At 50.2% G+C, this 47,954-nt stretch carries 51 protein-coding genes, 1 tRNA gene, 1 pseudogene and 1 riboswitch (1 of these 54 only partly in view); of the genes and pseudogenes, 10 read left to right on the top strand and 43 right to left on the bottom strand.

Going from position 1 to position 47,954, the window contains the following annotated elements:
* Positions 1–86 precede the first annotated feature (86 nt).
* The 12 genes from NFS35_RS12375 to NFS35_RS12325 all read right to left on the bottom strand — a co-directional run bounded on the left by NFS35_RS12375 (position 87) and on the right by NFS35_RS12325 (position 12,166).
* On the bottom strand, positions 87–704 hold the full coding sequence (locus tag NFS35_RS12375) for a TetR/AcrR family transcriptional regulator (RefSeq protein WP_251207432.1): 618 nt from the start codon (positions 702–704) through the stop codon (positions 87–89).
* A gap of 232 nt (positions 705–936) precedes the next feature.
* Positions 937–2,691, bottom strand: coding sequence for an ABC transporter ATP-binding protein (locus NFS35_RS12370; protein WP_251207431.1), 1,755 nt, complete (start codon positions 2,689–2,691; stop codon positions 937–939).
* A complete protein-coding gene (locus tag NFS35_RS12365; protein WP_251207430.1) occupies positions 2,684–4,474 on the bottom strand; it encodes an ABC transporter ATP-binding protein in 1,791 nt (596 codons plus the stop codon). Before NFS35_RS12365 ends, NFS35_RS12370 begins: the two co-directional genes overlap by 8 nt.
* 253 nt (positions 4,475–4,727) lie before the next feature.
* Positions 4,728–5,345 carry a TetR/AcrR family transcriptional regulator gene (locus tag NFS35_RS12360; protein ID WP_251207429.1) on the bottom strand — a complete coding sequence of 206 codons (618 nt, stop codon included), beginning with the start codon at positions 5,343–5,345 and terminating at the stop codon, positions 4,728–4,730.
* A 179-nt stretch (positions 5,346–5,524) separates the two neighbouring features.
* Positions 5,525–7,102 (bottom strand): recombinase family protein, encoded by a 1,578-nt coding sequence (locus NFS35_RS12355; protein WP_251207428.1) that lies wholly within the window; start codon positions 7,100–7,102, stop codon positions 5,525–5,527.
* Positions 7,087–7,365, bottom strand: coding sequence for a hypothetical protein (locus tag NFS35_RS12350; protein WP_251207427.1), 279 nt, complete (start codon positions 7,363–7,365; stop codon positions 7,087–7,089). Before NFS35_RS12350 ends, NFS35_RS12355 begins: the two co-directional genes overlap by 16 nt.
* 329 nt (positions 7,366–7,694) lie before the next feature.
* Positions 7,695–7,952: a heavy-metal-associated domain-containing protein gene (locus tag NFS35_RS12345; RefSeq protein ID WP_251207426.1), complete on the bottom strand. Its 258-nt coding sequence runs from the start codon at positions 7,950–7,952 to the stop codon at positions 7,695–7,697.
* A 477-nt stretch (positions 7,953–8,429) separates the two neighbouring features.
* Complete coding sequence (locus tag NFS35_RS12340) at positions 8,430–10,010, bottom strand: hypothetical protein (protein WP_251207425.1); 1,581 nt, start codon at positions 10,008–10,010, stop codon at positions 8,430–8,432.
* Positions 9,994–10,725: an ABC transporter ATP-binding protein gene (locus NFS35_RS12335; RefSeq protein WP_251207424.1), complete on the bottom strand. Its 732-nt coding sequence runs from the start codon at positions 10,723–10,725 to the stop codon at positions 9,994–9,996. Before NFS35_RS12335 ends, NFS35_RS12340 begins: the two co-directional genes overlap by 17 nt.
* A gap of 193 nt (positions 10,726–10,918) precedes the next feature.
* Positions 10,919–11,455 carry a helix-turn-helix domain-containing protein gene (locus tag NFS35_RS12330; protein WP_251207423.1) on the bottom strand — a complete coding sequence of 179 codons (537 nt, stop codon included), beginning with the start codon at positions 11,453–11,455 and terminating at the stop codon, positions 10,919–10,921.
* A gap of 303 nt (positions 11,456–11,758) precedes the next feature.
* Complete coding sequence (locus NFS35_RS30035) at positions 11,759–11,932, bottom strand: hypothetical protein (protein WP_275564683.1); 174 nt, start codon at positions 11,930–11,932, stop codon at positions 11,759–11,761.
* 27 nt (positions 11,933–11,959) lie between these two features.
* Positions 11,960–12,166 (bottom strand): SMI1/KNR4 family protein, encoded by a 207-nt coding sequence (locus NFS35_RS12325; protein WP_275564682.1) that lies wholly within the window; start codon positions 12,164–12,166, stop codon positions 11,960–11,962.
* A 23-nt stretch (positions 12,167–12,189) separates the two neighbouring features.
* On the opposite strand from NFS35_RS12325, the gene NFS35_RS12320 reads away from it, so the two are divergent.
* A complete protein-coding gene (locus NFS35_RS12320; RefSeq protein WP_251207422.1) occupies positions 12,190–12,465 on the top strand; it encodes a TnpV protein in 276 nt (91 codons plus the stop codon).
* Positions 12,462–13,061, top strand: coding sequence for a sugar O-acetyltransferase (locus tag NFS35_RS12315; protein WP_251207441.1), 600 nt, complete (start codon positions 12,462–12,464; stop codon positions 13,059–13,061). The genes NFS35_RS12320 and NFS35_RS12315 overlap by 4 nt, the downstream gene beginning before the upstream one ends.
* 87 nt (positions 13,062–13,148) lie before the next feature.
* Here NFS35_RS12315 and NFS35_RS12310 read toward each other — a convergent pair whose 3' ends face one another.
* The 9 genes from NFS35_RS12310 to NFS35_RS12270 all read right to left on the bottom strand — a co-directional run bounded on the left by NFS35_RS12310 (position 13,149) and on the right by NFS35_RS12270 (position 18,396).
* The gene (locus NFS35_RS12310) at positions 13,149–13,367 is read right to left on the bottom strand and encodes a hypothetical protein (RefSeq protein ID WP_251207421.1); all 219 of its coding nucleotides are present in this window, start codon (positions 13,365–13,367) and stop codon (positions 13,149–13,151) included.
* Positions 13,368–13,428: 61 nt separating this feature from the next.
* A complete protein-coding gene (locus NFS35_RS12305) occupies positions 13,429–13,605 on the bottom strand; it encodes an SHOCT domain-containing protein (protein ID WP_251207420.1) in 177 nt (58 codons plus the stop codon).
* Positions 13,598–14,005: a helix-turn-helix domain-containing protein gene (locus NFS35_RS12300; protein WP_251207419.1), complete on the bottom strand. Its 408-nt coding sequence runs from the start codon at positions 14,003–14,005 to the stop codon at positions 13,598–13,600. The genes NFS35_RS12305 and NFS35_RS12300 overlap by 8 nt, the downstream gene beginning before the upstream one ends.
* A 2-nt stretch (positions 14,006–14,007) precedes the next feature.
* On the bottom strand, positions 14,008–14,220 hold the full coding sequence (locus NFS35_RS29690; protein ID WP_251207418.1) for a DUF2188 domain-containing protein: 213 nt from the start codon (positions 14,218–14,220) through the stop codon (positions 14,008–14,010).
* A 445-nt stretch (positions 14,221–14,665) separates the two neighbouring features.
* Entirely contained in the window at positions 14,666–14,917 is a 252-nt protein-coding gene (locus NFS35_RS12290) for a hypothetical protein (RefSeq protein WP_251207417.1), read from the bottom strand.
* Between the two features lies 1 nt (position 14,918).
* Positions 14,919–16,658 (bottom strand): recombinase family protein, encoded by a 1,740-nt coding sequence (locus tag NFS35_RS12285; protein WP_251207416.1) that lies wholly within the window; start codon positions 16,656–16,658, stop codon positions 14,919–14,921.
* 156 nt (positions 16,659–16,814) lie between these two features.
* A complete protein-coding gene (locus NFS35_RS12280; protein ID WP_251207415.1) occupies positions 16,815–17,093 on the bottom strand; it encodes a DUF6870 family protein in 279 nt (92 codons plus the stop codon).
* A gap of 247 nt (positions 17,094–17,340) precedes the next feature.
* Complete coding sequence (locus NFS35_RS12275) at positions 17,341–17,685, bottom strand: MATE family efflux transporter (protein WP_251207414.1); 345 nt, start codon at positions 17,683–17,685, stop codon at positions 17,341–17,343.
* A 387-nt stretch (positions 17,686–18,072) separates the two neighbouring features.
* A complete protein-coding gene (locus NFS35_RS12270; RefSeq protein ID WP_275564681.1) occupies positions 18,073–18,396 on the bottom strand; it encodes an N-acetylmuramoyl-L-alanine amidase family protein in 324 nt (107 codons plus the stop codon).
* A gap of 269 nt (positions 18,397–18,665) precedes the next feature.
* On the opposite strand from NFS35_RS12270, the gene NFS35_RS12265 reads away from it, so the two are divergent.
* From NFS35_RS12265 to NFS35_RS12255, 3 genes are all read left to right on the top strand, one after another.
* A complete protein-coding gene (locus tag NFS35_RS12265) occupies positions 18,666–19,361 on the top strand; it encodes a radical SAM protein (RefSeq protein ID WP_251207413.1) in 696 nt (231 codons plus the stop codon).
* A 1-nt stretch (position 19,362) separates the two neighbouring features.
* Positions 19,363–20,064: a queuosine precursor transporter gene (locus NFS35_RS12260; RefSeq protein WP_251207412.1), complete on the top strand. Its 702-nt coding sequence runs from the start codon at positions 19,363–19,365 to the stop codon at positions 20,062–20,064.
* Between the two features lie 74 nt (positions 20,065–20,138).
* Positions 20,139–20,211, top strand: a tRNA-Ala gene (locus NFS35_RS12255).
* 147 nt (positions 20,212–20,358) lie between these two features.
* On the opposite strand, the gene NFS35_RS12250 is transcribed toward NFS35_RS12255, so the two are convergent.
* The 5 genes from NFS35_RS12250 to NFS35_RS12230 all read right to left on the bottom strand — a co-directional run bounded on the left by NFS35_RS12250 (position 20,359) and on the right by NFS35_RS12230 (position 27,755).
* Positions 20,359–21,762, bottom strand: a complete 1,404-nt coding sequence (locus NFS35_RS12250; RefSeq protein ID WP_251207411.1) for a transglutaminase-like domain-containing protein — start codon at positions 21,760–21,762, stop codon at positions 20,359–20,361.
* 61 nt (positions 21,763–21,823) lie between these two features.
* On the bottom strand, positions 21,824–23,467 hold the full coding sequence (locus NFS35_RS12245) for a class I SAM-dependent RNA methyltransferase (protein ID WP_251207410.1): 1,644 nt from the start codon (positions 23,465–23,467) through the stop codon (positions 21,824–21,826).
* Between the two features lie 4 nt (positions 23,468–23,471).
* Positions 23,472–23,750 carry a hypothetical protein gene (locus tag NFS35_RS12240; protein WP_251207409.1) on the bottom strand — a complete coding sequence of 93 codons (279 nt, stop codon included), beginning with the start codon at positions 23,748–23,750 and terminating at the stop codon, positions 23,472–23,474.
* A gap of 100 nt (positions 23,751–23,850) precedes the next feature.
* Positions 23,851–26,232, bottom strand: coding sequence for an ATP-dependent helicase (locus NFS35_RS12235; RefSeq protein WP_251207408.1), 2,382 nt, complete (start codon positions 26,230–26,232; stop codon positions 23,851–23,853).
* A 164-nt stretch (positions 26,233–26,396) separates the two neighbouring features.
* A complete protein-coding gene (locus tag NFS35_RS12230; RefSeq protein ID WP_251207407.1) occupies positions 26,397–27,755 on the bottom strand; it encodes an SPFH domain-containing protein in 1,359 nt (452 codons plus the stop codon).
* A 180-nt stretch (positions 27,756–27,935) separates the two neighbouring features.
* On the opposite strand from NFS35_RS12230, the gene NFS35_RS12225 reads away from it, so the two are divergent.
* Positions 27,936–28,424 (top strand): helix-turn-helix domain-containing protein, encoded by a 489-nt coding sequence (locus NFS35_RS12225; protein WP_251207406.1) that lies wholly within the window; start codon positions 27,936–27,938, stop codon positions 28,422–28,424.
* A 67-nt stretch (positions 28,425–28,491) separates the two neighbouring features.
* Here the strand turns inward: NFS35_RS12225 and NFS35_RS12220 are convergent, their stop codons facing one another.
* Both NFS35_RS12220 and NFS35_RS12215 read right to left on the bottom strand, forming a co-directional pair.
* Entirely contained in the window at positions 28,492–29,514 is a 1,023-nt protein-coding gene (locus NFS35_RS12220) for an ABC transporter substrate-binding protein (RefSeq protein WP_251207405.1), read from the bottom strand.
* Between the two features lie 52 nt (positions 29,515–29,566).
* Positions 29,567–30,220, bottom strand: a complete 654-nt coding sequence (locus NFS35_RS12215; protein ID WP_251207404.1) for a DUF1836 domain-containing protein — start codon at positions 30,218–30,220, stop codon at positions 29,567–29,569.
* Between the two features lie 206 nt (positions 30,221–30,426).
* Here NFS35_RS12215 and NFS35_RS12210 point away from each other — a divergent pair, with 206 nt between their 5' ends.
* Positions 30,427–30,750: a YerC/YecD family TrpR-related protein gene (locus tag NFS35_RS12210; RefSeq protein ID WP_251207403.1), complete on the top strand. Its 324-nt coding sequence runs from the start codon at positions 30,427–30,429 to the stop codon at positions 30,748–30,750.
* 95 nt (positions 30,751–30,845) lie between these two features.
* Here NFS35_RS12210 and NFS35_RS12205 read toward each other — a convergent pair whose 3' ends face one another.
* The 3 genes from NFS35_RS12205 to hisA all read right to left on the bottom strand — a co-directional run bounded on the left by NFS35_RS12205 (position 30,846) and on the right by hisA (position 33,005).
* Positions 30,846–31,304, bottom strand: a complete 459-nt coding sequence (locus NFS35_RS12205; protein WP_251207402.1) for a bactofilin family protein — start codon at positions 31,302–31,304, stop codon at positions 30,846–30,848.
* A gap of 21 nt (positions 31,305–31,325) precedes the next feature.
* Positions 31,326–32,066 (bottom strand): murein hydrolase activator EnvC family protein, encoded by a 741-nt coding sequence (locus NFS35_RS12200; RefSeq protein ID WP_251207401.1) that lies wholly within the window; start codon positions 32,064–32,066, stop codon positions 31,326–31,328.
* Positions 32,067–32,225: 159 nt separating this feature from the next.
* Positions 32,226–33,005 (bottom strand): phosphoribosylformimino-5-aminoimidazole carboxamide ribotide isomerase, encoded by a 780-nt coding sequence (gene hisA / locus NFS35_RS12195; protein ID WP_251207400.1) that lies wholly within the window; start codon positions 33,003–33,005, stop codon positions 32,226–32,228.
* Between the two features lie 212 nt (positions 33,006–33,217).
* On the opposite strand from hisA, the gene NFS35_RS12190 reads away from it, so the two are divergent.
* A complete protein-coding gene (locus NFS35_RS12190) occupies positions 33,218–33,754 on the top strand; it encodes a hypothetical protein (protein WP_251207399.1) in 537 nt (178 codons plus the stop codon).
* Positions 33,755–33,834: 80 nt separating this feature from the next.
* Here NFS35_RS12190 and NFS35_RS12185 read toward each other — a convergent pair whose 3' ends face one another.
* From NFS35_RS12185 to NFS35_RS12165, 5 genes are all read right to left on the bottom strand, one after another.
* The gene (locus tag NFS35_RS12185; protein WP_251207398.1) at positions 33,835–35,784 is read right to left on the bottom strand and encodes a fructose-1,6-bisphosphatase; all 1,950 of its coding nucleotides are present in this window, start codon (positions 35,782–35,784) and stop codon (positions 33,835–33,837) included.
* Between the two features lie 55 nt (positions 35,785–35,839).
* Complete coding sequence (gene dapB, locus NFS35_RS12180; protein WP_251207397.1) at positions 35,840–36,604, bottom strand: 4-hydroxy-tetrahydrodipicolinate reductase; 765 nt, start codon at positions 36,602–36,604, stop codon at positions 35,840–35,842.
* A gap of 155 nt (positions 36,605–36,759) precedes the next feature.
* Positions 36,760–37,644, bottom strand: a complete 885-nt coding sequence (gene dapA / locus NFS35_RS12175) for a 4-hydroxy-tetrahydrodipicolinate synthase (RefSeq protein ID WP_251207396.1) — start codon at positions 37,642–37,644, stop codon at positions 36,760–36,762.
* 86 nt (positions 37,645–37,730) lie between these two features.
* Positions 37,731–37,907, bottom strand: a riboswitch (Lysine riboswitch).
* A 94-nt stretch (positions 37,908–38,001) separates the two neighbouring features.
* Positions 38,002–38,505 (bottom strand): cob(I)yrinic acid a,c-diamide adenosyltransferase, encoded by a 504-nt coding sequence (locus NFS35_RS12170; protein ID WP_251207395.1) that lies wholly within the window; start codon positions 38,503–38,505, stop codon positions 38,002–38,004.
* Positions 38,506–38,601: 96 nt separating this feature from the next.
* Positions 38,602–39,243, bottom strand: a complete 642-nt coding sequence (locus NFS35_RS12165) for a single-stranded DNA-binding protein (RefSeq protein WP_251207394.1) — start codon at positions 39,241–39,243, stop codon at positions 38,602–38,604.
* 382 nt (positions 39,244–39,625) lie between these two features.
* Between NFS35_RS12165 and typA the strand changes: the two genes are divergently transcribed.
* Complete coding sequence (gene typA / locus NFS35_RS12160; protein ID WP_251207393.1) at positions 39,626–41,458, top strand: translational GTPase TypA; 1,833 nt, start codon at positions 39,626–39,628, stop codon at positions 41,456–41,458.
* A 335-nt stretch (positions 41,459–41,793) separates the two neighbouring features.
* Here the strand turns inward: typA and NFS35_RS12155 are convergent, their stop codons facing one another.
* From NFS35_RS12155 to NFS35_RS12130, 6 genes and pseudogenes are all read right to left on the bottom strand, one after another.
* Entirely contained in the window at positions 41,794–43,800 is a 2,007-nt protein-coding gene (locus NFS35_RS12155; RefSeq protein ID WP_251207392.1) for a glycoside hydrolase family 31 protein, read from the bottom strand.
* A 63-nt stretch (positions 43,801–43,863) separates the two neighbouring features.
* Positions 43,864–44,427, bottom strand: coding sequence for a peptidoglycan recognition protein family protein (locus NFS35_RS12150; protein WP_251207391.1), 564 nt, complete (start codon positions 44,425–44,427; stop codon positions 43,864–43,866).
* A 299-nt stretch (positions 44,428–44,726) separates the two neighbouring features.
* Positions 44,727–44,792, bottom strand: a pseudogene (locus tag NFS35_RS29685) (SpoIVB peptidase S55 domain-containing protein); the annotation flags it as partial.
* Positions 44,793–44,900: 108 nt separating this feature from the next.
* Positions 44,901–45,203 (bottom strand): hypothetical protein, encoded by a 303-nt coding sequence (locus NFS35_RS12140; protein ID WP_251207390.1) that lies wholly within the window; start codon positions 45,201–45,203, stop codon positions 44,901–44,903.
* Positions 45,204–45,375: 172 nt separating this feature from the next.
* The gene (locus tag NFS35_RS12135; RefSeq protein ID WP_251207389.1) at positions 45,376–46,011 is read right to left on the bottom strand and encodes an ATP-binding cassette domain-containing protein; all 636 of its coding nucleotides are present in this window, start codon (positions 46,009–46,011) and stop codon (positions 45,376–45,378) included.
* Positions 46,005–46,712: a hypothetical protein gene (locus NFS35_RS12130; RefSeq protein WP_251207388.1), complete on the bottom strand. Its 708-nt coding sequence runs from the start codon at positions 46,710–46,712 to the stop codon at positions 46,005–46,007. Before NFS35_RS12130 ends, NFS35_RS12135 begins: the two co-directional genes overlap by 7 nt.
* A 194-nt stretch (positions 46,713–46,906) precedes the next feature.
* On the opposite strand from NFS35_RS12130, the gene NFS35_RS12125 reads away from it, so the two are divergent.
* Positions 46,907–47,203 (top strand): hypothetical protein, encoded by a 297-nt coding sequence (locus NFS35_RS12125; RefSeq protein WP_251207387.1) that lies wholly within the window; start codon positions 46,907–46,909, stop codon positions 47,201–47,203.
* A gap of 251 nt (positions 47,204–47,454) precedes the next feature.
* Here NFS35_RS12125 and NFS35_RS12120 read toward each other — a convergent pair whose 3' ends face one another.
* Positions 47,455–47,954, bottom strand: partial view of a hypothetical protein gene (locus NFS35_RS12120; RefSeq protein ID WP_251207386.1) — the 3' portion only. Its footprint extends 295 nt past the window's final position; 500 of the gene's 795 nt are visible here — the last part of the coding sequence; the start codon falls outside the window, past its right edge; its stop codon occupies positions 47,455–47,457.

Genomic DNA, 47,954 nt, shown 5'->3' with positions numbered 1-47,954 from the left:
CTATTAAAGTTACCCTTTTTCCCGAAAAACATATCAAAATCTTTTTCAAAAAACCCTTGACATATCACCAGAATGCTTCTTTCTCTTTATATCTGATAATATTCTTTCCAGCCGTTTCCATAAAATGCACGAAGCTCATTGATATAATTTCTTGCTTCTTCCATCGGCATATCATGAATTACTACCTCGAAGATGCCAGAGTAAAAAGCACTGGAAACAACATGAAGAAACCCATCCGTAATCCGCCCTTCCCGCATTGCTTTACTGCCAGTACGCAATAAAAAAGATTTCATACAGGCAGTATCCAATTCCACTAAACTTTCCAAAAATTCCTGATAATAGTTTCCTGGTGCCCCTGTGACCAAGAGCTTAATTTCATCGAAATGTTCGTAAATATATGGGACAGTTTCCTCAAATCCTTTGTCAGAATACTCTGTCATTTTTTCAGACTGCTCACTTGCTGACAGTGTCGTAAATTCTGACAGGGAACGTCCTATCAAATCCTTCAGTCCTTTTGCCGCCGGTTCTACAAGAAACCTGAATAGACCCTCTTTGTCCAAATATCTTGTATAAATTGTACTTGTGCTGACATCTGCATTCTGGGCTATCGTTCTTAACGAAGCATCTGCATATCCTTTTTTCAAAAACTCTTCTTTTGCACAAGCAATTATTTTCTCATCATATCCCTCAATTCTACTCGCCATTGTCTACCACCTTTCTCTTTCACAACAGCGTTTCCAAAACAACGTATTTAAAACATTGTTTTAATTATACTCGAAAAATTCCGTTTGTCAAGATAAGCAAAAGAATTTCTACAAAAATCTGATTTTTGTTTGCAGAATAATACCCTCTGGCGCTTATAGACAAGCTCCAGAGGGTATTTCCAATACCTTTATTGCCATCCCATTTCTAAATATAAATGAAATATCATCCTCATTACTCCATCGCCCAATTCCGGCTCTGCGTCTGGAGCTTCACCATGCGGGCATAGATACCATCCTTTTTCAGAAGCATATCGGAACTGCCCTGCTCTGCCACGGTGCCTTCCGAAAGGACAACAATCTTATCCGCCCCCGCAACGGTACGCATACGGTGGGCAATGATCATGACCGTCTTATTCTCGATCAGCCTTGACAGGGACTCCTGAATCAACGTCTCGTTTTCCACGTCAAGGCTTGCCGTTGCCTCATCCAGCAGGATGATCGGGGCGTTTTTCAAAAATGCCCTGGCAATCGAGATACGCTGGCGTTCCCCGCCGGACAGCTCGCAGCCGTTCTCCCCAATTAAGGTATTCCACTTATCCGGCAGCTTCTCCGCAAATTCATCCACATTGGCAAGCCTCGCAGCCTCCAACACCTCTGCGTCAGTCGCATCCTTTCGCCCCAGGCGGATATTCTCCATGACCGTGTTGTTAAACAGCGTCACGTCCTGGAACACGATGGAATACAGGGACATAAGCGTCTCGGGTTCGATTTTCGAGATGTCCATGCCGCCTACCGTGATCTTCCCTTTCTGGATATCCCAGAACCTTGAGGCAAGGCGGGAAACCGTTGTCTTTCCGCCGCCGGAAGGCCCCACCAGCGCAGTGACCTGCCCCTGCTTCGCGGTAAAGGATACATCCTTCAATACCGTTTCCCCGCTGTTAAGTGAAGAAGAGCATTCATAGGAAAAACCCACGTGGTCAAAAATAATGTCATATCCTCTGTTTGTCAGCTCCGACCTGCCTTCCTGTTCCGGGTGGCTTAAGATTTCGTCCATCCTTCTGCACTGGATATTCCTTATCATAATGACTGCGCTTAAATTATCCAATGCAGCGATCAATGGGTCATATACGCGGGAAACTAAAATCATAAAAGCAAAAAACGTGAGCAGGGTAATCTCTCCGTCTGCTAACAGCGCGCCTCCCGCCAACACAGTCGTGGCGATACCTACTTTAAGCACCATGCGCCCGCAGGTATGGAATACCGCATTGGTAAGCTCGCCGATCACTGTATACTTCTCCACATCCTTTATTTTTTTATCCAGCCCTTTCAGGTATCCATCTTCAGCATTGTTCGCTTTCAGGTCGCGCAGCGTTTCCAGGCATTCCTGGATGCCGTCCGAACACGCAATGGACACCTCCGTCACCTTTTCCTGCCGGATCCGCATAATCCCCGCCGTGGCAAGGATGATGCCGAAAGAAACAGGCAGCACCCACAGGGAGGCAAGAGCCATGCGCCAGTCGAAGACAAAGAGCCCTGCCGCAATCAAAAGGGTGGAAATAAGCGAACCTATAAATTCCGGCACCCAATGGGATAATCCGCCCTCCAATGTCGCACAGTCCGCCATAAGAACCGTTGTCAGGTCGGACAGATCTTTTTTTCCGAAAAAGGACAGGGGAATCTTCCGCAGCTTCTCCGCAAGGGAAAGCCTGCGCACGCCGCTCTCCACATAGGTGGCAAAAAAGGTGGCGTTGTACTGGATATAATATGTCAGCATTATGAGTCCAAGGGCCATGGCAAGCCCTGCGATGTAAAATGTGCTTTTCCCTTCCGGGATGCCCTCGCCCAGCAGGTCACCAATGAGGTTATATAACAGCACCACCGGAACCATCAGGGAAAGGTTATGCAGGATGCAGGCAGAAAACGCCTTTACCATATCCTTTGCGCCCTTGTCGGACAGGGCAAACGTGTGCCTTAATTTCTCATGCATTCGAAACACCTACCTTCCATTTTGCAGCTTTGTTGTACTGCTTCCACATTTCGGCATACAGGCCGTCCTTATCCTTAAGCTGGTCGTGTGTGCCTGTATCTTCTATCTTCCCGTCTTTGATTACCACGATTCTGTCTGCGCCGGTAACGGTGGAAAGCCTGTGGGCGATCATCAGCACAGTCTTTCCCTTTGCCAGCACAGAAAACGCCGCCTGCACCTTTGCCTCGTTGTCCGGGTCAGCGAAAGCGGTCGCCTCGTCCAGTATCAGGATCGGCGCGTTTTTCAGCATCACCCTCGCAATGGAGATACGCTGCTGCTCCCCGCCCGACAGATACACGCCTTTTGCACCCACGACTGTATCCACGCCCTGCGGCAGTTTCTCAAGGATATCATCGCACTGCGTGTCATGGAGGGCTTTCAGGATTTCGCCCCGGGAAGCGTCCGGTTTCGCCATCCTTACATTTTCCAAAATGGATGTCTTCAGAAGTTTGGAATCCTGAAAGACAAAGGATACCGTATCCATCAGCTCTTCCTTGGCAATCTCCTTTACATTGATGCCGCCAATCTTCACGCTGCCGTCCCTTACGTCCCAGAACCTTGCCACGATACTGGCAAGGGTGGTCTTTCCCCCGCCCGACGGTCCCACGAAAGCAACGTGTTCGCCCGGTCTGATTGTGAGAGAAATGTTTTCCAGCGCGTTCCTCGGCGTGGGATTCACGCTGACGTCCTTATACCGGAAGGAAACCCCGGAAAGCTCCACGGAATTGTCTTTCGGATGTTTCGGATGATCTGTTTCCGGCAGCGGCTCCATTTCCAGGATACTGTCGATGCGGGACATGGCGTCCGCCACGATCAGCTTATTCTCGCTGGCATACATGATTTTTGTCAGCGTCAGCGTAATGACCGGCGTGATGATGATGTAATACATCAAATTCAGTAAGAACCCATTTGTCACCCCGCCCGATGTCATCACCAGCGCCGCCGCGACCAGTACCGCAAAAATCCCGTTTACCAGCGTGGTATAGCACATCATCGGGAGGCGCAGGTCTTTTGTATAGGCGATCACCCATTTCTCATAATTGTCGATGGATTCTCTGAAGCGCCTGAAAGAGAACACCGACTGGCCGAAGGTTTTGACCACCGAAATTCCCCTTACATACTCCACCGCCTCACCCGCCATCTGCCCCAGGGCGTTGTTGTATTCTTCCATCTTCTTTTGCATGCGCTTTCCCGTCATGACGCTCATAATGACAAACGCCGCCGCAACCGGCAGGAGGCTTAAAAGCCCCAGCCGCCAGTCGAAGACAAGCAGAAGGACGATAAGCCCCACTGGTGTCGCAAGGGCATTCGCCTTGTCAGGGAGCTGGTGGGCAAGGTAGGTTTCCGTTGCCGCGCTGGATTCATAAACGATCTTCCTGACTTTGCCGCTGCCAGAGCCGCTCATGAACCCCATGGGCAGGGTCACGATATGGTGCATTGCCTTTGTCCGCATATTTGCCTGCACCCGGAACGCCGCCAGGTGGGAACATATCAGAGCCGCAATATAGATCAGGATCGCCGCCGCTGCGAAAACTACCGCCATCCAGCCGTTATGGGACAGATTCCGCACATCCCCGTAATCCGGAGCCACATCCAAAACTTCTTTGATGACTTTCCAGATGTACACAAACGGGAGCAATGCCATCAGTGCGCTCAGCGCGCTCAAAATCCATGACGCTATGGTCAGGTACTTATAGCCCCCGGCATACCGAAGGAGCCGCTTTAAATTGGATTCTTTTTTCAAAAGTAAGACCTCCTTGTATGTTTTTCTATGATGTCCGCGACATCTATGATAAAGGGAACGCTGCAGTCATTCCCTGTTATCCTTATGAAATATTAGTTAGTTTTCACTAACCTTCAGGGAAAATATAATAGAATCCAAAAGAGGATTCTATTATCCAGATTCTATAATAGAATCCAAAAGAGGATTCTATTATCCAGATTCTATAATAGAAAGCCCGCGATGCAGACTTTCTATTACCGGCTGTCGGCCCGGATCACTGTCCCATGATCTTCATCCACCCTGCGGTGTAGAAATCATTTAACTGCTGCAAGAAGACTTTCGCGTCTTCAAAGGGCATTCTATGAAGAACCATTTCAAAAAAGGCGCCTATCATCCCGGTTGCCATGATATGTTCCAGCCTTTCATCAATTTTGGGGGAAGGAGTCCCAAGCTGCTTTAAGACTTCATAATAGTGATGGGTAGCCTCCACCTCAATCTCCACCATGTCATCGATCATGGAAGCATATTTCGTACCCGCCGAACATTTCAGGATCAGGTAAAATTCATCCATATGCCCGCAGGAGTATGCCAGCAGGTCATTCATACACTCCGATGACATCTTCCCCATCTGCTCCGGCTGCTTTTCCATGGGCAGGCTTTCAAAATATTCATGGGTCTGCTTATACCGCCCCATCATATATTCATAGGACGGGTCCACCAGGGCTGCGAACAGTTCTTCCTTGCTGTTGTAATAACCGTAAAATGCCCCGGTGGTCACGCCTGCCGTTTTGACGATATTCCGCAGGGAGGCAGCCTGGAACCCCTTTTCCATAAATTCCGCTTTGGCCGCCCCATGGATCAGCTCCAATGTGTTCCTCTCCGGCTCACTCATTCTGCCGCACGCCCCTTTTCTTATAACACTGTTATATATCACTGTTACACAGTATAGTTCAAGTCGGAGTTTTTGTCAAGAGGATAAAATAATTTGCAATACCGGATATTCCGTAAAAAAAGAAAAGCCCCTGTCCGCACTTCAAGTGCGTCAGAAGTCTTTTCTTTCGCCTAAATCCTCTATGCCTTAATCTCCATCCCGTTCTTGAAGGTAAACCGGATGTCCTCCCTGCCATAGACCGTCGCATGATCCACCAGCGCATACCATGAGCCCTCGTCAAAGCTGTCCAAGGCATCCGGCATCCCTTCCAGCGTATCCACCAGGTTCTGCATCATCTCCCGCTGCGCCTGCTTTGCCACGATCCCGTCCTCCACCTCGCCGAGTCGCGCCTTTACCCTGTCGAACCGCTCCGCAAGGGCATGATAGCGTTTTTCGTATTCTGCCTGGTTCTGCGCGATGCAGGCGTTCTCGGCAATGTACTGCTGTATCAGCTCCGCCACCACGTTCATCTCCTCCTGCAGGCGCTTCTTCTCCCTGTCCAGTTCATCCGTCCCAAATGCCGCCTCCTTCATCTCCTCAAAGGCTGCCGTGATCTCCGCCCTTTCCCCGCAGAAACTGTTCAGCGCCCTCACGAACAGCGTCTTAATGACTTCCTCGTCAAGATGGGGCGTGGTGCATTTCTCCCCGCCGTCAAATTTGTGGTTACACTGCCAGACCACCTTGCGGTATTTATCATTGGAATGCCAGACCTTAGAGCCGTACCAGCTCTCGCAGTCCCCGCATTTTATCTTTCCGGAGAAAACGCCAACGCAGCTGTTCCGGTTCTTCCCCGGCCGCCTCGCCTTCATCAATGCCTGGACGCTGTCAAAGACGTAAGGCTCTATGATGGCCGGATGGTTCCCCTCCACATAATACTGCGGCACCTCGCCCTCATTGACCTTTTTCTTCTTGGAGAGGAAATCCACCGTGTAAACCTTCTGGAGAAGGGCATCGCCTTTGTATTTCTCGTTGGTGAGGATGGATTCCACCACCGCCTTGCCCCACACCTTCTTGCCGCCCGGAGTCGGTATGCCTTCTTCCGTCAGTATCTTTGCAATCTTATAAGGCGAATGCCCGTGCAGGAACAGTCCGTAGATTTTCCGCACTATTTCTGCCTGCCCTTCGTTGATGACAAGGTTCCCGTCCTCGCCCCGGTCGTAGCCGAGGAACCTGCCGAACGGAACGCTCACCTTGCCGTCCGCAAACCGCTTCCTCATGCCCCAGGTGCAGTTCTCCGAAATGCTCCGGCTCTCCTCCTGCGCCAGCGAGGACATGATGGTGATGAGCAGCTCGCCCTTGGAATCGAACGTCCAGATGTTCTCCTTCTCGAAATAGCACTCGCAGCCGTTCTCTTTCAGCCTGCGGATGGTGGAAAGGCTGTCGACCGTGTTTCTTGCGAACCTTGACACGCTCTTGGTGATGATTAAGTCGATGCGGCCGGCGAGGGCGTCCTCCACCATCTGGTTAAAGCCGCTGCGGTGCCGTGTGGAGGTTGCGCTGATTCCCTCGTCCGAATACAGTCTGACAAATTCCCAATCCTCCCGGCTCTGTATGTAGTTGGTGTAATAATCGCACTGTGCGGCGTAGCTGGTCTGCTGGTCTTCCATACCGGTGGAAACGCGGGCGTAGCCTGCCACCCTCCGCTTCTTCCGGCTGCTGACGGGGGCCGCCGTGAAGCGGTTTAGCGTAGCCGGTATCGTTGTCACGTTCTTTGCCATTTCCTCACCTTCCCTCCATAAAAATGACACGCAAGGCTCCCGTCCTCCGGTACCATAAGCTCCTGTACCTGTTTTTCAAATTCAGCCCCGTCAAATTCCTCCGTGGAAGTGTTCTCATGCCTGCTGCCGCGGAGCTTCAGGGCTTCATGCGTCCTGACCGTGCCGTCCTTCAGACGGAAATCTATGCTCCCCGTTTTCTGCACCACCATCCGCTCCAGCGTTTCCTCAAAAAAGTCCTCGTTAAATTCTTCCTGCCCATCCAAAGCCACTGCGGAGGCTTATGTATTTTACCCCTGCTTATTTAAGAAAGCCTCCCATTTCATTGCCACGGCAGAAAGGAAAACTTGAGGGCAAAATAAAAAACCGCCTTACAGCATCTTATGAGCCGCAGGCTTGTCACTATTCGCTGTTCTTTCATGTCGTTTTATGGACAATCTTCCCCTCATAAACCAGTACAGAAAAAGCGGCAGCGCCGCCTCTGATAAGTCCGAATTTTTACTGCCACCTGTAAACCGCCAGCCTGTTATTCAGCTTTCCTGCAACGACACTTCCGATTTTTCCAATCAGGGAATATTTTTTCGGTTGCGGAGCGTCACCTCCCAGACCTTCTGAACAGCCCTTTCTTCTCATACGGCTCACTGCTTACGGATACGGCATCGTATCCCGCCTTTGCCACCACGCTTCTCAGTTCCTGCTCCGGAATGTCCTTCTCCGCAAGGATGACCATCTGCTTCTTTGTATGGGAACTTGTCACTTTCTTTACCTGAAAGGCATTCCTTACAGCCTCGCCTAAATGCGCCTCGCACATACCGCAGGCCATTCCTTCTATTCCTACTGTTATCTTCACCATAAGATGTCCTCCTTGCTCTCCCAATCATGGTTAGTAAAAACTAACTCATATCTCAAAAAAATGCGGCTGTTTTGTATTAGTAGCCGCTAACTCGATTTTAAGTATAACTCTTATACCTTGCTTTTGTCAATAGGATAGAAAATCATTTTAATATACTTATCTTGACAAAATAGAATGCAACCAATAAATGTAGTATTGTTTTCAAAACAAAAGCCGACAAACCGTGATTGCTCACAAGTTCATCGGCTCAGTCTATGCGTCCGGCTCTTGTCTGGTACGATTTCTACCATTTTGTAATGCCCTAAGGTATTGCATTTGTTCATAAGACCAGGGAACTGTTCCAATTAACAAGAAGAAACTAATCGACTTTTTCAGAGGTTGGCAAATGATACAGAAGGAGCAGAAACGAGTAGTCTCATCTGTTCTTATGGTCAAAGCCTTAAATTTCAAATCTGAAAAGCTATGTTTTTCACAAATCTATACATATAATTGTGTTCGGCAAACCTTAAGATAGATTGCCAAAGTTGCCAGCAGTATTAGACAGGTAATACCAAACATAATTATCATTTGATACTGCGGAAAGATTATACAGAGATACAATGGCGTTAAGCTGCTTGCCATTCCACCTCCAACCGTAGCTAAGACTGAGATTGCCCCACCTTTTACCGCATAATACTCACTTGTCCAATCATACTTAGGAAACTTGATATTCAGATAAATACCAAGAACTGAAATGAAAAAAGCATATACCGTAGGAATAGCAAATAACAGTATAGTCTGCATCAAGGAACACAGAATCGCAATTCTGATAAAAATTGCACTAACATATAAAACAGGAAGTATTACTGTTAAATTTACCGCAATTTTAGAATGGTAAACTGTCCTTGCCTGCGTTGGAGCGGAACACATAATCCATCGGTTTTTCCCCTCTAAAGACAAGGATGCTGCCGTGGTAGAAGTCATCGTCACAAAAACAGAAAGCGCAATCGGCATAATATTTTGAATGATGCGCATAATTCCCATCGTTTCTATTTGCTGTCGTATAGCAGGCGGCATAAAAAATGCTGCCATAACTGCCACAACGAAAAGCAGGACGATTCCTATACATGAATTCAAGGCATAAATCGTACATGAACTTAATCGGCGAAGCTCCTTTTTATACAATGCCATAAATGGAGATGAAGATTTTAATGTTCCCATTTTATACTCTTTTTTTGCATAATGTGAGAATACCGCTGTATTCAATCTTTTATAGTAATGAGAAACAATCGTTATGAAAGCAATGCCCGGCAACAGGGAAACAGCGGCAAAAATAACAAAGCCTGCCCAATCATTGTGCAATAAGGCATTTGTAAAAAGAATAGCTGGCGGATAAAATTTGTTTACCGCTTCTGCCATTGCGACACCTAAATTAGTTATCTGCGTTGCATCCATTGACTGTGTTTTTGCGGAAGCAAATACAATCATCAGTACGGCAGCCGTACTCAAAACCAATGAAATAACATTTTTGTGTCTTGAATGTGATGAAACAGCAACAATTAGAACACCTAATGATAGTGAAATAATCATGGGAATAATCGGTGTCAAAAATAACGAACCCACTAAAAACAGGTAACTCAAAATCGGCGGCTGTTCGTATAAAACATAGATAATGCTTGACGGCAGCATGGCTATAAAGCCAATTGTCAGATTGATGAGATACAGCATCGTTATACGGCTTGTCACAATAGAAATCGTGCTTACAGGCATGGACATAACCATATCATAATCTTTTAATCCGATAAGCACTCCTGTACTTTTAACAAACGTAAGGGTCAAAGCTGCTAAAGAGCAGACCACTACCATGAGCGTTGGTAATGCTTCGCTGAGTCCCGCTAATGCCATACTATTGCTGAATTTTGTCGTATAGACTACAAGAATGGCAATGGCGGTTAATCCTAAAGCGCCAACAATCGCAGAACGTTGTTTTTCCTGTTTATCACGAGAATGAATCAATCGGTTAATTCCGAAAAGATTGTATAACTGCATCCTCAAGAGATACTTATACTTGCCTTTCATTTTCAACTACCTCCATGAATACATCTTCAAGACTATGGCTTCCTTTGATTTCTTCCATCGTTCCACTTTCTATCAATTTACCGTTATTGATGATAGTAACCTTGTCACACAATTTTTCGGCAACTTCAAGCACATGAGTGGAGAAAAAAATTGCTGTCCCTGTATCACAAAGTTGACGCATCATCTTTTTTAAATGGAAAGATGCTTCGGGGTCAAGACCGACAAATGGCTCGTCTAACACCAAAAGCTGCGGAGAATGTACAAATGCGCCAATCAACGCAAGTTTCTGCTTCATACCATGCGAATAGGAGCTGATTAAATCCCCAAGACTGTCCGTTATTTTGAAAATATCCGCATATTCCTGTATTCTTGAAACTCTTTCTTTGGCAGGAACAGAAAACATATCACACATATAGTTTAAATATTGGATGCCTGTTACATAGTCATATAAGTCGGGATTGTCCGGAATATAAGCTGTCATAGATTTGCATTTGACAGGCTCATCCTTTACAGAATGACCGTTTATAAGGATTTCCCCCTCGTCAAAGTCCATTATACCGACAATCGCACGGATTGTTGTTGTTTTCCCCGCACCATTGTGACCAATAAAAGCATGGATTTCTCCTGCTTTTACACTCAAATCCAGACCGTCAACAGCCTTTTTGTTTCCAGAATAAACTTTAGAATAATTCTTCATTTCTAATACGGCGTCCATTTTATTAGCCTCCTTTGGTTTTTAGTTTTTGTACTTTTTCACAATTGCCCAGTAAAGGATTGCGGATACAGGAGTAATTCATTTTTTCTTCATAGGTCTTACCTCCTTTTAATATCATGTTGATAATAATATCATATTGATATTAAAAAGTCAAGAAAAATCCCGTCCATCACTGAGGACAGGCGGGAAATTTTTAATCCATTTTAGGCGGAGAAACAATAACGCCAATAGAATGCAGCTTTCGCCCCGCTGCGGGCGTGTTGTTTCCATAAGGCTTTATTGCATCCCTAATAGTTCCAATCAGCATATCAAGTTCCTCATCCGTTAGATAAAGAGGGGATAAGGAAAAACCGGATTTATCCTTTACAATGTCTATATCATCCCGTTTACAATAATCTTGGAATAACTCCGCAAAGCCAATAATATATTGCATAAACGACTGCATATAGGCTTCACCAGAGTTGCTGTCTAAGATTTCTTTAAAATCTTTTGTCATATCAATATCTATCGCATAAGTCTTTTCTAAAGCGCCTCTGACTTGCGTTTGATTTACAATTTTTAATACTTTGTCATTTGTCATTCTCTTCAAATAGCGATAAAGCGTTGCAGGCGGAATATCCGAAAAGGTTTCGGATAAATGTTTAGCGGTAGTTTCCCCACAATTCTGTATTTCCAGAAATAGTTTGCATTTAATCGGGTTCGTCAATACATCCATAATTTTTTTATCCATGCCTATCCCTCCAATCATTCGGTCTATTTGATAATATTATCATCTTGGTACCAAAAATTCAAGAGCCTTTCCTTAATGATAATCTAAGATAACAAACCTAAAAGAGGCAAAGTTTTTATACGCACCCAGATGACGCTGACAGACGCAAGCACCGGGCAGATGGTACAAAGCGGCACCCGCAATACTATATATAGCTTATGCAGCATAACCGGCCCTGGGCGGTCTTCCGCCGGGACATGGGCTCAAAGGCGCCCGCCCTGCCGTCCAGGATATGGACATCCCGGACAGCGAAGCTCCCGGGCTTCAGACCGTCCCCCTGCCCAACTGTTCCCTTACCGCTTTCCCAGCCGTCTCCGACATCCACAGCCCGCCGTCGCGCCGGAAGATGACGCCCTCTTTCATGAACCGGCTGCCCAGCCCACCGCAAAGGGAGTACGTCTTTTTTCTGCCGATCCCCATGATGCCGGTGATGGCCACATGATCCTCCGCCCAACTGGTGGGCTCTTACGTGGGGAAACAGGTGTTCACCGGAATGCCGCCGTTGTGCCGCTTCATCAGCCAGATATAGGAAGCGGGCAGCTTGTAGCCCAGCTCCTGCTCCACGCTGGCGATCAGTTCGACGCCGGGAGCCTCCTCGGTATATTTCTCTTTCGCATAGCCGCTGTCCTCCCAGAAATCCGTGAAATCAAAGTCCTCGAAATAGTTTGCCATAGATAACCTCCCGTCTGTTCATTTTGTATGTCCTGCCGGAAACGCCCCGCAGCCCCGTCATCCGCGACACGGCCGAAATCCGCCGGAGCCATGCTGTTCCGGAATATCTCAAACAGGAACACGCGGCACAGTACAGCTCCCTTATCCTGACCGGGAAATCGTGGACGTACCTTGCCGACCTGAACGCAGACAAGCGGAACAGCCTGTTCACTGTCAGGACAGCGGACGGGAACGTATTTGAAATCATGTGCCCACAGGCAGCGGGGAAGGAGGACGGATGGACGACATTATCGAAATGACCGAAAAAGAAAAAATGCTTGCCGGAATGTTGTATGACCCATCTGATTCAGAACTGACAAAATTACTTATAAAAGCAAGAAAACTAGCCAGACAATATAATCAAATTGATGAAGATGAGTCAGAAAAACGTATGGCTATTCTTCGGGAGTTACTTCCCAATACTCCTAATTTGCCAGGTCTTCAGGCGCCTGTTTATTTTGATTATGGATGCAATACATACTTTGGTAAGTTTTGCGGAACGAATTTTAACTTCACCTGTCTGGATGTATGCCCGGTACATATTGGTGATAACGTGATGATCGGACCAAATGTTACCTTAGCAACTCCAATGCATCCGCTTTTACCAGAAGAGAGAAATGTAAGGCAACGAGAAGATGGCAGTTATTATAATCTGGAATATGCGAAACCGATTACCATAGGAAACGACTGTTGGTTAGCTGCTAATGTTATTGTCTGCGGTGGTGTAACTATTGGAGAAGGAAGCGTAATTGGTGCAGGAAGTGTTGTTACAAGAAGTATTCCTCCACATAGTTTGGCGGCCGGGAATCCTTGTCGAGTGATTCGTGAATTAACCGAAGCTGATAGAATGAAGTAAATATGATTCGTGAGGATGTAATGGCAGAGGGGGAAGCTGTATTCACTGGAACGCTGTCTTTTTACCGTAACGGACAGGTCACCCGGATTATGCATCTCTTTTTATAGAAACCGCTATGCAGCCCCTTAATCTGCCTGCACCCCGCACAGCTTTATCAAAACGTATGGTTGATCCTGGGGTATCAGAAAATTCCCCTTCCGGGTTCGCCTGTATCATTTCGTTGTAATAGCTCACCTGTGCGGAAACCACCTTCTGCCGCTTTTTCAGAGTCGGTATTTTGGGCTCTATCCTGTTTACTTTAGCCATTTTATCACTTCCTTCCAGGCAGGTTCTTTCTGCCTTTACCATATATCACTCTGAACCGGCTTTATAGCAAGGGTTTTCCGGCCAGTAATGTACCCGATATTGGGCGGTATTTTTCCAGAAGTTTTGTATCAATTATGGCTAATACTTCCTCGTCGATGATGCCTTTCCGGAGCATGGACCTGGCGATGGACATGGAAATGTAATATAGCTTTTCCGCTTCAAATTCTTTCTCATCCATTCCCGTCACCTCCGAACCGGTCGGCTATGTAGCATTCATGGGAGCAGTATTTCCGCTTCTTATTCCCATAGGCAGTGAACGCCTTCCCGCATTTCACACAGGTAAATTCATAGACCGCTTTCTGCCTGATCCGCTCCGGATGTTCCGTCCACCACTTTTCCCTGCAGGCTTTGCAGCAGAACACCTGCTTTTTCATCTTCGGCCGCTGCCTTATCTCCACGCCGCATTCGCGGCATCTGTCCTTATCGTCTGTTACCAGGATGTCCGCAGAGGTGAGGCTGTTCCTGCGGCAGAAGCTCTTGACGGTATCCTTGGAAATGCCAAGTTCCTTCCCTATGTCTGCATAGCCGCGCCCCATGCTGCGGAAACGGATAATCTTTTCTTTCTGTTCATCTGTCACTGTCAGCACATCCTCACTATATGGAGATTTGGAGACCGTTTTGAGGGGTATGGAAATAAAAAACAGCCCACAGAACAAAATATGCTCTGCAGGCTTGTCTCTATCCCCATTTCTTCCGCCTGTGTATTCGTCCTAACTGTTGCCCGTAAATTATTCTCACCTTTAACTTGCCGTCCACCATCTTTATGTGGCGTTACATGCTGATTCTTTCCCATAATTACTATGCCCCCTATCCAATGAAACCAGACTGGACACCGCCCCATCCGTCTTCAGCGTCAGCAGCGCGTAATGCATGTTGCGGATGTAATGCGCCAGCGCTTCCTGCTTTGGAATCGGTCTGCCGGGCATTTGGCAGAGTCTTGACGCAATTCTTTGCTGAAGGGGATGAGCCGGTGCCAATGACCGATGAGCAGAAAAGGCTCCTGCCGGACCTTATGAAAACGGTGTAAAATCCCATTGATTCGGGATTTATACTTTTTTATTTTGCCTCGCAAGGGGGTTCAAATCGGCTGGAGGGGTTCAAATTGCATCTCGATGGCTGTCCACCGTTTCAGAGCATAAAAAGAAAAGGCTTCCGGCAAATTATCGAATCTGCCGAAAGCCTTTATTTCAAGCGTTTTTCGCATATTTTCCTGGAGCCGATTGTATCAAAATGCGGTTTTACATATCCATATATCGGCCCACAATCTCGATTCTGTCCCTATGATGCCGATTCCAGTCCTCTACATATTTCTCCGCAATATGCATCTGCGTCTCAAGGCTGCTCTGCGGGCCAGCCTGGGATTCATTCTTTTTCGGATCCTGATCCGAGGACAGCCTTGCATAGAGCCCTGCCCTATAATATTTCTCTCCCCGCATCTTTCCCTGCCCCATACCACCGGAAACATGTATGCGTTTTGATATCCTGCCCATATCACACCCCCATCCCCGTTTCTGCAAGGGCAGTCCTTTCCTGACTTTCTGTCCGCCGGGAGGCTGCCGCAACGCCTGGAGCAATGCCATTATTATAGTCTTTCATCGCCTGATACCGATCGGTAAAATAGAACTCGATTTCCACCCGCTTTCCCTCATATACCCAAATCCTTTTCACAAGGCTTGCCAGGGTATGACGGTCTATCTCCGTCAGTTTCAGGGATTCCTTAAATGCCGCAAGCCGCCCTGCACTGAGCACACCTGCCTTGAACATCTCGCGGACAAGCTGCTCCTGCTTCTCCTCCGCGGCTGTCAGACTCTCTGCCTTCTTCTGAAACCCATTATGAAGCCTTTCAAATTCTTCTTTTGTAATGACCCCTTCCCTCAAATCCTCATAAAGGCGGGCACACAGGCTATAATATTTGTCCTGCTCCTGTTTCAGACGTGCGATTTCCTTATTAAAACTGATGACCGCCTGCAGATTGGCCTCCCGGTCCTGTGCCTGCCCGAACAGCTTCTCCTGCTCCAGAAAATCATTGGCATACTGGCGGACAACGGTTCCGGCCAGCCCTTTCAGCATGTTTTCCTCTATGCTGTGGCGGCTGCACCCCTCCCCCCGGTTCTTGGTAGAACAGATATAATACACTTTTTCTGCCCCTTTGTACCGGTTGACCCGTCTCACCATCTGCTCTTTGCAGTCCCCGCAGAACAAAAGGCCCATGAACGGATTCAGCTCTTTCTTTTCCGGACTGACACGGCCGTCCGCCTGCAAAAGGTTCTGTACGATTGCAAAGTCATCGGCAGAGATAATGGGCTCATGGGTATTTTCTACCCGTATCCATTCCTCTTCCGGCTTTTCCACGCATTTCTTTACCTTATAGCTGACTCGCTCCGTCTTCCCCTGCACCAGGTGACCTATATACACCTCATTGGTCAATATCCGCTGGACGGACGGGCTGCTCCACCCGGAGCTGCTTCCCCCGGAAAAGCCTCCCCGATAATTCAGCCCCAGGGACTTCTTGTATTCCCTGGGAGACAGGATATGGAGATTATTCAGCCTCCCTGCAATGGCGGAGACTGCCATCCCTTCAATCTTCCATGCATAAATTCTGCGTACAATGCCTGCCGCGTAATCGTCCACCACAAGTCGGTTCTTATCCTTCTGCGCTTTCCGATAGCCGTACACCGCAAAGGCCGCAAGGCACTCACCTTTTCTGCGCTTCACTGCAAGCTGGCTTTTTACCTTTGTTGAAATATCGCGGCAATAGGAATCGTTTATGAAATTTTTTACCGGCAGCACAATGGTGCGTTCTCCCCAATCAGCCGAAAAGCTGTCATAATGGTCCGTAAGGGCAATAAACCGCACCCCAAGAACCGGGAATACCTTTTCCAGATATCTCCCGGTCTCTATGTAATCACGCCCAAAACGGGACAAGTCTTTCACAACAACGCAGTTTACCCTCCCCGCCTCTATATCGCACATCATCCTCTTAAATTCCGGTCTGTCGTAATTGCTGCCGGAAAAGCCGTCGTCCACATAACTGTCATAAAGTTCCATATCCGCCTGTTCTTTTATGAAAGAGCGAATCATCTCCCTTTGACTGCCTATGCTGTTGCTCTCGGCTTTAGATTCGCCATTTTTACCTGCCGCTTCTCCGAGATTGTCGTCATCAAAGACGACCTTGTCGTCTTTGGATAACCGCAGATACATGGCTGTATAGAAATATGAATTTTCTTTCATAGTATCACTCCCTGCTTTTGGTTACTGGTTTCCGCTTCCTGTTCTTCAAAATAAGCTTCCAAAAAGCCGTCAGTGCATTCACCAAAATTTTTATCCTTTTGAATTGATTAGTCCAAACACGGAAATGGGCGTCTAACCAATGCTCATTTCTGCTCACTATATGTAGATTTCCGATAGCCTGCGCAGATATTCCGCCATCTTATCATCAATACTGGCTCCATTTTCCTGGAACCTGACCTTTACCACATAGTCTCCGATACGGTTACAATAGACATTTGCCGTCTGTCCGGCAAAGGATTCCAACTTCTTTTCCACGGGCATCGAAGTGTCTATCTCTATATCCCTTAAGTCTGTCAATGTGGAAATGTCCACTGTCCGTATGTCCACTGCCGCCATCTTGTCGAGCGCTTCCTTCGTCAAATTCAAATTCCGCATCCCCTTTCTGTATAACAAATTACCTGTCCGGTTTATTTTATTATTTTATCGGCCCGTCCTATGACCACCGGCTTTTGGCTTATTTTTGCTTTTCCAAAACCGGCCATGGCGGTGCACGGCTTCGGAAAAGCAAATCTTCATTTCCCTTCTTCCATAGCAAAAACTCCTTCCTGATCAGAATTTTTCAATTTCATCAGAAAGGAGTCTTTTTTCACATAATTACAAATCTTCTAGGCTAATGACAGGATCATCGGTCTCGTTTTTGCCCGGTAGCCTGAAAAACAGATGTAATCATCATCATTACAGAAACTGCCGGGCAGGTAATACAGATAATCCTGAGGAAATGCTGACCGTATGCAACCGTCTCTTTATCGTCAATAAACCCTTTTACCACCGGAACTGCACAGACAAATAGCAATACTGCCCCTGCAAGAGCAACAGCCACACTATATATAAATGCCGTTTTCATCACAGAACGCATACGCTTACGTTTGTTTGCGGCATAAGTATAGCCAATCAGCGGAAGCACCCCCTTTGTCATCCCGTTTGCAATGGTAAATGCAAGCATATCAATCTTTTTCGCAATCCCCATACCTGCTATCGCCTGATTGGAGAATCATCAACTTATTATTGACAATAAAGTTCAAGTCGTTATACAGATTATCCGCCAGCACATTTTCGATTGTCACATCAGTCAATGGGACTTCTGCCGCTGTGGTGTCCTCTGGACGGAGGGCTTGCCACGTCAATCTCCTGTGTCTGCTTTGTACCGCCCTGCACTTTATCACCCCGAATCCTAAATTCTATGATAAACGATATGAGATGTATTCTTCTGCCACATCCTAATTATACAAAAAAAGGCTTGTACTTACAACAAGATTCCCACCCTTTCCCAAATGGAAAAATCCGAAGAAGAAATCATTCTGGTTACAGATGGCGGTTATGACGGCCAGGACAATGCAATGTTTTGCCCCCGGCATCATGACATTGTGATTTTTCTGGCTTTCCACCAACTCGGCACTATAATAACATAAGACCCCGTATACTGGTTGGGATAGGGACTGGAGTTGCGATGGATGGACACGAAATAATCCCCCCGCACCGCATTCCCCTCCTGCGCCTTCTGCTCCGGAGCCTCATATATATCCGTTGTCCTGGTATAGTACACCTCCACCCCGCTCTCCTCCAGAATCTGTCCCACCGCCAGGGTCAGCGCCAATGCATCATCTTTCTCCTGCCTGCCCTGATACACCGCCCCCGGATTGTTTCCGCCATGTCCGGCATCCATCACCACCAAAGCCATAGTCCCGCCTCCGCGCACCTTTTTTATATCATATGTGAAAGGCCTGTCTTTTGTTCCTCCCGGAATCAGCCCTGAACCGCAGCGCAGCTCCTCCGGCATCGCAGAAAATTTTTTTGCCCCATTGACAACAGAATATATCGTGCTATAATAAGGTCTGGGCAGTTCGAAACCATCCTGCCTTGGAAATCACTCTGATTTCCTCAAACAAAACTAAGGAGCAAAGGGGCAAAGTATGCCCTGAGGCGTCCTTTAGGGACGCTTTTATTATTATGGAAAGATATAGTAAAATTCTGGAAAAAAGAAAAAGGGAGATTGTCCTTCTGCGCGGCAGGGGGTGCATCTACCAAAAATGCACGTTCTGCGATTACCACACCGACAAATGCGCCGATGAAGACGCCAATTTTACCTTGAACAGCCAGGTGCTGGACAAGGTCACCGGCGAATTCGGCGATTTGGAAGTCATCAACAGCGGCTCTGTCTTCGAACTCGACTCCCGGACTATGGCACTCATCAGACAGATCTGCCGCGAAAAAAAGATTTCCACCATCCATTTTGAATCCCACTACCTCTATCGGAACAGGATTTCCTCCCTCAGGGAAGAATTCTCTGACTTCCGGTTAAAGCTGAAGCTGGGGCTGGAGACTTTCGACTGGGATTTCCGGGAGAATGTACTGAAAAAGGGGATTCCCGAGAAAGACCCCTCCCTGATCAGCCAGGACTTCGATGAAGCCAATTTCCTCTTCGGCCTCCGGGGGCAGACCGCCGCCTCCATGGAACGTGACATTGCGCTTGGGCTATCCTGTTTTGAGCGCATCTGTCTCAATATCATGTGCCCGAATACCACGGACGTGGCGCCGGATGAGCATGTGATAAATCTCTTTCTGAAAGAGATTTATCCAAAATACAAGGATAACGACAGGGTTGACATTCTGATTCAAAATACTGACTTTGGGGTAGGTGACTGATATGACAAATGAATTATTACTTTTAGGATCCGTTGTTTTTATTTTTTCAATGGCAATTATTTCTTATCGTTTTTTTGGAAAGTCGGGGCTCTACTGCGTGTCCGCCATCGCGACCATACTGGCCAACATCGAGGTGCTGCTGCTCATCAATGCTTTCGGCATGGAGCAGACATTGGGCAATGTGCTCTTTGCCGTCACCTTTCTGATCACGGACATCCTCTCCGAATGCGAGGGAAAGAAAGCGGCGAACAGGGCCGTATGGATCGGCATGTTCACCTCCCTGTTCTTCCTGCTGCTGAGCCAGAGCTGGCTTCTGTACATACCCGCCGAGAGCGACTGGGCCATGGGGGCCATCCGGGAAATCTTCTCCAGCACTCCCAGGATGCTGATTTCCTCTTTCATCGTCTATGCCATCAGCCAGATGTTCGATGTGTGGCTCTACCATAAGTGGTGGGCTTTCACGGAGAAAAAGACCGGCGACAGGCGCAGATTCCTCTGGCTTCGGAACAACGGTTCCACGCTGATCAGCCAGCTGCTGAACACGCTGCTCTTTACGCTGTTCGCGTTTTACGGCACCTATGACATGGGGACGCTTTTGTCCATCTTTGCCTCCAGCTATGTCATTTATATCTTCACCTCTCTGCTGGATACCCCTGCGCTGTATCTGGCCAGGCGGGTGCATGAGAGGCATTCGGAAAAATAGTTTTCGGAAAAACAATGACAAATTCGGAAATTTTTTGTTGCATTTTCCATGATTTGTGCTATACTTAAATCAATGGGGCATTAGCGCAGTTGGGAGCGCGCAACATTCGCATTGTTGAGGCCGTGGGTTCGAATCCCATATGCTCCATGATTTAAAGAGCGGAATCCTGTCTTATACAGGAATCCCGCTCTTTTTTTGCATCTATGATATTGTAATCAGACTCATCTCCAGGAAACCAAGTGCGGTTCCTCGTCATGTTCCCATACCTCCAGCTTCAGCCTGTCCCTCCTCGCATCACAGCTCCTGGCACAGCAGAACTTCCCGGCTCCTGTCGAACTCCTCATAGCGCAGGCCGCGGTCAGCGGTCTCCAGCTCCCCCGTCTGATTGTCGTAGGGGTCAGCCCGCCAGTGGTTTTTCTCCACGGAGAACGGCCCCTGGAACTGCCGGTTGGCCACCATACGGTAGGGATCCAGATTTCCGAAATAGAACCGGCGGCGGCCCTCTTTCCCGGCACGGACGGCAGCAGCGCCGTAGGACGGATCCGCGTACAGCCAGCCGGACTCCGGCACATAGAACATAGCCCAGTCATGGCTGCCGCAGGAATCCGGCTCGGCGGTAAGGCCGCTCTGCCACTGGGCCGGTATCCCCACGCAACGGCACAGGGTGATGAAGAGCAGAGCGAACACCCCGCAGTCGCCGGTGAAGCTGCGGGCACAGTTCTCGGCGATATTCTCCAGAACGAAGTAATCCGGCATAAAGCTATACCGCATATTCAGCGTAATGAAGTCATAGATTCGCCGTGCCTTCTCCAAAGGCATGCCTGTCCCCCGGGTCAGTTCCCGGGCCAAAGACCGGATATAAGGGGTAAAGACAATGTGGGGAGCCTCTTCTCCCAGAAAAGCTGCCAGTTCCCCGCTGTCAAGCGGCCTAACCGCTCCCATGCCGGGACGTGACGTGTCATGGAACGCCGCAGTATGGATATAGGAATATGTAACAGAAAAGACAGGATTCTCCTGCCATTTCCCCTCCCAGCAAATTGTCCTTTGGGGAGCATCCTCCGGAGCGATTCGACCGCCTGCAGGACTCATCTCGTCGATGACGATATCCCGCTGCTGCTCACAGGCGGCAGGAATGGGCAGATGGGCCCGCAGAAACATACCGGGGAGAAACTGCCCGTCTTTCAATCTTATCTGAGCACGGATACGGATTCGGCAGGACAGGCTCCCCCGCTCCGCCATCAGCCGGATGCTCCGTTCCAGATGGTCTTCCTCCCCGGTGACGCCGGCAGCACTCTCCACCTCGTGAAGCTGCACTCCTGCCCGGCGGGCGAAATCATGGTCCGCCTTGCACATAGTTTTAAAAAAACGTACAAAATAGTGCGGTTGGCCTTTCAGATAGATCCATCCGATTTTTCCGGCATCCACCTGCTCGTCGAACTCCTCCTCCGTAAAATCCGGAATACGGTCACGAATCTGTGCCAGGGCCTGTTCCCTGGTAAAGGGATAGTCGGCAGGCATACGCAACATCATCTCCCGCTGGGCAATCATGCAGTCTCTTAGGCCCCGCGGAATGTCCTCCTGGCGCAGCCGCCTGTCAATGAGCCGGATGGCGCCATCAAAATCCCCATACAGCTTCCGGCGCAGGATATCCTCCGGGAGCCCTACGTTCAGGCTGCGGAAAGTCTCGTTAATATTCATAAGATATCTCCAGGCAAAATAATAGTCTTTTCATGTCTAAGCCCCGGGCCGGGTTCTTCGTTCACTCGGCCATTCCTCCGGTTTTCCGATTGCTCAGGAGGCACACAGTCTCTATATTGGCTGTCCAGGGGAACTGATCCACCGCCACGGCCCTCTCCACCGCATAACCCTGCTCCAGAAAAACCTCCAAATCCCGCACAAGGCTGGTAGGCTTACAGGATATGTACAAAATCCTGTCCACGCCATAGGAAATAATCTTCCGCAATGCCCTGGGATGTATCCCGTCCCTGGGCGGATCCAGCACGATGAAATCCGGCTTCTCCCGGATATCATCCAGGACTTTCAGCACATCCCCGGCCAGGAATTCACAATTGTCCAGCCCGTTGGCCTTCGCATTCTTCCGCGCAGCCTCCACAGCCTCCTCCACAATCTCCACTCCGATCACTTTCCCCGCCACAGAGGCCATCAGCTGGGCAATGGTGCCCGTACCGCTGTAGAGATCGTACACCACCTTGTCCGGCGCACCGTCCGGACGGCTGCTGCCCAGGTCTCCGATATATGTCCTGGCTGTCTCGTACAGCACCTCCGCCCCATAGGAATTAGTCTGGAAAAACGAAAAAACGGAAACCTTGAAACGCAGTCCCAGAATCTCTTCATAAAAGAAATCCTGCCCATAGAGCACATCCGTGCGGTCGCTCTGCACCACATCCGCCTGGGAATCATTGACAATATGCAGAATCCCCGCAAAACGGCCTTTCAGCCTGCCCTCCCGCTCCAATTCCAGCAAGATGTCCCCAAAGCCCTCTATCATCCGCTGTTCCGCATCTGTTTTCCCCGGCTGGACCTGTATCTGCCGTCCGGCACTTCTCCCGCCGTCAGCTTTTTCCGCAGACAGAATACCGGCCACATCTCCATCCGCGGCACAGCTCTCCGATTCTCCGCCTGCCTCAGATTCTTTCCAGACAGCAGCATCTTCGCCGCACGCTTCGGCCAAAGCAGCTTCACCAGTCCCACAAACGCCCCAGGGATTTTGGGACGTAGTCACCAATGCCACCAGAATCTCCCCTGTCCGTGAGGCTTTCCGCACCAGCAGATGCCGCAGATACCCCTCATGGCGCAGCCTGTGATAATAAGATATCCTGCCCGGTGCCGGATATCCCGCAAAATACTCCAGCGCCGTCCCCAATATCAACCTGTAATCCTCATCCACAATCCTGCAGTCATCTACGGTCACCACATCATAAAAACTGCCCCGCTTATGCATCCCCAGCGTCAGCGGGCCGTCCTTCACCTCATCCCCAAAGGAGAATTCCATCTTATTCCGATATCCGTAGGCCACCGGGCTCCCCTTGATGCCCTCCCAGCGCCACTCCCTCTCCTGCCTGTCCAGACAAGCGTCCAGCAGACGCTTCACCTGTCCCTCCTTCACCTTGAGCTGCTCCTCATAAGGCAAAGACAGATATGTGCAGCCTCCGCACATGCCAAAATGGGAACACGGACTGCCTGTCTCCAGAGGTGATTTTTCCATCACCTCCAGCAGACGGCCTTCCGCCCTCCCGTTTCTCACTTTACTGACGTTTAGCTTTATCCTCTGGCCGGGCAGGCTGTTCTTGACGATGACGGTGCCCTCCTGCGTGCGGGCTATGCCCTTGCAGGGGAAATCCACCCTTTCCACCGTGGCTTCATATACCTGTCCTTTTTTCATTTGCTCAGTTCTCTCCCTCGTCTACGAAGAAGTCCTCGTCATCCTCTTCTTCCTCGTCGTCCTCTTCATCCTCGAACTCATCTTCAAACTCGTCCTCGAAGTCGTCCAGATAGCGGGGATTCAGGTAACGGTAGACCGCATACGCAATGCCGGCCACTGCCGCGATGGCTCCCAGGACTGCCAGGATGCAGACCACCACGTTCCACTCCTTCTTCTCCTCTTCCTTCTTCCCAAGCAGTTCATTCAGCCTGGCGATATCAATCAAATTCTCAAGTTTGTTCATAAGATTACCTCCATCTCGGCAGATTGACTGCCCTTTATTCTTTGTATGTCTGAATCCAAATACACCCGCAACTTATTATATCATATTCATCAGAAAAATACTACAACCTTTTCAATTTTGCAAAAGATGCATACATAATTTTCTGTCCGGCCCTGTCGAAATCTACGGTCACCTTGTAGTCACGCGGCTCCCTGTCAATCTGCAGCACGCTCCCCTCGCCGTATTTTACATGTAAGACCCTGTCCCCCACGCCATAGGAAAGCGCCGCCGGAGCCTGATGGGGCACTCCCCTGGAAATGCCCGCCAGCTGGTTCAGGCTGCCGATTCCCTTTGCGATATAAGGCTTATCCGCCTTGGGGGTAACTTTCGGACGTATGATGGCCTTGGGACGGCCGAAAGCCGGCTGAGAACCTGTGCCGCTTCCGATACCGGCCCCACCGCCGTTTCCCATATTCCTTTTGCTCCTCTCCAGAAACGCGTCCGCATCCGCGATCACAAAGGCGTCCGATTCCTCTTTCCGGCTCTCCGTCCACCGCCTGGGCCCCGCTCCGTTGCTGTCTAAAAGTTCCTCCGGAATCTCCCCCACGAAACGGCTCACCGGATTGTACTGGGTCTCCCCCCTGATCATCCGCATCCTGGCGCAGGTCAGAATCAGCTCATCCATGGCCCTGGTGATGCCCACATAAGCCAGCCTGCGCTCCTCCTCCAAATCAGAGGGGTCTTCGGAGTTGATTGTCAGATATCCCGGGAACAATCCGTCCTCCATACCTGCCAGATACACATTGGGGAATTCCAGCCCCTTGGCGGAATGCAGGGTCATCAGCAGTACCCTGTCGTCATCGCCGTCCACATTGTCGATGTCCGCCACCAGCGCCACTTCCTCCAGGAATTCCGCCAATGTGGGCTCCTCATGGCTTTCGGTGTAGTTCACTGCCTTTGTGATCAGTTCGTCCACATTGGCCAGCCTGTCATCTCCGCCCTCATCGTCGTAATCCGCAAGATATGCCTCGTACTCAATTTTTTCCACAATCATCCGTATCAGCTCGGCGATGGTCTTCTGGCCCCGCTCCCTGCGCAGGCTCTCTATCAGGCCCACGAAGGTCCGGATTTTAGAAGCCGCCTTGCCAAGGCTCATGATTTCGTCCGCTTTCTCCATGGCCGCGTAGAGCCCGATGCCCCGCATCCGGGCATAATCCTCCAACTTCTCCAAAGTGGCATTGCCGATGCCCCGCCTGGGCACATTCAGGATACGCCGCACCGCCACCTCGTCCCTTCCGCTCTCTATGGTCTTCAGATAGGCCAGGATGTCCTTGATTTCCATTCTGGAATAAAAGTTTGTACCTCCTACCACATTATATGGCACGCCCTCCATGATCATGCGTTCTTCCAGGAGGCGGGCCTGGGCATTGGTCCGGTACAGCACCGCGCAGTCCTTGTATTTCGCTCCCCGCTTCCCCACTCTGCGCGCCACGTCCTCCGCAATGAATTCCGCCTCCTCGTAAGCGGTGTCGAACTGCCGCAGGCACACCTTTTCCCCGTCTCCCCTTCCGGTCCACAGAGTCTTGGACTTCCGGCCTGTATTGTTGCTTATCACGGCGTTTGCGGCATTCAGGATGGACTGGGTGGAACGGTAGTTCTGCTCCAGCTTGATAGTCACCGCCTCGGGGAAATGCTCCTCAAAGTCCAGGATATTGCGGATATTGGCCCCTCTGAACTTGTAGATGGACTGATCGTCGTCTCCCACCACGCAGAGGTTCCGATATTTTTTCGCCAGCAGCCCTACCAGTTCGAACTGCGCCGTGTTGGTGTCCTGGTACTCGTCCACCATGATGTACTGGAAGCGCTCCTGATAAGCATCCAGCACCTCGGGGCAGCTTTTGAACAGCTCCACCGTCTTTACGATAATGTCGTCAAAATCCAGCGCATTGTTGGCCCGGAGAGTCTCCTGATACTCTCTGTAGGCTTTGGCATATATTTTTTTCATAAAATCATAATCCCCGGCGGCCTCCAGCTCATATTGGCTCACATCTATCAGCTCATTCTTGGCGGACGAGACCGCGCTGAGCAGAGACCGCTCCTTGTACATCTTCGGATCCAGGTTCAGCCGCTTGATCACGGCTTTCATCACCGTCTTTTGGTCGTCGCTGTCGTAGATAGTGAAGCTGTTGTCATAGCCCAGCCTGTCGATATGTCGGCGCAGGATGCGCACGCAGGCGGAGTGGAAAGTGGAGACCCATATCTGGTCCGAGCCGAAGCCCACCAGCTTGTCCACCCGCTCACGCATCTCTCCCGCCGCTTTGTTGGTAAAAGTAATCGCCAGAATATTCCAGGGCTTCACTCCCATCTCCTCTATGAGATAGGCGATTCTATGAGTCAGCACTCTCGTCTTTCCGCTGCCCGCACCCGCTATCACCAAAAGCGGCCCGTCCACCGTGGAAGCCGCCTGCTTCTGTTCCTTGTTCAGTGTATCCAGTAACCCCATCTTTACTCCCTCATTTTCATTCTATGCAGCATCCCCGCCGCCATCAAAGCGCCGGCGGCATCTGCCATGTGCACCGGCGGCGGGGTTTCGTATGGCAAAAAAAGCATGCCAGGCAAAAAAGGAACGCCGCCCAAAAGCAGCGTTCCCGAAGCCTTTTGAAGCATTTATATCCTGTCGTTCTCATTGAAGACATCTCCGCATTCCGGGCAGAATTTCGGGGGATGCGCAGGGTCTTCGGGCTCCCAGCCGCATTTGTCGCACCGATACAAAGGCGCGCCCTCCGGCTTCTTCGTGCCGCAGTTAGTGCAGAATTTCCCCTGATTCACCGTGCCGCAGCTGCAGGTCCAGCCTGCCTCCGAGGGCTTAGGGCTGCCGCATTCCATGCAGAACTTACCGCGGTTGTCGGTATGGCCGCATTTGCAGGTCCAGCCCAGCATCGGCGCACCGGCTCTGCCCCCCTGTCCCGCACCGTTTCCGGCCTGGCTCCCCGCAGCCTGCGCCGCCTGGTTCTGCGCCGCGCCCATGGCGAACAGGGAAGAGGCGTCCATGCCTCCGGCGGCGTTCGCCATATTCATGCCCGCGAACGCCATCATGGGGCCTGTAGCCGTGTTGGCGGCGGCAGCCCTCATGGCGTCCGCCTGTGCCCCTACCAGAGTGGCCGCGGCCATATTGGGATTGCGCATGACAGCGCTGCTCTGCAGATCGCTGATGCGCTTCGCCATGTCCTCCGGCATGGAGGGCGGGTTCATGGTCATGCTGACCACCACGATTCCCCGGGTCTTTTGCCACTTCACGGACAGCTCGGCATTCACCGCATCCACCAGCTCCGTCACATGGCTGGGAATATCCGATACGCGCACCCGCAGGCTGCTGACCTTGCCCAGCGCGGGCTGCATGGCCGTCATCAGCTCCGCTTTCATCTGATTCTGAATCTCGCCCCGGCTGTAGGTATCGGACACGTTTCCGCACACATTCTGGTAGAACAGCAGCGGATCCGCTATCCGGAAAGAATAGGAACCGTTGCACCGTATGCTCACATCCATGTCCAGGCCGATATTGTCATCTATGTAACGGAACGGAATCGGCGTGGCCGTGCCGTACAGATTGTTCATAATCTCTTTGGTATTGAAGAAATAGACCCTCTGATCCTTGGCGGCTGCGCCGCCAAAGCTGAACCTTTTCCCAAGGGTCTTGAAAGTCTCTTTCAGATTCTCCCCCAGATTCCCATAGAACAGGCTGGGCTCCGTGGAATTGTCGTAGACGAATTCACCGGCCTCCGCGCAGAACTCCGCAATGCCTCCCTGCTCCACTATCATCATGCACTGCCCCTCGTTGACAGCGATGACGGAGCCGTTGGAAATGACGTTGTCCATTCCCTTATTGCTGTTACGGCCTCCGCTTGCGCGCCTCCGCCCCTTGGCCGCCAATATGTCGTTCGAGAGGGCGTCACAATAAAAATACTCCCTCCACTGATCCGCCAGCATAGAGCTGACCGCGTCCTTTGCCGCTTTTATCAAGCCCATTGTCCCATCCTCCGCCTTTCTGTTGATTTCATTCCTTGCGCTTCATATTCTGATTTCTATTTTAGCAAATTTTCTGTATTCCCTCAACCGCTTTTGTGAAATAATCTTTACAAATTAGTCTTTTTAGAATAAACTAAAGGAATATATATTTTATCATATCACAGAAAGAAGAGACTTGACATGGGTAAAAAAGCTACGAAAGCCGCCGATAATATGTATTACCTCGCACGTTCCGAGGCAGCCCGGACGAATTCTGATTTTTCCAGCCGGGAAAAGGCCGCTGAGCTCACGGGAATCGACCGCACCAGGCTGGCCCGCATCGAGCTGGACACCATCGCCCCCTATCCGGAGGAAGTAAAGGCTATGGCGGAGGCCTACAATATGCCGGAACTGTGCAACTCCTACTGCGCCAGGGAATGCCCCATCGGCCGCACCAGCGTGTCGGAAGTCACCATTGACGATTTTGACAGGCTGGCGCTGAAAGTCCTGGGTTCTTTGAAAGATATCGATTCCCTGCGGGCCTCCCTGATTGCCATCTCCGAGGACGGAGTCATCGAAGAAAAGGAACGCCCTGCCTTTCAGGATATCCTGGACTCTCTCCAGAAAATCAGCAATAACGCCAACGCGCTGAGGCTCTGGGCCATGAAGAATATCCGCCTGAAGCAATGAGGCGCAGAAAGCGCCTTTCCGCACCTTACTTCCCGGAAAAGCGCCTTTGTTCTTCCTATGCTCTCTGCTATTCCGCTGCCTTTTGGGCAAAGCCCCTGGTCACCAGGTCCCCATAGGGCACCTGCTCCTCCAGCACTCCCGCATCCTTCAGGATATTCTGAAGCAGAGAAAAGGCATCCTCTTCAAAAATCAGATTCTCTTTCCAGGTATTCTGCTGATGATAGCGGCTCACGATGGTAGTGAGGGTCTCCATGTCCGTCTCGGGGAACTGTGGCGCGATTGCCTTTGCGATTTCCTCCGGCGTATGGCTCTGGACGTAATCCATGCCTTTCTGCAGGGCATCCGTGAATGCCTGGACAGTGTCTTTGTTCTTTTCCAGATAGCTCTTCTTAGCGGAGAATGAGGTGTACGGCACATAGCCGGAATCCTCGCCCAGGGAGGCTACCACGTAGCCCTCGCCCTTTTCCTCGAGGGATGTGGCATGAGGCTCGAATTCCACGGTGAAATCCCCCTGCCCGCCCGAAAACGCCGCGGCGGTGGATCCGAAGTCAATGCTCTGGTCAATGTTCACCTCCGTGGCCGGGTCGATTCCGTTCTTCTCCAGGATATACTCGAACACCATCTCCGGCATGCCGCCGGCCCTGCCGCCCAGCACGTCTTTGCCTTTCAGCATATCCCAGGAAAAGTCCTCTATGGGCTCCCTTGACACCAGGAAATTGCCCGCCCGTTGGGTCAGCTGGGCAAAATTCACCACATAGTCCTCGGTGCCGCCCGCGTAAGTATATATGGTGCTCTCGCTGCCCATGAAGCCGATGTCCGCCTCATCCGTCAGTACCGCCGTCATGGTCTTGTCGGCCCCGAAGCCGGTCACCAGCTCCAGTTCGATTCCCGCCTCCTCGAAATAGCCCTCCTCTATAGCCACGTACATGGGCGCGTAAAAGATGGAATGGGCCACCTCATTGAGCACTACTTTCGTCTTGCTATTCTTCGCCGCCTCTCCGCCGCCCGCGCCGCAGCCGGCAGTGACCGCCGCTGCCGTCAGTACGGCCAGGCAGGCAGCCCCTGCCTTTTTTATGGATAACCTCCTCATAGCTACCTCCATATATTTGATAAGGTATCATATGAGGAAAGGCCTGTCCCTGTTACACTTTTTTTGCCTCTTCCGACTTGGCCTTATGGGCTTTCTTCTTCCCCGGCTCCTGTCCGCCGGCCCCCAGCTCGTCTATCATCTTTTCAATCATCAGCTTTTTCATATATACGTCAAAACCCAGCGTGCAGATAAAGGCGAACTTATGGAGGAACTCCATGTCCTCCTGGGGGGCGCCCTGAAAGGCTTCCTGGGAAACCCGGAACTTCTCCTCCACGTCCGCCTTCATGGACTGAAGCATCTTGTCCTCCATGCCGAAAGCCTCCCTGTAGATGGCCTCCATATCATATGCCTGTCCGTTCTGGAAATAATGCTCCGTGATAGGCTTCAAAAGCGTCTGTATGTCATTGATGGAAAGGATTCCCTTGTAATAATAGATGAATACCAGCAGCATCACATGCTCTCTGGAATATTTCTTCTTCACAGGAGGAGGCAGCAAATCGCTCTTCGCATAGTTGTTGATCATGGTCTTGGTCAGTATCTTGTCCTCGCCGGGATATCTGGCAGCCGACTGCAGATGGCTGTCCATGAACGTGGTGACCTGGTCCATATACAAATCAATGTTCGGGATATCCTCCGGGCTGATATATTTCACCCTGTCCAGACTTTCAAGTATGCTGTTCAATAAGTTATCATTATCAATCGTCATATCCGTCCCCTCTCTTGTGTTCTACAACAGAAAGCAAGGTCAGATTTCCGTTGTCCAAGTTTTCTTGTCTAAGATTGATTATATAGTATTCATTACTACATGACAACATTTTGTTTCAAAAAATTTCTTAAAGTTTTCCGCCTTTACTTTAAAACTTTAATATGGTAAAATGATAAACATCACAATGCAATCAAGAGGTACTTAACATGAACAAAAAAGTAAAAAGCGACGCCGTGGATTTCCTGTTCGATGCCATTCTCTGTCTGGAGAACAGAGAGGAATGCTACAGTTTCTTCGAGGATCTGTGCACGGTCAATGAGCTGCTCTCCATCTCACAGCGGTTCGAGGTGGCCGCCATGCTCAAGAACCATAACACATATCTGGAAATTGCCGAGAAGACCGGGGCCTCCACCGCCACCATCAGCCGTGTGAACAGATCCCTGAACTATGGAAACGACGGTTATGAGACAGTATTTAAACGCCTGCGCCGGAAAAAATCCCTTGGGGATTCCGAAGTTCCACAGGCATAAGATAGACAGACGAAAAAGCAGGCATGTCAGAAACGGCATCCCTGCTTTTTTATGTATATTACAGCTTCATCTTACAATTGCATCCTGCCGGCTGCTTAAGATTGGCTTCCCTCTTCCCCGGAACCTGACTCTATATTGTTCAGGGCCTCCGCAACGGCTGACCTGGCTTCCTTCTGCATCCCCTTCAGCTCCCTGCGGTTCGGCTTGGGCCGCTTGCTGGCATCCTGGTTCATGTTGCAGTTGCCCTGGAAGATTGCCTGCTCGTCAATCACAAGGCCGTTTGTGGTAATATCGCCGATGACTCTGGCCGTGGATGTGAGTTCCACTTTCTCCGGCACATTCAGATTGCCGTACACCTCTCCGCCGATGATGACCTTCTGCGAATTGATATCGCCATTGATGCAGCCCGAAACCCCCACGATCACGGTATCGGTCACCGTCACGTTGCCATTCACTGTGCCATCGATCCGGATGGCTCCCTCGGCCTTAAAATCGCCGTCGCATACCGCGTTCATTCCGATAATGGTTGAAATCTGTGTCTCGCTTTTCCTCATTTTCCCTTCCTCCGCTTTTCATCAGCCGCTGATTTCCAGTATTTCCATGGGACTGATATACGCACCATCCCGTGTCACCTGATACCCCAGCTTGCCTCCCTCGCCCGTAATCACGAACAAAGTAGCTCCCTGTGTGACTGTTTCTCCCTGCTTTACCTTTACTTCTCCCGCGCTTCTGTAAATCGTGGTATAGCCATTGCCGTGATCCACCCATACATTGTTCCCATACTCGGGATCTTCATTGACTACGATGACAGAACCGCTGGCAGCGGCCACCACCATAGAACCCTCGGAAGCCGTAAAGATACAGATAGGATTGCCATTCTCCTCTGCAGTTTCCTCCATGCTGGCCTTTCCCGTCAGCGGAAATTCCGTAGGCATGGTCTGTTTCTCCAGTTGCTCGGACAGTTGGGTCTCCGTCTGCGTCTTCTGGGTCACGGTCTCACTGAGAATCCCTATCTTTACATTCAGGTCATCTATCTCACCGTTCAGATCGGCTATCTGTCCCTCCAGCTCGGCTTTTTCCTGCTCCAGAGCCGCAATCGCCTCGTTCTCCGATTCCGTCTGTTGAAGCTCACCGGCCCACACATCCCTCTCATACAAAAAGAATCCGATCAGCGCGCCGATAATCACGCACTGAACCAGGATAACTGTCTGCAGAATCCAGGGTCGGACCCGAAACTGTCTCACTTTGCTGTCCGTTGCATCGGATGTAACAATCACCACATGGTTATTCTTGCGCTTATGTCCCTTACGTACCATAAAAGTCACCTCCAAATAACCTTTTAGTATTTTACCATAAACAGAGAAACACTTCAACGATAACGGCAGCTTTTTGTTATATTCTCACAAACAAAAAAACCTATTTTATGCATAAAAACATAAATAAAGGCTTTTTTGCGCGCATTTTCCACAATCATCTCAATCTTTCTTGCACATTTCCGACACTTTTTTCCAGGAAAGCGTACCGCCGAACAAATCCAACGCGCTCCCGATCGTGACGTTCAGGCGGTTCTTTCCCAGCTTTTTCAGCAGCTCCAGATCCTCATAGCTGTGCACGCCGCCCGCGTAGGTCATGGCATTTCCCCCCCAGTTGCCTAAAAAAAGGGCCAGTTCCTCCTCGATTCCCCGGGATTTCCCCTCCACGTCCACGGCGTGTATCAGGAACTCGTCACAGTATCCCGAGAGCCGCTCCAGCAGCGCCTCCTCCACCTTCTCCTCCGTCATCTTCTGCCATCTGTCTGTGACTACATAATAGTCTTCTTTCTTTTTTCTGCAGCTTAAGTCCAGCACCAGCCTTTTACTTCCCACTGCATCCCTCATACGCTCCAGCCTGTCGTAATCAATCTGTCCGTCCCGGAACACATAAGAGGTGACTATGACATGGGAGGCGCCTGCCTTCAGGAAATCCGCCGCGTTTTCCGGGGTGATGCCGCCTCCCGCCTGCAGGCCGCCCGGATAGGCCGCCAGCGCCTGCAGCGCCTGGTTCTTCGTAGCGGCATATTGGCCGCTGTCTTTTGCGTTCAGCAATATCACATGCCCGCCCCTGAGTCCGGCATCCCGGTAAAGCTCCGCGTAATACGCCGCCCCCCGCTCTGCCACAAAGTTCTCCTTGGCCGCGTCCCCGGCATCCCGCAGGCTCCCGCCTACAATCTGCTTGACGCTGCCGTTATGGATATCTATGCATGGTCTGAATTCCATTCTAAAATTTACCTTTCCCAATTTATTCCTAATTTATTTTTTGCTGTATAAAATCAATCAGAAGTCACATACTAGTGCATATCAGCTGTCCCGCGCGGGATTCCACTGGCAGATTCTGCGCGGAACAAGTCTGATGTATTTTCTATCTACCAATAGGAATTGTCGGAAAATTGCAGACACTTCCATATTCACGTATCAGAATGGAGGAAACTATGAAAAAAGGAAAGAATTTTGCAGGAGCCAAAAAGCTTTTGGCATTAGGGCTGGTGCTGGCCTATGTGTGCATGGCTACCGCCTGCACCAACAATGACAAAAAAGGCAACAGCTCTGACAGCATGGCCGGGACCAGCACACAGGGTTCCGGCTCCAGCGCTGCCGGCAGCAGCACAGACGGCTCGGACAGCAACACGAACGGCAGCAATTCCAACGGAAATAATACCAACGGAAGCAATACCAACGGCTCGGACAGCAATGGCAATAACACCGGCGGCGCCACAAACGGAAACGACGATTCCCTGCTGGACGACGCGGGCGATGTCATCGACGACGCGGTGGATGATGTCACTGACGGCATCGACAATATCACGGATGACCTCACCGGCAACGACAACAATTCCACAAACGGCAGCGGCACCACTTCCGGCGGAAACGGCACCGCAGGCAGCACCACGAACGGTACCGGCGCAGGAAACGGCACCGCAGGCAGTACCACGAACGGTGCCGGCACTACCAGAGGCGCTGTAAGATAAGCAATTGTCTCAGGCGTCTGCCGATTGCGCAGACAGAATCTGCGTCAGGGCATGCGCCTGAGAATGCCTTTAGCGCTTACTTATTCTTCCCTGATCGCCCCATCCCGATACGCCTCCAGCAGCTCCTCCAGATAATAAATCTGTTCCCTGATTTCCTCTCCAACATCCGTATCCGCCACCATTTTTCTGTGGACATAAGTCTCCACATCGATGGAATGGGAAAACAGATCGGACTCATTCACGATGGCCGCATAAGAAGACTCAAAAGGCTCGTGGGCCACCAGCTGCATCCCCCTGGAATTACATACCAGCGTATATCCGGCTATGCCGGTCTTTTTCTGATAAGCTTTGGAAAAACCTCCGTCGATGATCAGCAGCCTGCCGCCGCATTTGATGGGGGACTCCCCATGTATCTGCTCCACGGGCACATGGCCGTTGACGATGTGGGCCTCCCTGTCCCGCAGGCCGAATTCCTTCAGGATTCGGTCCACGGTCTCTTCCTTTTCCAGCAGGGTATAATAACTGTTCTTGCGCTCCGCATGGGTCTCCTTTTCCTCTATGAAATATCGTTCAAAAGTAGCCATTTTATCCTTGCCGAACACAGGCGAACCTTTTCCGGCCCAGATATACCACATCATATCCTGTCCGGCGGCGCGCTCTGCCTCGTCCTTGGCATAATACCCTCTCCTGGCATAATATTCCAGAATATCATACAAGGCTTTACCGCTGTACTGTTTTCCGTAAATCTCCACGCTGGCAAAGCTTCCGTCCTCCTCCATGGGCATGCAGCCATGGTAGAGGAGGTTGCCGTTGTAGATTTTGTACAGGCCTCCCTTGGAATAGAGAAAGCGCACATGGCGCTGCAGCTTCTCGCAGTTCATGAAAGCCTGCTGCAGCCCTTTCATGACCTGCTCCTCCTCTTCCGTCAGGGCAAAGGGGGCACCGGGGTCTATGGTGGGAAAGTCCATGTCCCGCATGGCATATTCCTTTCCGCCGATGCGGATGGTTCCCCTTTCGTAATCGATTCTGTTCAGCAGCATTCGGTCCTCCATGCCAAACTCCGGATGGCGCCCTAGCAGCTGTCCCTCCAGCTTGAACTGCAGGATGGCTATGGCCTTGTGCATCCTGATGTCCACGTCCAGTGCCTTTCCGTTGCGGTTCTTGCCCGTCCGGATGACGAACACGCTGCAGTCCGTATTCTCATAGGCATCCATGGCGAAAGTGGCCAGAGGCAGCAAGTTGATGCCATAGCCGTCCTCCAATGTATCCAGGTTTCCATAGCGGGCCGCTATCCGGATCACGTTGGCGATGCAGGCCATGTGTCCGCTGGCCGCCCCCATCCATGACACATCGTGGTTCCCCCACTGTACGTCCACGGAATGGTAGCCGCACAGAATGTCCATGATGACATGGGGTCCGGGGCCTCTGTCATAGATGTCCCCCACGATGTGAAGATGGTCTATGACCAGGCGCTGTATCAGCTGGCTCAATGCTATGATGAACTGAGGAGCCCGCCCGATTCTGATGATGGTGTGGATGATTTCGTTGTAGTATGCCTCTTTGTCGTGAATCTCTTCTTTTTCCGTAATCAGCTCTTCAATGACATAGGCGAAATCTTTCGGCAGCGCCTTGCGTACCTTTGAGCGGGTATATTTTGAAGACACCCTCTTGATGATCTGCACCAGCCTGTGGAGGGAAATTTTGTACCAGTCCTCCAGATTATCCTCTTCCTTTTTGACGATTTCCAGCTTTTCCTCCGGGTAGTAAATCAATGTGGCCAGGCTCTTCTTATCCTTGCTGCTGATAGTGTTGCCGAATTCTTCATCGATTTTCTTGCGCACGGAGCCGGAGCCGTTTCTCAGCACATGGTTGAACTGCTCGTATTCTCCGTGGATATCCGTCAGGAAATGCTCCGTCCCCTTGGGCAGGTTCATGATCGACTGCAGATTGATGATCTCCGTAGAAGCTTCTGCAACGCTCCTGTACTGCTTTGCCAGAACTTTCAAGACCTGATTGTCTTTCTCCTTCATGTATGCTCCCTCATCTCCCCAAGTGCGCGGACCTATTCCCGCACCGATAAGCTCCTTACAGCGCCGCCTCGATCACATCGCTCATATCGTATCTGCCCGCAGGCTTTCCGGCCAGGAATTTCGCGGCCTGGACAGCTCCCTTGCCAAAGACGGCCTTGGAGTAGGCCCTGTGGGAAAAGGTGATGACTTCGTCCGGGCCGGCAAAAATGACATCATGATCCCCCACGATGGTGCCGCCTCTGACCGCGCTGATGCCGATCTCTTTCTCCGGGCGCCTCTCCCGCCTTACGCTCCTGTCGTAAGTATAGGAGTAAGTCCCATCTAACTCCTCATTGATGGCATCCGCAAGAGCGATGGCAGTCCCGCTGGGCGCGTCCACTTTCAGGTTATGATGCTTTTCCACGATTTCCATGTCGAAACCAGCGGGAGCCAGCACTCCTGCCGCATTCTTCAAAAGCTTCAAAAGCAGGTTTATCCCCAGGGACATATTGGCAGACCGAAGCAAGGCGATAGCCTTTGCCGCCTGGTCCGCTTTCTTCAGCTGCTCCTCACCGAGGCCTGTGGTGCAGAGCACACAGGGGAGCTTCTTCTCCACACAATAGTCCAGCATCCTGTCCACAGCCCCGGCCGTAGAGAAATCTACCAGACAGTCGGCCTCCACATCACACTCCCTGATATCCGTAAAAACCGGGTACGGGCTCTTTCCGTCGTCGAACACATCGATGCCTGCTACCAGCTTCGCATCCCCGTCCGCCTCCAGAAGTCCCCTGATGACCTGTCCCATTTTTCCATTGCAGCCGTGCATGATAATTCTTATCATAAGCCTTCCTCCTGTTCATGGCAATCATATCAGTACCGCATCCGCCTTCTCAATGTCATGCCCTGCAGATGCCGTTCCACCATTGTTCCTAAATGCGTCAAAAGGGCTCCCGCGTCGGAAATAAGCCCGACGAAGCAGCCCAGTCTAATTCAGGATTACAGTATCCCGTATGCCCGCATTGCCTTTTCCAGACGCTCTGTATTCGCGGGCTCCATCTCGCTCAAAGGCATGCGCAGCGCGCCGTCTATTATGCCCATCAGGCTGAGCGCTTTCTTTACCGGAATCGGGTTCACCTCACAGAACAGCGCATCGCACAGTTCCATGGCCTCCAGCTGCAGCCTGCAGCTTTCCTTCGCGTCGCCGTCCAGATATTTCTGACAGATTTCATGGGTCTGGGCAGGCGCTACGTTCGCCAGGACAGAAATCACGCCGATGCCGCCCAGGGACATGACAGGAACGATCTGGTTGTCATTTCCGGAGTAGATGTCTATCTTGCCGCCGGAGATGGCCGCCAGACGGGCTATCTGGCTGATATCGCCGCTGGCTTCCTTGACGCCCACGATGTTCTCCACATCGGTGCACAGTCGCAGAATCGTCTCCGGTGCGATATTGCAGCTGGTCCTGCTGGGCACATTGTAGAGCAGGACAGGAAGCTTCACCGAATCCGCCACCGCCTTGAAATGCGCGTACAGACCGTTCTGGGTAGCCTTGTTGTAATAAGGGCTCACCAGCAGTAGTCCGTCCACTCCGGACTTCTCCGCCTCCTTAGACAGATAGATAGCCGTATCCGTGCAGTTGGAACCAGTGCCGGCCACCACCGGGATGCGTCCCGCCACCACTTCCGCACAGTAACGGATGACCTCCAGATGCTCCTCATGGGTCAAAGTGGACGACTCGCCTGTGGTCCCGCAGACTATGATGGCATCCGTCCCCTTTGCAATCTGAAATTCCAGCAGCTTCGCAAACTGTTCATAATTCACTTCACCTTTGTCTGTCATGGGCGTAACAATAGCCACACCCGAGCCCTTAAAAATAGACATCTTTTCTCCTCCATCATTTTTCATTCCTCTATTGTAATGAAACAATCGCCGACACAAAAGCGCCGGCGAATGAATCCAATAGGATATGTACCGATAGCGCACCATCTCATGAACAGATGACAGTCATGCAGCTCTTAACTGCATGCCCAAGAGTCAATGAGCAGATCATCCCCTCTTTCGGCGTGTTCCCCTTTCCCTTTTCTTCCTCTGCGCCTGCCGCATCCGAAAAAGTACTCTTGAAAAACGCAACCTCTATCTTCTTACATTTATTTTTTATACACCAGAAAACCGGCTTCTCCAGTCTCCTGTTGTCATAAATCATAACATCATATAGAGATGCTGTCAATGGATTTATTGTCAAGCCCTGACTTTCGCTTCCGGCGTCCAGGTCTCGATCCGGGAAATCTCATCTGCCAGGGCGCAGATATCCTCCCCCGCCTTTTTGCCTGTCAGGATGATATCCGTATCTCCCCTGCATTCCAGCAGCGCTTTCAAATCCTCCACGGACACGATTTTCTTCTCCACCAGCCGGAGCACCTCGTCCAGTATCAGCAAATCGCACTCCCTGGTGGCCAGCACCTTTTTGGCGAAGTTCATCTCATTTTTGATATTGGCAATCTCTTCCTGCTTCTTCTCCTCCGAGAGATTCTCGTAACTCTCATCGGATTTCTCGAAACAGAACAGCTTTATCTCCGGTTCCATCCTGCGCAGGAAATCCTGTGATTTCATGCCATTTCCTTTCAGGAACTGGAGGATGACCACGCTTTCCCCCTCCATCGCGGCCTGCAGGGCCCTGCCAAGAGCCGCCGGGGACTTCCCCTTTCCGCCGCCAGCGTATATATAAACCAATCCTTTTGCCATACCACACCTCATTTTCTTTGCAAAGGCAATATTTCGGATGGTTCTAGCATACCACACTTTCCTGATTTTGGCAAATCATTTGCAATCGGCCCCGTATTATCCCAGTTCACCGTCCTCAATCAGTTCCAGTTTGCTGACAGATACCTCAAAGGCCACTCTTCTCTCCACATTCTCCTCATCCAGCTTTTTCATATATTCCCTGCTCTGTATCCGCCCCCACACGGCACAGCGCTCTCCTACCTTGAAATTATTGGCATAGCGGGCATTCCTGCCCCAGCAGATGCATGGTATGTAATCGGACTTTCCATAGGGACGGTTCACCGCAAGCAGCAGATCCGCGATTTCTCTCCCAAGGGGAGTCTTCCTGTAAATGGGCTCCTTGCAGATGTAGCCGTCCAGGAATATCTGATTCGTCTTAGAGCTTTCCTCCATCTCGTCCACAAAGCTCACCTCTCTTGCGAACACGGAGAGCACGAGCCTGTTCTTGCGCTCCTCATGACGGTTGTAGGAGCGGAACTGCCCGTTCACGCATATCAGTTCTCCCGTATAATCCACAGTCACGTCCATCAGCCTCTCAGATACCATGATGGGAATGGTGTCAAAGCTTTCGCTGAGTCTCTTGCACCGCACGTCCATCATGTAGAAGCCCTCCCCGAAGATTTCATGGCTATAGGTAAAAGGACTGGATATCTCCCCCATAACCGTCACCTGGTTGTTTTCAATTACCTTATCTGTCATTTTCGTTCTCCCTTCTTGTTCTAAGACTTTTTCCGGTAACACCTCCGCAAAGGATAATCTTTCTGGATAACTATCCGAACGGTTGGATATTACTATTTATACAATAGAAATTGCCGTTTTAGTACAATTTCTCATCGCATACTTCGTCATTTTTTGCAAATCCATATTGTTTTCCATTTTTTTATCTATTCAAAATCGATAATCCTGCTCCGCATCCCCAATAATCCTTGCGCCCTGAGGCAAATAGTGCTATACTGTAACAGTTTGAAAATATGTTGAAAAAAGCCATCGGCAAGGATAGACAAATCCTGACACTCCCCGGATTTTAAGGGACTGCCGCCGAAACCGCCCTCACGCGCGGGGCGCAGAAATGAGGTAAATCATGAGACAAAAAAGAGAAGATGTAAGGAACGTTGCCATTATAGCCCATGTAGACCATGGCAAGACCACTCTGGTGGACGAGCTGTTGAAGCAAAGCGGCGTGTTCCGTGAAGGACAGGACATAACGGAACGCGTCATGGACTCCAACGATATCGAAAGGGAGCGTGGAATCACCATTCTGTCCAAGAATACAGCCGTCATGTACAAGGGCACCAAAATCAATATCGTGGACACCCCTGGACACGCCGATTTCGGCGGCGAGGTGGAGCGGGTGCTGAAGATGGTGGACGGCGTCATCCTGGTGGTTGACGCATTTGAGGGCCCCATGCCCCAGACGAAGTTCGTGCTCCGCAAGGCCCTGGAACTGAAGCTCCCCGTCATCGTCTGCATCAATAAAATCGACCGCCCCGAGGCCAGGCCCGACGAGGTGGTGGACGAGGTGCTGGAACTGTTCCTGGAGCTGGACGCGGACGACGCCCAGCTGGACTGCCCCTTTGTCTATGCCTCCGCAAAAACCGGCATCGCCTCCATGGATTCCGACGGAAGCGGCGCCAGCATGGAACCCCTGTTCGAGACCATCGTAAACTATATCCCGGCCCCCGAAGGCGATCCCGAGGCCGGAACCCAGGTGCTGATCAGCACAATCGACTACAATGAATATGTAGGCCGGATCGGCATCGGCAAGGTGGACAACGGCCTGATCCGCGTGAACCAGGAAGTGGTCATCTGCAACCACCATGACCCCGGCAAGCAGAGCAAGGTCAAGGTCAGCAAGCTCTACGAGTTCGACGGCCTGGGCAAGGTGGACGTTAAAGAAGCCGGCATCGGCTCCATCGTGGCCATCTCCGGCATCGCGGACATCCATATCGGGGACACCCTCTGCTCACCGGAGGCCATAGCGCCCATCCCTTTCCAGAAAATCAGCGAGCCCACCATCGCCATGCAGTTCATGGTAAACGACTCTCCCCTGGCAGGCCTGGAGGGAAAATACGTCACCAGCCGCCACATCCGCGACAGGCTGTTCCGGGAACTGAACACGGACGTGTCCCTGCGGGTGGAGGAGACGGACACTACCGAGTGCTTCAAGGTATCGGGCCGGGGCGAGCTCCATCTGTCTGTGCTGATAGAGAACATGCGCAGAGAGGGCTATGAATTCGCCGTCAGCAAGGCGGAGGTCCTCTACCATACAGATGAAAACGGCAAGCGCACAGAGCCCATGGAGCTGGCCTATATCGATGTGCCCAACGAGTTCGCCGGGGCCGTCATCGAAAAGCTGGGCCAGCGCAAAGGGGAGCTGCGCAACATGGGCAGCATCTCCGGCGGCACCTACACCCGCCTGGAGTTCTCCATCCCCGCCAGGGGCCTGATCGGCTACCGGGGGGAATTCCTCACGGACACCAAGGGAAACGGCATCCTGAACACGGTCTTCGACGGCTACGCTCCCTACAAGGGGGATATCCAGTACAGAAAGCTGGGCTCCCTGATTGCCTTTGAAGCGGGGGAATCCATCACCTACGGCCTGTTCAACGCCCAGGAACGGGGCACCCTCTTCATCGGCGCCGGCGAGAAAGTCTATGCCGGCATGGTGGTAGGACAGACCGGCAGGAGCGAGGACATCGAAGTCAACGTATGTAAGAAGAAGCAGCTGACCAACACCCGTGCATCCGGCTCCGACGAAGCCCTGCGCCTGGTGCCGCCCAGAATCCTGTCCATGGAGCAGTGCCTGGACTTCATCGACACGGATGAGCTTCTGGAGGTCACGCCTGCCCACCTGCGAATCCGCAAGAAGATCTTAGATCCCACCCTGCGCAAGAGGGCGGCTCTGCGGAAATAATCATGTTACGCCGCAGTCGATAAGGTATATCCGAAAAGTTCCCGATTTGACACCGGGGACTTTTCTTTTTCCCATGCAAAAATAAAGCATTCTCTCAGAAATTATTTTTAATCTCGTTCCAATCGGGACATTTTTGATAAAACTGATGCCAAACCTACTATAGATATCAAGATATTTCAGATGTATTGATACCCGCCCTCTGCGGATAAATCTACTTTACCAAAAGTTCTCTCCAAAGTCAAGCATTTCCTACAAATCTGTCATATAAATCTGCCATACAAAAGAGAAAAAGGGGGACAGAAAAAATCTGTCCCCGCAAAAAATCCTGAAAATCCCTAAATCTGCCCTGCCAGATATTCCTGTCTGCCCTCTCTCAGGAAAACAGGCAGGGTGTCAAGGGCCGCCTCTACCTCATACCATTTCCCGCCCTCATAGCGCTCCCCTGTGCCGGCGTGGAGGAAAAAGGTCCCTGACGGCAGATAGACGCTGCGCTTCCTGGCCTTTTCATGACATATGGGGGCCACCAGGATGTCAGGACCGAACATATAAGCATCCCGGATGTCCCAGCAGTTCTCATCCTCCGGGAACTCGTAGAACATGGCCCGCATGACAGGACTTCCGGTCTCATGGGCTTCCCGCATCAGGCCGCGGATATAGTCCCGCATCATCTCCCGGATGCGGATGAACTTGACCATGATTTCATAATTCTCCTGCCCATAGCTCCAGATTTCATTCTCCGCCCCGGTCCATTCCCGCACTTCCCCTGCCCGGTTGACGATTGATTCCGCCGGCTGGCGGCATCCGTGGAGGCGCATCACCGGGCAGAAAGCGCCGAACTGGAACCATCTGACCAGCAGCTCCTGAAAGCCCTCGTCATGGATATTTCCGCCGTGAAACCCTCCGATGTCCGTGGTCCACCACGGGATTCCGCTGATTCCCATATGAATTCCCGCACATATCTGCTTCCGGAAGTCCTCATAATTGGACATAATGTCCCCGGACCAGACCAAAGCGCCGTACCTCTGGCTTCCCGCCCACGCACAGCGAATCAGGTTCACGATGTCCTTCTGCCCCGCCTCGCGCTGTCCCTCATAGAAAAGCCTCGCGTACTCCCTTGGGTAGAGATTGCCCACCCGGGCCACCGGGCCTGCATGATACCGATAATCGCCGTAATCATAGGTGCCGAACTCCGGCTCCGCCTCATCCAGCCAGAAAGCGCTGATTCCGTAATCCCAGTAATTCTTCCTGCACTTGTCCCACACATAGGCCCTTGTCCTTGGGTTGGTGGCATCCAGGAACACATTGTTGCCGTGGAATACCATCTGTACATCAATGCCGGAATTGCTCTTGACCAGCAGCCCCTGCTGCTTCATCTCCTCATAGTTCTCGCTGCGCCAGTCCACCTGGGGCCAGACGGACACCATCAGCCGGATGCCCATATCCTGGACTTCCCTGATCATGGCCTCGGGGTCCGGGAAATATTCCTCGTCAAAGCGCCAGTCGCCGCATCTGGGCCAGTGATAATAGTCGATGACCAGCACATCCAGGGGTATGCCCCGCTTTTTGTACTCCCTGGCAATCCGGATTACCTGTTCCTGGTTGTAATACCGAAGCTTACACTGCCAGAACCCCAGGCCGTATTCCGGCATCATGGGCGCCCTGCCGGTCACCCGGGTATACGACTCCAGAATCTTCGCCGGGGTCTCCCCTGCCGTAATCCAGTAGTCCAGCTGCAGGGTCTCCTCCGCCGTCCATTCCGTGGTGTTGCTGCCGAAATGCACCTCGCCTATGGCGGCATTGTGCCAGAGGAAACCGTAGCCCAGGCTGGAGACATAGAACGGGACGCTGGCCTGGGAGTTCCTGTGGGCAAGCTCTAAGCTGCATCCTTTCAGGTCCATGACTTCCTGCTGGTACTGCCCGCAGCCGTAGATTTTCTCCCCGGGATTGGACACAAAGGAAGCCTTCAGGCGATATCCGCCGCCGGGCAGGGACTTGAAGTGCCTGGCTTTCTTCTGCAGCGCGCCGCCGTTTGGAATCTCCTGCAGCAGGATTTCACCTTTTCGATTGTAAAAGGTCATCTGCAGGGCCTTTCCCCAGTCCGCCACTTTCAGTTCCGCCCGGATGCCGCCGTTTACGATGGAGGCTGTATGCTCTCCGATTTCTATTCGGACTTCGCTTTCCGCATTTTCCGTCTCCAGGAGAGCCGCGCTGCCCTCCAGGATGTCCCCGAGGAACGTGGCCCTCACCCGCAGGCTGTCCGCCCCCCAGGGCGTCACCATCACGGTCTCTCCGTTCTCCCGGAAGACCAGGCTTTTGTTTTGTTCTTCAAAATAGTGCAGCATATGTATTCTCTCCTTAATCGTTTTCTCCTTGCTCAAGCAGCTTTTGTCTGTCTGGGAAGTCCGTCATGCCTCCACTTGCAGCTTTTTCCTGAATGCCTCCCACTTGCTTTCGTCCCCTGTCTCGGCGTTCCATCCGATGATACCGGGGCATGGCTTTCCATTGACGTCGTAATGGCGGATCACATGGTCGATATCCACGTCATATTCTTTCATCAGATGCCGAATCAGTTCAGCCGCACGCTCAAGTACCGCGTCCGTGTAGCTCCAGCCTGAGTCATTGTGTTCCTGCATTTGGCCTGTGCTGTTCGTGGAGCAGATTTCTACGCTGATGGAATTGGCATTCCGGGCTACTTCGTACAGGGCTCCCCCTTTGTTGCCGTAATGTTTGCCTCCCACAGACCAGCAATAGCGGTTGGCCGGATCCGGATTATACTGAACCGTGGTCTCGTCGTCCACGATGAAATCCGCCGACGCTTCCCTGGGACCATGGGCGAACCAGTCCGCCACATCCGCAGCCGCTCCGGCCTTGGAGCAGACTCCGGCCGTATAATGCACGACAATATACCGGATTTCTCTCCCTTTCGCCTCGGTGGTATTTACGGTGCTCGTTTTTTGAATGATGTCCATATTCATCCCTCCTCGTAGTGATGATAACTTCTCGGAATCTTCAGCCCTTATTTCATGGGGCTTTCAGAACCTATTTGGGAAAAAAGAAAGGAGCCAACGATGAAGATACTCTCTATTGCGCTCCTTTCTATGCTATCCCGCCTAATGCGCCAGCATATTCTCACTGAAACACTACCGGCTAAAGCCGGTGGGTTCGGTGAGCTGCAAAAGCAGCCTAAAGGGAGCGCATCCCAACCTTAAGGCGAGGGTTTTAACCCCATTATACAGACAATAAAAATCCCATACCCTTTCCGTGAATCCTACACCAGCACATGAGTCACGGCCCCGATGAACTTCCCATTCTGTATGATTGGGCTCCCGCTTAATAGCTTCCCCTCAATTTCCCTTCTTTTTTCAGTATTCCGGCCTCGACCATTTCCTTTAAAACCTTCAATGCACGGGAATCCTTCACATTCAGCAGATTCTGGACTTCTTTATTTGTTATTGACGGGCAGCCTGCTGGTTTCGCCGACCATCATGCAGAGGTTGGCCTGAGGGAGCTGCTCATGGTCGCGGTTGCAGCCCCATTCCGCATCCTCGATCAGTTCTGAATAAGAGGACTCGGACGTGATGTCGAGTGCCAGGTATTCCACGTCATTACGGGCGGCATACCAGCTGCCGTAGAATGCCTCTCTTCCCTGTGCCGGCAGGGAAAGCAGCAGTTCGCTGATACGCTGGGATGACAGGGAGCCAACCAGATAGGATTCCGTGTCCTTCAGCCAGTCCTCGCAGTACATCAGCGGATCTCCTGCAGAGACCATGTAACAGGCCAGGGTAAAATACTCCGTCCAGCAGGCGGGAAGGGCTTCCCTCAGGGATATATAACAATGCAGTGCACGGTCGAAACATGCACTGCTATTATAACACGGCTTGCTGTTGATGGAAAGCCTATTCCTCCAGCTTATCTTTCTATAGAGACATAGGAACGATTTTACCTGCGCTAAACTCAAAAATGTAATCCGAGAGTTCCTCGATATCACCCGAAATATGGCTTGTGAGCAATATAAGCCTGTCTGGAGATTTTAATTTTAAGAGCAATCGTTTTATCCGTGCTACACCTTGCTTATCTAAGCCGTTAAATGGCTCATCTAAAATAATGATTTTTTGGTCTTCCATAATTGCCTGAGCAATGGCAAGCCTTTGGCGCATGCCTAATGAAAAGTTTTTTACTTTTTCCTTATTGTCAGGATTCAATCCGACTACTTTTAATGCGGCTATTATATCGTTGTCGTCAATTATTTTGTTTATCTGTGCCAGGTATCTTAAATTCTCAAATTGTGTATAGTTTTCTATAAATCCAGGTTTTTCTATGAGAACGCCTAAATCCGGTAAAAAATCAATGTCCTTTCCGATTACCCTGTCGTCTATAGTTATAGTGCCTCTATCGGCTTTCAGGAATCCGCAGATGGTTTTGAAAAATACGGATTTCCCTGAACCATTGGCGCCTATAAATCCATAAATATTGCCAAAATGCAATTCTAAATTGACATTATTTAAAACTACATTCCCCTTAAATCTTTTTGATAAATTTTTTGTTCTTAACATACATTTATCCTCCTTCTCTTGATTAGCTTATAATACAAAAATATTAGAATGAAATCCATGCCTGCGACTAACAGTAAAAGCAGTATTATTGGAATTTGGCTTTTGAGAATTAAAAATCTCACTGTTGACATTGCAAGTAAAATTGGTACTGGTAAAACTGTGTTCAATATATAAATAGCAATAATATATAGGTAGCTGTTTTCTACTAAATAGCAATTGCTCAATATTATGTATATGATTATCATTCCACAAAATCCTAAAGCATCCATTAGTAAGTATAAAAGGCATGCCGTGGCCTGCTCAAAATAAAATCCAACAAAACAATAATATATAATGTGGGAGATGGTAAGACCTGATTCCCCTAACATGATTACGACTATGGTATACGCGCATATCAATTTATTATAATTGGTTATTCTGGCTAAAATATATACCATTATATCGCTTGATAGTTTATCTATGATTTTGCCTACAGTGATAAAAACTATCGAGATATTTAAAATCTTTAATATAACAGTGCTCAGATTGAATAAATAGGTATCGTTTCCGCCCTGCCAAAGTATAAGGCCACTTTCCCTGTTAAGGTGGACTCCGGTAAAATTTACATAGATAAAGTCTGCTAAAACCAAAAGGAAAATTGAAATAAAGATATCCTTTTTAAATTCTTTCGCAATTATTTTAAAGAGTGGAAACACTTTCATTTTCTAAAAACTCCCATTTTTTAGACAAGCAATCTATCGTCAGCCAGATATAAAATATCAGGTACCCTATCAAATGAATATTGTAAAAAATGATAGAATCCCACAGTACGATATCATCAACAATAAAGGAATAATTTTTGCCAGCCGAGAAGTCTAAAACAGGAATATAATCTCCTTTTGCTGACAGGAACTCCATGGGAGCTGTGAATGCAAAAAAAAGAAGAAAGGGGAAAAGGCAGATGCTTCCTCCTTTTTGCTGGAGCTTCGGAAATGCATACATAATAGAATATATTATATACTGGACAAGCAATCCGAGCAAAATATACCGTATTGACAAAAAGAAAAAGCTTGCAAACAGTTCCTGGCCGGCGAATGTCTTTGTCTTAATGATAAAAAAGCATAGCGGTATAGATAATACTATACAGGCAGAGATACAAGTGGAAATCGCCAATGATAAAAAGTCAACAACAACCATTCTTTTTCTACAATGAATTCTGGAAAGGCAATTGTAATATGTCGAATAAACGCTCACTTTATGCTGGACCACCAAAAGGGGGATAAAGATGATCCATAAAAAGAAGTCAGTTTTAAAAATATGAGTATAATCAGAAACAGTTGTAATTTTATTGGCACATATATAAATAATCAAAAAAGAAACTTGAAGAGCTAGCATGAAATATGCCAAAGGGGATGTATAAATTAATTTGAGCTTATATTTTATAAAACCTGAACACTTCATGATCTAATTGCCTCTTTTTTGATAGGATGATTCTGATAATGTCAATAAGATAAGACCCGTAATAACATACATGCTGATCAATATACCATACCCATTAAGGCTAAATGTTTGAGAATATGGCTGCATCACCACATTTGGCTGCAATGTTATTGGCAATGCCATATCCAACACTCCTACTACGATAAAGGGAGCCGCAATGACAGCTATTCTGTTTTTCAAAAATGAGGTTATTCCCACAGCAAAAATCGTAAAGCAAAAATAGTATATAATATGTGAGATATATATTAAGGCAAAATATGACATGGGATTACTCATAAAGTGACTCTCTTGAAAAGATACTATTTGCTGCATGAATTCTACAGACGTATCCTTCTGCGTCAATAACCCGGAGAAAAACGCAAAAAGCCCCTCGGCAGATGCTAAAATAATGGTGCCTGACAGTGCAATGGCAAGTGTTTTTTGCATAACATACTTAAAATTTCCTTTTCGGCTAACGCAAAAGA

Origin of the sequence: Acetatifactor aquisgranensis (genome assembly GCF_943193215.1) — a bacterium.
GTDB classification, from domain to species: domain Bacteria; phylum Bacillota; class Clostridia; order Lachnospirales; family Lachnospiraceae; genus Acetatifactor; species Acetatifactor aquisgranensis.
The sequence above is the reverse complement of the archived record's forward strand: the minus strand, read 5'-3'. Positions and strand labels throughout refer to the sequence as shown.

What these genes read in the sequence shown, in the direction of transcription:
- NFS35_RS12375 (WP_251207432.1), bottom strand. Translation starts at nt 704, where the DNA reads ATGGCGAGTAGAATTGAGGGATATGATGAGAAAATAATTGCTTGTGCA.
- NFS35_RS12370 (WP_251207431.1), bottom strand. Translation starts at nt 2,691, where the DNA reads ATGCATGAGAAATTAAGGCACACGTTTGCCCTGTCCGACAAGGGCGCA.
- NFS35_RS12360 (WP_251207429.1), bottom strand. Translation starts at nt 5,345, where the DNA reads ATGAGTGAGCCGGAGAGGAACACATTGGAGCTGATCCATGGGGCGGCC.
- NFS35_RS12355 (WP_251207428.1), bottom strand. Translation starts at nt 7,102, where the DNA reads ATGGCAAAGAACGTGACAACGATACCGGCTACGCTAAACCGCTTCACG.
- NFS35_RS12345 (WP_251207426.1), bottom strand. Translation starts at nt 7,952, where the DNA reads ATGGTGAAGATAACAGTAGGAATAGAAGGAATGGCCTGCGGTATGTGC.
- NFS35_RS12340 (WP_251207425.1), bottom strand. Translation starts at nt 10,010, where the DNA reads ATGAAAGGCAAGTATAAGTATCTCTTGAGGATGCAGTTATACAATCTT.
- NFS35_RS12335 (WP_251207424.1), bottom strand. Translation starts at nt 10,725, where the DNA reads ATGGACGCCGTATTAGAAATGAAGAATTATTCTAAAGTTTATTCTGGA.
- NFS35_RS12330 (WP_251207423.1), bottom strand. Translation starts at nt 11,455, where the DNA reads ATGGATAAAAAAATTATGGATGTATTGACGAACCCGATTAAATGCAAA.
- NFS35_RS12325 (WP_275564682.1), bottom strand. Translation starts at nt 12,166, where the DNA reads ATGGCAAACTATTTCGAGGACTTTGATTTCACGGATTTCTGGGAGGAC.
- NFS35_RS12315 (WP_251207441.1), top strand. Translation starts at nt 12,462, where the DNA reads ATGACCGAAAAAGAAAAAATGCTTGCCGGAATGTTGTATGACCCATCT.
- NFS35_RS12310 (WP_251207421.1), bottom strand. Translation starts at nt 13,367, where the DNA reads ATGGCTAAAGTAAACAGGATAGAGCCCAAAATACCGACTCTGAAAAAG.
- NFS35_RS12305 (WP_251207420.1), bottom strand. Translation starts at nt 13,605, where the DNA reads ATGGATGAGAAAGAATTTGAAGCGGAAAAGCTATATTACATTTCCATG.
- NFS35_RS29690 (WP_251207418.1), bottom strand. Translation starts at nt 14,220, where the DNA reads ATGGGAAAGAATCAGCATGTAACGCCACATAAAGATGGTGGACGGCAA.
- NFS35_RS12290 (WP_251207417.1), bottom strand. Translation starts at nt 14,917, where the DNA reads ATGGGCAGGATATCAAAACGCATACATGTTTCCGGTGGTATGGGGCAG.
- NFS35_RS12285 (WP_251207416.1), bottom strand. Translation starts at nt 16,658, where the DNA reads ATGAAAGAAAATTCATATTTCTATACAGCCATGTATCTGCGGTTATCC.
- NFS35_RS12280 (WP_251207415.1), bottom strand. Translation starts at nt 17,093, where the DNA reads ATGCGGAATTTGAATTTGACGAAGGAAGCGCTCGACAAGATGGCGGCA.
- NFS35_RS12275 (WP_251207414.1), bottom strand. Translation starts at nt 17,685, where the DNA reads ATGGGGATTGCGAAAAAGATTGATATGCTTGCATTTACCATTGCAAAC.
- NFS35_RS12270 (WP_275564681.1), bottom strand. Translation starts at nt 18,396, where the DNA reads ATGGCTTTGGTGGTGATGGATGCCGGACATGGCGGAAACAATCCGGGG.
- NFS35_RS12265 (WP_251207413.1), top strand. Translation starts at nt 18,666, where the DNA reads ATGGAAAGATATAGTAAAATTCTGGAAAAAAGAAAAAGGGAGATTGTC.
- NFS35_RS12260 (WP_251207412.1), top strand. Translation starts at nt 19,363, where the DNA reads ATGACAAATGAATTATTACTTTTAGGATCCGTTGTTTTTATTTTTTCA.
- NFS35_RS12250 (WP_251207411.1), bottom strand. Translation starts at nt 21,762, where the DNA reads ATGAATATTAACGAGACTTTCCGCAGCCTGAACGTAGGGCTCCCGGAG.
- NFS35_RS12245 (WP_251207410.1), bottom strand. Translation starts at nt 23,467, where the DNA reads ATGAAAAAAGGACAGGTATATGAAGCCACGGTGGAAAGGGTGGATTTC.
- NFS35_RS12240 (WP_251207409.1), bottom strand. Translation starts at nt 23,750, where the DNA reads ATGAACAAACTTGAGAATTTGATTGATATCGCCAGGCTGAATGAACTG.
- NFS35_RS12235 (WP_251207408.1), bottom strand. Translation starts at nt 26,232, where the DNA reads ATGGGGTTACTGGATACACTGAACAAGGAACAGAAGCAGGCGGCTTCC.
- NFS35_RS12230 (WP_251207407.1), bottom strand. Translation starts at nt 27,755, where the DNA reads ATGGGCTTGATAAAAGCGGCAAAGGACGCGGTCAGCTCTATGCTGGCG.
- NFS35_RS12225 (WP_251207406.1), top strand. Translation starts at nt 27,936, where the DNA reads ATGGGTAAAAAAGCTACGAAAGCCGCCGATAATATGTATTACCTCGCA.
- NFS35_RS12220 (WP_251207405.1), bottom strand. Translation starts at nt 29,514, where the DNA reads ATGAGGAGGTTATCCATAAAAAAGGCAGGGGCTGCCTGCCTGGCCGTA.
- NFS35_RS12215 (WP_251207404.1), bottom strand. Translation starts at nt 30,220, where the DNA reads ATGACGATTGATAATGATAACTTATTGAACAGCATACTTGAAAGTCTG.
- NFS35_RS12210 (WP_251207403.1), top strand. Translation starts at nt 30,427, where the DNA reads ATGAACAAAAAAGTAAAAAGCGACGCCGTGGATTTCCTGTTCGATGCC.
- NFS35_RS12205 (WP_251207402.1), bottom strand. Translation starts at nt 31,304, where the DNA reads ATGAGGAAAAGCGAGACACAGATTTCAACCATTATCGGAATGAACGCG.
- NFS35_RS12200 (WP_251207401.1), bottom strand. Translation starts at nt 32,066, where the DNA reads ATGGTACGTAAGGGACATAAGCGCAAGAATAACCATGTGGTGATTGTT.
- hisA (WP_251207400.1), bottom strand. Translation starts at nt 33,005, where the DNA reads ATGGAATTCAGACCATGCATAGATATCCATAACGGCAGCGTCAAGCAG.
- NFS35_RS12190 (WP_251207399.1), top strand. Translation starts at nt 33,218, where the DNA reads ATGAAAAAAGGAAAGAATTTTGCAGGAGCCAAAAAGCTTTTGGCATTA.
- NFS35_RS12185 (WP_251207398.1), bottom strand. Translation starts at nt 35,784, where the DNA reads ATGAAGGAGAAAGACAATCAGGTCTTGAAAGTTCTGGCAAAGCAGTAC.
- dapB (WP_251207397.1), bottom strand. Translation starts at nt 36,604, where the DNA reads ATGATAAGAATTATCATGCACGGCTGCAATGGAAAAATGGGACAGGTC.
- dapA (WP_251207396.1), bottom strand. Translation starts at nt 37,644, where the DNA reads ATGTCTATTTTTAAGGGCTCGGGTGTGGCTATTGTTACGCCCATGACA.
- NFS35_RS12170 (WP_251207395.1), bottom strand. Translation starts at nt 38,505, where the DNA reads ATGGCAAAAGGATTGGTTTATATATACGCTGGCGGCGGAAAGGGGAAG.
- NFS35_RS12165 (WP_251207394.1), bottom strand. Translation starts at nt 39,243, where the DNA reads ATGACAGATAAGGTAATTGAAAACAACCAGGTGACGGTTATGGGGGAG.
- typA (WP_251207393.1), top strand. Translation starts at nt 39,626, where the DNA reads ATGAGACAAAAAAGAGAAGATGTAAGGAACGTTGCCATTATAGCCCAT.
- NFS35_RS12155 (WP_251207392.1), bottom strand. Translation starts at nt 43,800, where the DNA reads ATGCTGCACTATTTTGAAGAACAAAACAAAAGCCTGGTCTTCCGGGAG.
- NFS35_RS12150 (WP_251207391.1), bottom strand. Translation starts at nt 44,427, where the DNA reads ATGGACATCATTCAAAAAACGAGCACCGTAAATACCACCGAGGCGAAA.
- NFS35_RS12140 (WP_251207390.1), bottom strand. Translation starts at nt 45,203, where the DNA reads ATGTACTGCGAGGACTGGCTGAAGGACACGGAATCCTATCTGGTTGGC.
- NFS35_RS12135 (WP_251207389.1), bottom strand. Translation starts at nt 46,011, where the DNA reads ATGTTAAGAACAAAAAATTTATCAAAAAGATTTAAGGGGAATGTAGTT.
- NFS35_RS12130 (WP_251207388.1), bottom strand. Translation starts at nt 46,712, where the DNA reads ATGAAAGTGTTTCCACTCTTTAAAATAATTGCGAAAGAATTTAAAAAG.
- NFS35_RS12125 (WP_251207387.1), top strand. Translation starts at nt 46,907, where the DNA reads ATGGGAGCTGTGAATGCAAAAAAAAGAAGAAAGGGGAAAAGGCAGATG.